This is a genomic window from Nocardiopsis sinuspersici (assembly GCF_001998325.1).
Taxonomy (GTDB): domain Bacteria; phylum Actinomycetota; class Actinomycetes; order Streptosporangiales; family Streptosporangiaceae; genus Nocardiopsis; species Nocardiopsis sinuspersici.
This window is the reverse complement of record NZ_MCOK01000001.1, coordinates 4,007,654-4,065,324: the sequence shown is the minus strand read 5'-3', so window position 1 is coordinate 4,065,324 and position 57,671 is coordinate 4,007,654. Positions and strand designations below refer to the sequence as shown.

The following is a 57,671-nucleotide window of genomic DNA, read 5'->3' as shown; positions in this document are numbered from 1 at the left end:
TCCGGCCACAGCGGACGAGACCACGGTGGCCACCCAGCCCTCGATCAGCGCCAGGGCCGTCTCCAGCCGGTTCAGCGCCGCCTTCTGCTGCGGGGTGTCCTCGGGCTGGAGCAGTCCCTCGCCCCCGGCCCCGCCCAGGACCTCCTGGAGCGCCTCGGGGTTGGTGAGATCGATCTCGCCGAGCCGGTCCTCCAGCCCGCTGACGTCGAACGACATCCCGTCCGCGTACTCGTTGACCAGGCGGGACACGTGCGAACGCAGCCACGGCACGTGCGAGTACAGCCGGTGCACGGCGGCCTCGCGCGCGGCCAGGTACAGGCGCACCTCGTCCTCGGGAACCCCCAGGCCCTCGGTGAACCGCTCCACACCGGAGGGCAGCAGCGCGGCGTTGCCCTCACCGGCCAGCGGCATCCCGATGTCAGCGGTGCCGACCACCTCGCGGGACAGCTCGCCGACTGCCTGGCCCGCCTGGCGGCCGACCATCATGCTGCCCATCTGCTGGATCATGCCCAGCAGCGGGCCCGCCACGGACTGCATCTCCTCGGGCAGGTTCTGCCCCATCGACTGGACGGTCTTGCTGGTCAGCGGGTCGCACAGCTGCGCCCACGAGTCCATCGTCCGCTCGATCCACTCCGACCGGCTCCACGCCTGGGCGGTGTGTACGCCGGAGGGCAGGTCGGTAGCCTGGTCGAGCCACAGGTCGGCGAGGCGCAGGGCCTCCTCGACCTTGGCGTAGTCGGACACCGGCACACTCGGGTCGCCCTCCTGGGCGACCGTCTGGCGCGCGACGTCCTTGGCCATCTCCCAGTTCACCCCGGACGACGACGTGTTCCCGCCGCCGGTTCCGGGACCGGGTTGGGCCGACATCATGTCGGCGAACTGGCGCAGCATGTTGGCCATCTGCTGCGGGTCGCCGAACGGGAAGCCGTCCGGCATTCCGGATCCTCCTCCGCCCGGGCCGCCGCTGCCGGCACCCGAGCCGGAGTCGCCAGAGTGGCGTCCGGACTCGTCATCGGGATCGTTCGGCATGCTGAAACCGAAAGGCAGGTCGCTCACAATCAGACCTCAGGCAGGATTAGGTTTGGTCTCCACTGTCACGTTAGCTGGGAGTCGCCCGGAGTGAATACCGAAAGCAGCCAGGTTCGCCCAGAGCACAGCCCTCCGGACGGCGCGGGCAGGGTGATCGCTGTCACCGGTGCCGCGTCAGGCGTGGGCCGGCTCCTCGTGCAACGCCTGGCCACGCCGGAAGGTTCCGCGACCCCTCGGGAGATCGTCGCGATCGACGACGAGCTCGCCGACCTGCGCGGGGTCACGTGGCGCATCGCCGACGTGTGCGACCCCGGGCTGGTCTCCCGCCTCGGCGGGGTCGACGTGCTCGTGCACACCGCCGACGACCGCTCCCTGGAGACCCGCCCCGACCGTCGCCGCGCGCACAACATCCGCGCGGCACAGACGGTCCTCACCGCCGCGGCGGCCTCGGGGGTCCCACGCGTCATCCTCGTCACCAGCACCATGGTCTACGGCGCGGCCCCGGACAACCCCGTGCCGCTGGCGGAGAACGCCCCGCGTGTGTCCGACAACAGCGAGGGGCTCATGGGCGACTTCGCCGAGATCGAGGCCCTCGCCGAGCGCGCCCGCCGCGCCCACCCCAGCCTCACCGTGACCGTCGTGCGCCCGGCGCCGCTCGTGGGACCCGGACGCGACACCCTGCTCAGCCGACACTTCTCCGCGCCCCGCCTGCTCACCGTCAAGGGCCACGAGCAGCACTGGCAGTTCTGCCACGAGGACGACCTGGCCGGCGCCCTGGCCTTCTGCGCCATGCACGGGGTGGACGGCCCCGACGGCGTGGTCGCCGTGGCCAGCGAGGGCTCCCTCCCCCAGGACGAGGTGGAAAGGGCCGCCGGGATGAAGCACTTCGAGGTCCCCGCCAACCTGGCCTTCGGCGCCATCCGCCGCCTGCACCAGGCCCGGATCACCCCGGCCGCGGAGGGGGAGCTGAAGTTCCTCGTCTACCCGTGCGTGGTGGACTGCTCGGTGCTGCGCGGCGCCGGGTGGAAGCCCGGCTACGACAACGGGGCCGCCCTGGAGGCCCTGCTGGAGTCCAGGAACGGCAGACCCGCCCTGGTGGGCCGCAGCCTGGGCCGCAAGGAGGTCACCATCACCGCGGCCGGCGCGGCCGGCGCCGCCGCCGCGGCCATCGGCACCGCCGCCGCCATCCGCCACCTGCGCAAACGCAAGGGCGTCTGACCCGCGGAGCGTGACCGCCGACCGCGGGGCGGCGTCGATTGGTACGGTCGTGTCGTGGAAGAGATCACTCTCGCGTCCGTACGCGACACCCCCCTCTCGGTGGACGAGGTCCTTGCCGCGGTCTCCGACCCGCGCGCGGGCGGCACCGCCGTGTTCGTCGGCACCGTCCGCGACCACGACCACGGCCGCGACGTCGCCCGGCTCGCCTACACGGCGCATCCGACGGTGGAGGAGCAGTTGCGGGCCGTCATGGAGAAGGTGCTCGACGACACCTCCGTCCCGGGCCGTCCGGTGGTGCGGATGGCCGCGGCGCACCGCGTCGGCCGGTTGGAGATCGGTGACATCGCCGTGGTCGTGGCCGCCGCCGCCGAGCACCGGCAGGAGGCCTTCGAGGCCTGCCGCCGCCTCATCGACGACCTCAAGGCCCAGGTGCCCATCTGGAAGCAGCAGGACTTCGGGGACGGCGGGAGCGAGTGGGTGGGCTCGCCCTGACCGGGCGGCGCGTGAGGGGCCGCCCGGGACGGGGCCGGGGACGGACGTCTCCAGGTCTTCGTCCGCAATAGGCTGTGCGCATGCTTCGTCGTGTCATGACCCTCGTTGTCGCCCTCGTCCTCCTCGTCGGGCTCGGCGTCGGCAGCCTCTTCCTCCCCGTTCCCTACCTGGTGGCCGCGCCCGGCCTCACCGTGGACACGCTCGGAGAGGTCAAGGAGGAGCCGGTCATCAAGATCGAGGACGCTCGGAGTTATGAGCACGACGGCTCCCTGTCCATGGTGACCGTGCAGTACGCGGGCGGGCCCCAGCACCGGCTCGACTTCCTCACCGTCGTCACCGCATGGCTCTCGCCCACCCAGGCGGTCCTGCCCGAGAAGCTCCTCTTCCCCTCCGGGCGCACGCCCGAGGAGGTCACCGAGCGGCAGACCGTGCAGATGAACGACTCACAGACCGACGCCACCGCCGCGGCGCTCAACGAGCTCGGCATGGCCTACGAGGCGGTCCCCCTGGTCAGCGGCACCGTCGAGGGCATGCCCGCGCACGGCGTGGTGGAGGAGGGCGACCTCATCCTGGCCGTGGACGGCGAGCCCGTGCCCACCGAGGGCGGCGGTGACCAGGGGAGCCCCGTGGGCAGCTCCGCGGTCGTGGAGATGGTCGGCGACCGCGAGCCCGGCGACCCGGTCGAGCTCACCCTGGACCGGGACGGCGAGACCGTCGACGTGGAGATCACCACCGAGGAGGGCGACTCGGGCGGTGCGGCGGTCGGCGTGCTCATCACCGACCGGATGGACTTCCCCGTGGACGTGGAGATCACCGTCGGCGACATCGGCGGACCCAGCGCGGGCATGATGTTCGCGCTCGGGATCATGGACCGGCTCAGCGAGGAGGGCCTCACCGGCGGGGCGGACGTCGCCGGAACCGGCACCATCACCGCCGACGGCCGGGTCGGCGGGGTCAGCGGCGTCCAGCAGAAGATGGTCAGCGCCCAGCGCGACGGGGCCGAGTACTTCCTCGTGGCCGCCGAGAGCTGCTCCCAGGTGTCCCAGTCGGCCGCATACGGGGAGCTGGAGGTGGCGCGGGTCGAGACCCTCGCCGACGCGGTGGACGCGCTCCAGACCATCCGCACCGGCGAGGGCGAGCTGCCCCGCTGCGAGTAGGCGGTGCTTGCTCTGGGACTTCCGCTTCGCTTCAGCCCGCCGTCGCCCGCCGGGGCGCTACGCGCCGATGCGGGCTACCACCCTCAACGGACGCTACGCGCAGTGCCTTCCGTGTTCGGGCGCCCTATGGGCGGGAACCCTCGGATCCTCCGGTGTGACGGCTCGGCCCACGCCGTCGCCCGCCACCGCCCTCGAACGACGGCCTCCGGCCGCAGTACCTGTCGTCCCGCCTGCGAATCCTCCAGAACCCCGCCGGCGCCCGAACGACACCCCCAGGGGTCGGCAGGCGTTCAGCGGAACCGGCGGGGACGGGGTCAGTCCTTCTCCTGCTCCGGGTCCTCCTCGATGTCCAGGGTCAGGGCCAGGGCCGAGGTCAGCGCGGGCACCAGGTCCGCGCCGCTGAGCACCTCCGACTCGCTGTCGTGGCTGCGCATGCGCATCGCGCAGTGCCGGGAGCCGTCGCGCAGCACCCCGGCGACCATGCGGATCTCCTCGGTCTCCTTGTCGGAGGAGTCCGGGTCCTCGCCCGGGGCCAGGGTCTCGTCCGAGCCCTTCACCACCAGGCGCTCCATCACCAGCGCGCACCCGGCCACGCCCTCGGGCCACATGATGCGTCCCAGCGCCTCCTCCAGCGGGACTTCGTCCGGCAGCTGCTCCTGCTCGACCGGGGTCAACTCGTCGGGGTCCACAGGGGAGCCGACCCCCAGCAGTTCGGCCAGCGCGGGTTCGGCCTTCAGCAGTTCGGCGGTGGGCACCAGGGCGTACAGCCCCAACGGTCGGTCCCAGCCCTGCCCCGCGGCGTGGCGTTCGAGGTCCATGACGGCTTCGCGAATATTCGACACGTTATCCATAGTGACCGATGTGGAAACCACTCCGCCTCGGTTTCCGGACAGTAGGGTCACCACGGGACCCCGTATGCCACTCCGATACACCAACGATGCAGCCTTGTCATGCGTTCGAGGGTGGTTTCGGGAACCCAGGAGCCACCGTTTAAGTTTTCAGTAATAGGGCGCCACACGCGCACCAACGCACCTACCAAGCCAACCGAGGGGGAGGCGTGAGCTTCCGATCGCCCGGCGCACCACCTGCGCGTATGCCTCGCCGATCAAGGTTGCTCGCGCCAGTCGCAGCGACCGTGGTCGTCATCATCGCGGTGCTGATGCTCGCCGCGAACTTCTGGACCGACTACAAGTGGTTCGGTTCCGTCGGGTACACCTCGGTCTTCGTGACCGAGCTGTGGACCCGTGTCCTTCTGTTCGCCGTGTCCGGCCTGGTCATGGCCGTCATCGTCGGCGCGAGCATCTTCTTCGCCTACCGCTCCCGGCCCGGTATCCGGCCGATGAGCCTGGAGCAGCAGGGCCTGGACCGCTACCGGCAGTCCATCGACCCGCACCGCAAGCTGTTCTTCTGGATCGCCGTGGGCGCCCTCGCCCTACTGGCCGGCGTCGCGGCCAGCGGTGACTGGCGCTCCTACCTCCAGTTCATGAACAGCACCGAGTTCGGTGTCGACGACCCCGAGTTCGGCATGGACGTCGCGTTCTTCGCCTTCGTCTACCCGTTCCTGCGCGTCCTGCTCGGCTACCTGTACGCGGCGGTCATCCTGGCGTTCATCGCCGCGGTGGTCGTCCACTACCTGTACGGCGGCGTCCGCCTCCAGAACGACTCGGGCCAGCGCGCCACCCCCGCCGCCCGCGTGCACCTGTCGGTGCTGCTGGGCGTGTTCGTGCTGCTGCGCGCCTGCTCCTACTGGCTGGACCGCTACGGACTGGTCTTCTCCGAGCGCGGCTACACCTTCGGCGCCTCCTACACCGACGTGAACGCGGTCAAGACCGCGCTGCTGATCCTCACGGTCATCTCGGTCATCTGCGCCGTGCTGTTCTTCGCCAACATCTACTTCAAGAACACCATGGTCCCCATGGCCAGCCTCGGACTGCTGGTGCTGTCCGCCGTGCTGGTCGGCGCCGCCTACCCCGCGATCGTGCAGAACTTCCAGGTCGACCCGAACGAGCAGCGCCTGGAGAGCCCCTACATCGAGCGCAACATCGAGTACACGCGCAACGCTTACGGCATCGCCGACGCCGAGGTCCAAGCCTACGACGCCACCACCGAGCTCAGCGCGCAGGACCTGGTGGAGGAGTCCCAGGGCACCACGGTGCGCCTGGTCGACCCCTCCGTGGTCTCGCAGACCTTCCAGCAGATGCAGCAGGTCCGCGGCTTCTACCAGTTCCCCGACGTGCTGGAGGTCGACCGCTACCCGGACACCAGCGGCAACCTGATCGACACGATCGTGGCCGTCCGCGAGCTGGACGGGCCGCCCGAGGACCAGAACAACTGGCTCAACCGGCACCTGATCTACACCCACGGCTACGGCATGGTCGCCGCCGCCGGCACCCAGATCGACGCCGAGGGCCGCCCGGTCTTCACCGAGTACAACATCCCGCCGCGCGGTGAGCTGAGCGACGCCGTCGGCGAGTACGAGCCGCGCGTCTACTACGGCCGCGAGGGCGCCGACTACGTCATCGTCCAGGCCGAGGAGGAGTACGACTACCCCCTCGACTCGGAGGAGGACACGGGCGACGTGCCCACCCCCGAGGACGCCGTGGAGACCGAGGTCAGCCCGAGCCCGGACGAGGCGCGGGCCCCGGCCGACGCCGACCAGCAGGGCGCGGAGCAGACCGAGGAGGCCCCCGCCGAGGGCGGTGAGGGCGCCGACGAGGCCGGCGGCTCCCAGGCCTACAACCGCTACGAGGGCAGCGGCGGCGTCCAGCTGAGCAGCTTCTTCGACCGTGTCCTGTACGCGATCAAGTACCAGGAACCGAACATCCTGCTCAACAGCGCCATCGCCAGCGACTCGCGCATCATCTACGAGCGCGACCCGGTGGAGCGCGTCGAGAAGGTCGCCCCGTTCCTGACCATGGACAGCCGCCCCTACCCGGCGGTCGTCGACGGCAGGATCGTGTGGATCGTGGACGGCTACACCACGTCCAACGGCTACCCGTACGCGAAGCCGATCGACTTCACCCAGGCGGTGACCGACACCTTCACGGACGGCACGGCCCAGCAGGTCGGCGCGCTGCCGGGCAACGAGGTCAACTACATCCGCAACTCGGTGAAGGCCACCGTCGACGCCTACGACGGCTCGGTCACCCTGTACGCCTGGGACGAGGAGGACCCGGTCCTGCGGACGTGGATGGACTCGTTCCCGGGCATCATCACCGAGAAGGACGAGATGAGCGAGGAGCTCGTCGACCACCTGCGCTACCCGGACGACCTGTTCAAGGTGCAGCGCGAGATCATGCGCGAGTACCACGTGACGAACGCGTCCGCCTTCTACGGAGGTCAGGACTTCTGGTCGGTCCCCAACGACCCGACCGGCGGTACCGAGGCTCCCGAGCCGCCCTACCGCCAGACCATCCACTACCCGGGCGAGGACGAGGCCACCTTCTCGCTGACCAGCACGTTCGTGCCGCGCGGCCGTGAGAACCTGGCGGCCTTCATGGCGGTGGACAGCGATCCCCGCTCGGACGACTACGGCCAGCTCAAGCTGCTGGAGCTGCCGCGGAGCACGGTGATCTTCGGTCCCGGACAGGTGCAGAACGCCTTCGACGCCGACGCGGACGTCCGCGAGGTGCTGCTGCCGCTGGAGCAGTCCAACGCGGAGGTGACGCGGGGCAACCTGCTCACGCTGCCGTTCGCGGGCGGCCTGCTCTACGTCGAGCCGCTGTACGTGCAGGCCGGTGGCGGCGGCGCCGCCTCCTTCCCGCTGCTGCAGCAGGTCATGGTCGGCTTCGGTGAGGAGGTCGCGATCGGCAGCAGCCTGCCGGACGCGCTCAGCAACCTCTTCGACGGGGAGGCCCAGGTGCCGGAGGAAGGCGCCGAGGAGCCGCCGCCGGAGGAAGAGGGCGGAGCCGGCGGAGGCGGTGAAGGCGGCGGTGACCAGGAGCTCACCGACGCCCTCAACGAGGCCGTCGAGGCCTGGGAAGAGGCCCAGGAATCGAGCGAGGAGGCCGACAAGCGCCTGAAGGAGGCACTGGAAGCCCTCGAGGAGCAGATGAACGAGGAGTAGTCCTTCGTTCTCCGCGCTGCGCGGGGCGGGGCCTTCGGGTCCCGCCCCGTTCGTCGTGTCCGGGGCGGGACGCGCCCGTCGGCCGGGTGGCCCACGTCTCGCTCCGCTGATTTGGGTTCTCGCCCGGAGCGCGCTAATGTGGAGACACAACAACGCGGGGTGGAGCAGTTCGGTAGCTCGCTGGGCTCATAACCCAGAGGTCGCAGGTTCAAATCCTGTCCCCGCTACGAGACCCGGACCCGGGAGAAATCCCGGGTCCGTTGGTTTTCCGATTTCCGCCTTTTCGGTGGTGTTCGGTAAGGAGATGCCCGAGAGGGCGTGTCCACACGGTCAGACCGGGGCTCAGGCCCTGGTAGACTGGTCTCAGGCCGGTGGGGAAACCGACTGGCCGAGGGGGAGTCTCCACGGTTTTCCAAGCGGAAAGCCGATTTGCTCCCGGAGGTGAAAGCCTCTAGAATAGGAGACACAACAACGCGGGGTGGAGCAGTTCGGTAGCTCGCTGGGCTCATAACCCAGAGGTCGCAGGTTCAAATCCTGTCCCCGCTACCAAGGAAACACCGGGTGCGATTACGCGCCCGGTGTTTTTGCGTTCCGGGACCCGTCCCTACCGGGCACGTGTGCGCCGTGGCGCGCCGCCCGGTTCCCCGGACGGCGCGTGCTCAGCGGGTACGGCCCTCCACCAGCTCCACCACGCGGTCGGCCCGCGCGGCCACCTTGGGGTCGTGGGTCACCACGACCACCGCCGCGTCGCGGATCCTGGCCTGCTCCAGCAGCTGCTCCATGATCATGGTGCTGCTGGCGGCGTCCAGGGCGCCCGTGGGCTCGTCGGCGAGGATCAGGGCGGGCTCCCGGCTCAGCGCCCGGGCCAGGGCCACACGTTGCTGCTCGCCGCCGGAGAGCTGGTGCGGCTGCGAGTGGAGCCGGTGTTCCAGGCCCACGGCCTCCAGCAGGGCGCGGGCCCGCGCCCTGCGGCGCAGCAGCGGCACGCCGCCGAGCACCATCGGCACGCCGACGTTGGCCAGGGCGGTCCGCCGCTCCAGCAGGTGGAACTGCTGGAACACGAAGCCGACGCCCTCGCCCCGCAGGCGGGACCGCGGCCCCTCGCCCAGACGTGTGGTGTCCACTCCGTCGAACGTGTAGGTGCCGCCGCTGGGCCGGTCGAGCAGGCCCAGCAGGTTCAACAGGGTGGACTTGCCCGACCCGGACTGGCCGACGATCGCCACGACCTCGCCGCGCTCCACCTGGAACGTGCAGTCGTGCAGCACGTCGATCCGGGTCCCCGACACCGTGAAGTGCCGGGTCACCTCCCGCACGTCCAGCAGGGGCGCGGAACCGGGGCGGGACGTGGCGGCCCCGGGGGCCGCTGTGTCGACGGACACCTAGTCCACCTCCTCCACTGCCATTCCCTCCTCGGTGAGGAGCTCCTCCTCGGGGCCTCCTCCGGGGACGTCGAAGCGGGGGTCGAGCGGCACCGGGTCCAGGACCGTGTCGCCGACGCTCAGCCCCTCGGTGACCTCGACGAGCGAGCCGTCGGACATCCCGAGCTTCACCTCGCGGGTCTCCTCGGTCCCGTCGTCGGCGACCACCACGACCTCGCCCGAGTCGACGTTGCCGCGCACGGCGGTCACCGGGACGACCAGGACGTTCTCCGCCTTGCCCGTGCTGACGGACAGCTTGCCCTGGACCCCGTCGAAGACCTTCAGTCCGTCGGGCACCCGGCAGGCCAGCTCCGCGCCGCCGCCACCGCCGCCACCGCCGCCGGTCTCGCCGCCGGCGGTACCGCCCTCCTCCGGGGCCGCGCCACCGCCGCCCCCGACCGAGCCCAGGGACAGGAACGCGCACTCGGAGGCGGGCGGCCCCTGGTCGATCTGGAGCAGGATCTCCTCGGGGTCCTCGTAGAACCGGTAGAGGTCGTTGGGCGGGATGGAGGCGACGGCGCGGAACTCCTCCGGGGCGACCGAGGCCACCACCGCGCCGGGCTCCAGAACGTCGCCGACCAGCACGTCCAGCCCCGACACCGTGCCGTCCGCCGGCGCGTACAGGGTGATCTCCCTGGTCGCGGGTGCGGCGCCCTCTCCCGTGGCGGGCGCCGACCCGTCGGGCACCTTCACGTTCACGATCGGCGCGCCGTTTCCGACCGCGGCGCCCTCGCCCACCCACACGTGGGTGACCGTTCCCCCGTTGCGGGCCTTCACCTCCTCGCCGGGCTCGGCCCGCACGACGGCGTCCAGCACCAGTTCGGAGCTGACCTCGCCCATCTCCACCTCGACCGGTGTGCCGCCCGTGTCCAGGGCGGACTCCCCCGAGGACGGGTCCACCCCGCCGCCCAGGCGCGGCACCAGCAGGTAGCCGGCTCCGGCCAGTCCGAGGACCACGACCAGGACCGCGCCGATGATGATCCACTTCTTCACGTGTGTGTCTCCTATTCCCGGAGTCCGGCGACGACGGACGCCCGCAGTGCCCGCGTCGCGGGGATGATTCCGGCCAGCAGCCCGACCAGCGCGGCGCTGCCCAGGCCGACGAGTACTCCGGAGGCGGGGATGTTCAGGGGAACGCCGTCGGGCAGCGGCACGAAGCGCTCCAGCACCATGCCGCCCGCGACCACCGCGGCCCAGCACCCGGCGAGGGCGATGACCCCGGCCACCAGCGACACCACCACCGCCTCCATGACCACGGCCACGAACAGGGTGGACCGGCTCGCGCCCAGGGCGCGGTAGGTGGCCAGTTCACGGCGGCGCTCGCGCACGGTGACCAGGCCGACGTTGAGCACGCCGAGCAGGCCGGTGGCGAGGGTGATGACGGCGATGCCCATCAGGCCCCAGGACATGTAGTCGATGATCCTGTCGACCTCCTCGGCGTAGTCCGCCCGGTAGGCCGAGATGCTCTCGGGGTCCTCGATACCCCAGCGCCACGACGCCGACGCCAGGCGCCCGGTGAAGACCTCTCCCCACGGGTCCTGTGCCGCCGGGTCCTGGGGGTCGATCCGCACCTGGTAGGTGGTCTGGGAGCCCGGCATCGCGAACGGGTCGCCCTCCTCCCCGCCGGTGTCGGAGGAGGATCCGAAGAGCAGGTCCTCGGAGGCGGGGGAGCGCAGGAGGTAGGCGCTGTACCAGCCGAGGTCCAGCGCCGAGCTCTCCAGGACGCCGACGACGCGCACGTCCAGCCACTGGTCGGTGCCGACCTGGACCTGTGTGAGGTCGCCGAGCGCGTCGGCGAGCGGCTGGTTGACGACCATGACCGGCGCCAGCGACCCGGTGTCGGCCTCGGTGAGCCAGCGGCCCTCGGCCATGTTCATCCGCCGGATGTCGCCCAGGGAGGGATCCACGCCGAGGAACTGCACGTCGGGGACCACCGAGCCGCCGGAGCGGATCTGCGGTGCCCCGGAGGGCGTGTGGTAGACCGAGACGTCCTGGCCGCCCGCGCGGACCAGGTCCTCCTCGAAGGCGGCGCGGTCGGTGATCTGGCCGAACACGCTGACCTGGAGGGTCGCCGGTCGGCCCGCGTTGGCCTCGCTGTAGGCGGTGGCGAACCGCTGGCCGAAGTCGCTGGCGGTGACCACCATGATCAGGGCGCCCACACCGACGACGATGCCCGCGCAGGACAGGATGGTCCGGGCGACGTTGGCCCGGGAACCGGCGAAGGCCAGCACGATCCCGGCTGTGAGGGAACGCAGCATTCGGCCCCTTCCCGTGGTGTCTGTGAGATCCGGTCACCGCGGGGGTGACACAGGGATACCCGCGGGGGTGGCGGGGTTTCAACAGACTTATCACCGGGAAGCGCGGATCCGGTTCACCCCGGCCGGAGGAATTTCGGGTCGCTGGTGTGGGCCCTGGTCCGGGGAGGGAACCGGAAGGACCGGGACGCGGTGCGGATCAGCTCCGGCGCAGGGGGGTGGGGCCGCCGTTGAGCCAGGTCAGCACCTGGTCGTGGACCATGCCGTTGGTGCACACGAGCGGTCCGCCGTCCTCGAAGCCCTCGCCGCGCAGGTCGGTGGCGCGCCCGCCCGCCTCCTCCAGGATGATCGGCAGCGGCGCGGCGTCCCACAGCGACAGCTCCGGCTCGGCGGAGACGTCCACGACGCCCTCGGCGACCATCACGTGCGACCAGAAGTCGCCGTAGGCGCGGGTGCGCCACACCGAGCGGGTCAGCCCGAGGAAGGACTCGAGGCGGCCCTGCTCCTCCCAACCGGTCAGCGAGGAGAAGCTCAGGGAGGCGTTCGACAGCTCCGACACCTTCGAGACGTAGCAGCGCGCGGCCTTCGACAGGCTGCGGCCCTGCCAGGTGCCGCCGCCCTTGGAGGCCCACCAGCGGCGGTGCAGGGCCGGGGCGGAGACCACGCCCACGACGGGGCGGTCGCCCTCCAGCAGGGCGATGAGGGTCGCCCACACCGGTACACCGCGCACGTAGTTCTTGGTGCCGTCGATGGGATCGATGACCCACACCCGGTTGCTGTTGCCGGTCCTGCCGTACTCCTCGCCCACCACGGCGTCACGGGGCCGGGCGCGGGAGAGCACGCCGCGCAGCGTCTCCTCGACCATGCGGTCGGCCTCGGTGACGGGGGTGAGGTCGGGTTTGGTCTCGACCACGAGGTCAAGCGCGCGGAAGCGCTTGAGCGCGAGGTCGTCGGCAGCGTCGGCGAGCACGTGGGCAAGCCGAAGATCATCGTCGAAGGACGCCATGACGGGTAACGCTACCGTCCCGGGCACGAACATGGCCAAAGGGGCACACGCGCGTGACCAGAGCGTTAGTTGCGCGGCGGGGGCGTGGACCCGGCGAGGGGTGCCGTACACGGGACCGGATGCGAGGATGGAGGACATGGACACCGGGAGCGGGCAGAGCCGTGCCGAGGGCGCCTCGGCGCGGGAGCGGTTGATGGACGCCGCCTACGCCGAGGTCGTCTCCGGCGGATGGGCCGGTCGGCGCATGGCGGACATCGCGGCGGTCGCCCAGGTGTCCCGCCAGACCCTGTACAACGTGTTCGGCAGCAAGGAGGGCCTGCTCCAGGCCGTGGTGGTGCGCGAGGTCAACGCGCTGCTCGACAGGGTGGTGCGCCTTCTGGAGGAGGGCGGGGACCCGCCGCACGCGGTGAGCCGGGCCACCCGCCTGGTGCTGCTCTCCGCCCGGGACAACCCGCTGCTGCGCGCGGTGGTCACCGGGGACCACGGACTCCTCCCGGTCCTCACCACCAGGTCGGAGCCCCTCCTGGAGGTCCTGGGCGAGCGCATCACCGCCCTGCTGGTCAAGCACGACCCCGGCCTGGCGGAGTCCGACGCCGAGGCCGCGGCCGACGTCTCCCTGCGCCTGACGGTGTCGTACTCGCTGCAGCCGATCGACCCGGACGAGGCCGCGAGCCGGGTCGAGACGGTCGTGCACGGGATGCTGCTGGTCGGCCGCTAGGAGGTGGCGGGCGTGCCGGAGGGGCCGCTGACGGAGCGCGAGCGCCAGGAGGTGCTGCGCACCCACATGCCGGACGGGCGGATCACCGCGATCCCGGTGCGCCGCTCCGCCCGGCTGGTCCTGCTCGACCAGGTCGCCCGCGCCTTCGAGCCCGGGGTCCGCTACAGCGAGGCCGAGGTCAACACGGTTCTGCGCGGATTCAGCGCGAACGTGTCGGTGCTCCGCCGCGGGCTTCTCGACGAGGGCTTCATGGAGTGCGCCCGCACCCGGTACTGGCGGTGCGGCGGGACCGTCGAGGTGTGAGGCGCGCCGGCCTCAGGGCACGGCGAGCAGGCCGATGATCCCCGTGCCGTCCTCGTCTCCGTGCCCTTGGACCACACGGCGCTCCATCAGCTCCGCGTACGGGGCCGGGAGCGCGGTGCTCACCCCCTGCTCCTCGGCGGTGCGCAGCAGCGTCCGGCCGCCCCGTGCCTGCATGGCGAGGTTGGAGACGACGCCCGTGGTGTGGTCGCCGCTCTCCAGCCGTTCGGCGCTGGTGTGGACGACGCCGACCATGGTGGTGAGCCGGTCGGAGAGCAGGGAGGCGAAGTCCCCCAGGGGCACGTCCTCGTCCCTGACCAGGGCGAAGGCGTTCGCGACCCCGGCGAACACGCCGTTCATCGCGCTGAGCAGGGCCACGTCGTACAGGTCGGCCAGCCCGGCGCCCTCGCCGACGAACACGGCCCCGGCCACGGCGGACAGGGCCTCCCCGTGCTCGGCGAAGGCCTCCCGGGAACCGCCGTAGAACACGTAGCCGCCCGAGGAGGACGGGATCGTGTACCGGGAGGACTTCGGCGAGGTGCCGCCCCGAGTCGAGTACTCGCTGACCGCGCTCGGCAGGTCCCTGAACGAGGCCCTGGAGCCGCTCGGCGCCTGGGGGCGGGCCCACGTCATCGGTACCGCCGACCCGGCCCCCGAGGCGTCTCCGGGCGGCTGAGGCCCGCGGGCCCGTGCCCCGCCGGGTCCCACGCCCGGCCGGTCTCACACCTCGTCGGTCTCGCCCTCGCGGCTGGCGAGCAGGCGGCGCAGCGACGCCACACGGTCCGGGTCCAGCTCTTCGCGGTCCAGGGCGGCCTGGACCGCGCAGTCGGGAGCGTCGGGCTGGTGGGAGCACTCGGGCGGGCAGTCCTCGGCGGCCCGGGCCAGGTCCGGGAAGCCCTCGACGATGTCCTCCGGGGCGATGTGGGCCAGGCCGAAGCTGCGCACGCCCGGGGTGTCGATCAGCCAGCCGTCCTCGAACGGCAGCGCGGCGGCCGACGTGGAGGTGTGGCGGCCGCGTCCGGTGACCGCGTTGACGTGGCCCACGGCCCGGTCGGTGCCCGGGACGAGCCGGTTGACCAGGGTGGACTTGCCCACGCCGGAGGAACCGACGAACACGGTGGTGCGGCCCTCCAGACGGGCGCGCAGGCCGGCGAGACCGCTCTCTGGGCCGAGCACCTCGTAGGGCACGCCCAGGGGCTCGTACACGCGCAGCAGTTCGTCCGGGTCAGCCAGGTCGGCCTTGGTCAGGCACAGGAGCGGGTCGAGCCCCGCGTCGTAGGCGGCGACCAGGCAGCGGTCCACGAAGCGGGGCTGCGGCGCGGGGTCGGCCAGGGCGCACACGATCGCCAACTGGTCGGCGTTGGCGACGATCACCCGCTCGACCGGGTCGGTGTCGTCGGCCGTGCGCCGCAGTACGGACTCGCGCTCCCTGACCCGCACGACCCGGGCCAGGGTGTCGGGCCTGCCGGACAGGTCGCCGACGATGTCGACGCGGTCGCCGACGACGATGGATCCCCGGCCGAGCTCACGGGCCTTCATCGCCACGACGGGGACGCCGCCCACCAGGCAGCGGTACCGGCCCCGGTCGACCGCGGTGACCATGCCCTCCACGGCGTCCTCGTGCTTGGGCCGGTTGCGGGTGCGGGGCCGGGAACCGCCCCGGGCACGCACGCGGATGTCGTCCTCGTCCAGGTGGCGCCCTCCGCCCTGTGTGCGGCTCATGCCAGTGCCTCCGCCCACAGGCCCGGGAAGTCGGGCAGGGTCTTGCGCGTGGTGGCGATGTCCTCCACCTCCACACCGGGCACCGCGAGCCCGATCACCGCGCCGGACGTGGCCATCCGGTGGTCGTCGTAGGAGTGGAACACCCCGCCGTGCAGCGGCCTCGGACGGATGACCAGGCCGTCGGGCAGCTCCTCGGCGTCGCCGCCCAGCCGGTTGATCTCGGCGGCCAGCGCGGCGATGCGGTCGGTCTCGTGGCGCCGCAGGTGGGCGATGCCGGTCAGCCGGGAGGGTGTCGAGGCCAGCGCGGCCACGGCGGCGACGGTGGGGGTCAGCTCGCCCACGTCGCGCAGGTCGGCTTCGATGCCCGCGATCCGGCCGGTGCCGCGCAGGGTGAGCCCGTCGGGGGACAGCGACACCTCGCCGCCCATGCGGGTGAACAGCGAACGCAGCGCGTCGCCGGGCTGGGTGGTGTGCTCCGGCCAGCCCTCGACGGTCACCTCGCCCCCGCTGACCAGGGCCGCGGCGAGGAAGGGCGCGGCGTTGGACAGGTCGGGCTCCACGGTGATGTCGGCCGCCTTGACCGGTCCGGGCCCGACCCTCCAGGAGTTCTCGGCGGTGGACACGGTCACCCCGGCCGAGCGCAGCATCTCCACGGTCATGTCCAGGTGCGGCTGGGAGGGCACGGGCGGTCCGGAGTGGCGCACGTGCACGCCCTCGGTGAAGCGGGCGCCGCTCAGGAGCAGGGCGGACACGAACTGGGAGGAGCCGGACGCGTCCAGGGTCACCTCGCCGCCGCGTACGGCGCCGGTGCCGTGGATGGTGACGGGCAGGGCTCCGCGGCCGCCGTCGTCGATGTCGGCGCCCAGCGCGCGCAGGGCGCCCAGGAGCTCGCCCACCGGCCGCTCGCGGGCACGCGGATCGCCGTCGAAGTCGACGGTCCCCGAGGCCAGGGCGGCCAGGGGCGGCACGAACCGCATCACCGTGCCCGCGTTGCCGACGTCGACCGAGGCCGGGCCGCGCAGCGGAGCCGGGGTGACCATCAGGTCCCCGCCGGAGTCCCCCGCCGGGGAGACCTCCACGCCCAGGGCGCGCAGGGCGCCGACCATCAGTTCGCTGTCCCGGCTGGCCAGGGGGCGGCGCACCAGGCAGGGGGTCTCCGACAGCGAGGCCAGGATCAGCGCGCGGTTGGTCATCGACTTGGACCCCGGCAGGGAGAGCCGGGCGCGCACCGGGTGCTCGGCCGTGGGCGCTGGCCAGTGGCCGCCGGAGGATCCGGCGGGGTCGGCGGGCTGGGCGGGCTGCGGGGACGCGGAGTCAGGCATGACACAAGGTTATCGGGACCGGGGCGGGTGGAGGAGGACGGCCGCGTGCCTGTGGACGGCCCGCCGCGGGCCGGGTCCCCGCGAACGGGGCGGGCGGGAGGCCGTCCGGGCTGCGTGCCGACAGCGGCAGCCGGGTTCCCGCGGGCGGGGACGGACGGGCGCCGTGGAGCCGGCCCCCGCGGCGCCGACGGCGCCTGTGGCGGAGCGGGGACGCGGGGCCGCGGGCGGACCGGGACGGACGTATCCTTGTGGGGCCATGGTGTATCTGGATCACGCTGCCACGACCGATGTTCGCCCCGAGGTGGTCGCCGACGTCGCGGCCGAGCTCGGGAGCCTCGGCAACCCCTCGTCCCTGCACGGCCACGGGCGCGCCGCCCGGCGTACGGTCGAGGAGGCGCGTGAACGCGTCGCCGGAGCGCTCGGCTGCACCCCGCACGAGGTGGTCTTCACCGGCGGCGGCACCGAGTCGAACAACATCGCCGTCAAGGGCCTGTACTGGGCGCGCAACGCCGGGGACGCCGGGCCCCGCAGGACGAGGATCCTCACCAGCGCCGTCGAGCACCACGCCGCCCTCGACCCCGCGCACTGGATGGCCGAGCACCAGGGCGCCACGCACGAGAGGCTGCCCGTGGACGCGCTGGGACGCGTGAGCCCGTCCTCGCTGCGGGAGGCGATCGAGGGCGGCCCCGGCCCCGACGCGGTCGCGCTCGTGTCGGTCATGTGGGCCAACAACGAGGTGGGCACGGTGCAGCCGGTGGCCGAGCTGGCCGCCGTCGCCGCCGAGTACGGCATCCCCTTCCACACCGACGCCGTGCAGGCCGTGGGCGTGGAACCGGTCGACTTCGCCGAGAGCGGGGTGAGCGCCCTGACGGTCACCGGACACAAGCTCGGCGGGCCGGTGGGCGCGGGGGCGCTGCTGGTCGAGCGCGGCCTCGCCCCGGTAGCGGTCCTGCACGGGGGCGGGCAGGAGCGCGACATCCGTTCGGGCACCCTGTCCGCGCCGCTGCTGCGCGGGCTGGCCACGGCCCTCCACCTGGCGGTCGCCGAGCGCGAGGAGCACGCCAAGCACCTGAGGGACCTTCGCGACGAACTGGAGGAGCGGGTCCGCGCCGCGGTCCCCGACACGGTCGTCAACGGCGACCCCGGGCACAGGCTGCCGGGGATCTCGCACCTGTCCTTCCCCGGCTGCGAGGGCGACGCGCTGCTGATGCTGCTCGACGCCAAGGGCATCTCGTGCTCGACCGGCTCGGCCTGCTCGGCCGGGGTGGCCCAGCCCAGCCACGTGCTGCTGGAGATGGGGGCCGACCCCGACACGGCGCTGAGCAGCCTGCGCCTGTCGCTGGGCCGCACCTCCACGAGGGAGGACGTCGCGGCGCTGGCCGAGGCGATCGGCCCGGTCGTGGAGCGGGCCCGGAACGCGCGCGCCAAGCGCCGCCGCTGACGGGCGCCGCGCGCGGCCGGCGGTGAGGGCCGCCCCCTACTCCGCGCGGTGGACGGTGACCGACTCCAGGACCACGTCCTGTACCGGACGGTCGCCCGCGTCGGTCTCCACGTCGGTGATGCCGTTCACCACCTCCATGGACTCCTCGTCCGCGACGTGCCCGAAGATCGTGTGCATGCCGTTCAGGTGCGGGGTCGGCTCGACGGTGACGAAGAACTGCGAGCCGTTGGTGTCCGGACCGCTGTTGGCCATGGCCAGCACACCCGGCTCGTCGAACTCCCGGCCGGACCCGAGCTCGTCCTCGAAGGTGTAGCCCGGGCCTCCGCGGCCGGTGCCTTGGGGGTCGCCGCCCTGGATCATGAAATCGTCGATCACCCGGTGGAACACGGTGCCGTCGTAGAACCCGGCCTCGCCCGTCACCGGGTTGGGCACGCCCTCGCCCTCGGCCAGGCCCACGAAGTTGGCCACCGTGACGGGGGCGTCCTCCGGGAACAGCTCCACCTCGATGTCGCCCTCACTGGTGTGCAGGGTGGCGCCCTCGACACCGCTGACGTCCACGTCGGCCGGGCCGCCGGCCTGTTCGGAGCCCTCGGCCCGGTCCGGGCCGGTCGCACCGTCCTCGGAGCCGCCTCGGGCGTCGGTGCCACCGCCGCAGGCGGAGGTGGCGAGCAGGGCGGTACCGGCCAGGAGGGCCGTCATGGAAAGGGGCAGATGCTTCATCGGTTCACTTCCGGGAGGGGACTCGCTGCGGGGCGGCACACAGCGTACTCGGCCGGTCCGGGTACCACCGCCCGCAGGGTCGCGTTCGGTCATGGCGTGAACACGGCACGTCCCGCTCGTCGGGTCCCCCGTGTCCGGACCCCTCCCGGGCTCCTCCGGACCTGCCGGATCCCTCGGGCGCGGAGTTCAGGCGGAGCCCTCGGCCGCCCCGTCGCCGTCCTGTTCCCCCCGCTCCCGCCGCTTCTGCTCCTGCGCCTCCCGGGCGCGCCGGCGCTGCTCCTCCGCGCGCTCGCGGCAGCGGCGGAGGAACTCCTCGTCCTCCTCGTGGGTGGTGGCGCGGGCCCGGCGCGGGTGGTCGTACTCGGGAAAGGCCGGGGGAGGGCCGGCGGGGGCGGACGGTGCCGGGTCGCGGTGCGGACGGCCCAGGGCGAACCACAGCAGGGCCCCGAGCTTGGGCAGGAGAAGGACGACCACGGTCCAGGCGGGTTTGGGCAGCAGCCGCACGGACCCGGGGGCCGAGCCGATCACGTCGAACAGGGCGTACACCCAGACGCAGAGCGACAGCACGGTGAGCAGGAGGAGGAAGTGGGCCATGGGGGACTGTCCAATCGGGATCGGGGCACCGTTCTCGGGCATCATGGAAGCCGGGCGCCGGGGGACCGGCCGGGACCGCGCCGGGCTCCGGACGGCGCCGTCGGCTCCTTCGGGGTGCGTCAATGAATTACCACGGATCGCCGTGCCCGTCCCGTCGCTTGACCGGCGGCCCGGCACGGTAGAGGGTCGTAGAACGGCGGCGGGGTCGGTGGCACTGGCCCGAAGGTGTGCCGGGGTCGGCCCCGTCGGGCGACGGAGGAGGTTATGGGAGTGAACACTGCACTGCCGTCCGCGATGTGGCTCCCCTTCGCCGCGCGAGTACTGCGTGCGCGCTCCGACAGGGGGCTCTCGCGCGCCGAACTCGCCAAGACGGTGGGGGTGACCGACGACAAGCTCCGCGAGGTGGAGAGTGCCCACTGCAGGCCGGCGCGGTCGCTGGTCGAGCGGGTGGACACGGCCCTGGGCACAGAACACCAGCTGGTCGACGCGTGGGCGATCACCCTCCAGGCCGAGGCCTTCCCCAACGAGTTCGGCGACCAGCGCGAACTGGGCGTCCACGCCACCCACCTGTGGGAGCACCAGCCCATGGCGCTCCCGGTGTTCCTGCGCACCCGCGAGTACTCGCGGGCGGTCCTGCGTCCGCGCCACCCCGACCTGTCCCCGGACATGGTCGAGGTGATGGTGGAGGAGGAGATGGCCCACCGCGCGGAGATGACCGGGCCGGACGGGCCCGTGCTCCGGGTGGTCCTCAACGAGTCGGCGTTGCAGCGCCCCCAGGGCGGAGCGGCCGTGCTCAACGCCCAGCGCGGCTTCCTCTCCGACCTGATCGAGGCGGGCATCGTCACCATGGGCGTGATCCCCGAGCAGACCCCGCACCACCCGGGACTGGGCGGCGCCTTCCGGATGATGGACTTCGCCGACCGGCCCAGCATGGTCTACGCGTTCGCGGCCGAGGGAGGCGACCTGACCGCCGAAGCCGAACAGGTGGGCCGCTGCACCATGGTGCGCGACGCCATCGAGAACGCCGCGGTGGAGCTCACGCCGCGGTCGGAGCTGCTGACCGCCCGCTGGCCCGCGGGCTAGGCCGCGGGCGGGCCCGCCCTTGGGAGGACACCCGATGATGGGCTAGGTTGCCCGCCATGGATATCGCGATCACATCCGGATACGTCGTACCCGTCGACGGCGACCCCATCGACGGCGGTACCGTCCTCGTCACCGACGGCAGGATCACCGCCGTCGGCGCGGACGCCGACGTCACGGTCCCCGAGGGCGCCACCGTCGTCGACGCCGCGGGCAAGTGGGTGCTCCCCGGTTTCGTGGAGGCCCACGGCCACATCGGCATCGACGAGGAGGGCATCGGCTGGGCCGGTGACGACACCAACGAGATGACCGACCCCAACGGCGCACGCATGCGCGCGCTGGACGCCATCAACCCCGCCGACCGCGGCTTCGCCGACGCCCTGTCCGGGGGAGTCACCAGCTCCGTCGTCAAGCCCGGCTCGGGCAACCCCGTCGGCGGCCAGACGGTGGCCATCAAGTGCTGGGGCCGCAGCATGGAGGACCGGCTGGTCAAGCACCCGGCCAGCGTCAAGAGCGCCCTGGGCGAGAACCCCAAGCGCGTGTACGGCAACAAGGACAAACTCCCCTCCACCCGCCAGGGCGTGGCCGCGGTCATCCGCGACGCCTTCACCAAGGCCCAGGACTACAAGGCCAAGCGCGAGCACGCGTCGGCCGAGGGCACCCCGTTCGACCGGGACAACACCCTGGAGGTGCTGGTCAGGGTCCTGGACGGCGAACTCCCCTGGTGCCAGCACACGCACCGCGCCGACGACATCCACACCGCGATGCGCCTGGCCGACGAGTTCGGCTACCGGCTGATCATCAACCACTGCACCGAGGGCCACCTGCTGGCCGACGAGATCGCCGAGCGCGGTATCCCCGTCATCACCGGCCCGCTCATGACCAGCCGGTCCAAGGTGGAGGTCAACAACAAGACCCTCGCCAACCCGGGCATCCTCGACCGGGCGGGCGTCAAGGTCGCCCTGACCACCGACCACCCGGTCGTCCCGATCGAGTTCCTGGTCCACCAGGCCACCCTGTGCGTCAAGGAGGGCATGGACCCCGCGGCCGCGATCCGCGCGCTCACGGTCAACCCCGCCGAGATCATGGGCATCTCCGACCGGGTCGGCTCCCTCAAGCCGGGCCTGGACGGCGACGTGGTCGTGTGGTCGGGCGACCCGCTGGACGTGATGAGCCGTGCCCTGCGCGTGTTCGTCGAGGGCCGCGAGGTCTACACCTACGACGAGGAGAGCCGCGGGGGCACCGTGCTCGACGCCTACTACCGGGAGGGATAGGAGGGGCGCCTCCGGAGCGCTCCGACCGTGCGGTCGGCGGGCCGCCGAGACCGGCGGACCGCCGACCGCGTCCCCAGGCGGTGTTCCCTTGAGGCTGCGCTGCGCTTCGCCTCGTGCTCGTGCGCCGCAGGCACGGGAACCTTCGGCCCCTGCGGTGCGCCCGCTCGTGCCTCGCGGGCGCACCTGCGCGGCCTCCAGAACCCCGTCGGCGCCCCCGCTGTGTCGTCTTTGAGGCTCCGCTGCGCTTCGCCTCGTGCTCGGGCGCCGAAGGTACGGGAACCTTCGGATCCTCCGGTATGGCGGCTCGTTCCTCGCAGCCCCACCTACGAATCCTCCAGAACCCCGTCGGCGCCCTCGCTGTGTCGTCTTTGAGGCTGCGCTGCGCTTCGCCTCGTGCTCGGGCGCCGAAGGTACGGGAACCTTCGGCCCCTACGGTGCGCCCGCTCGTACCTCACGGGCACACCTGCGGGGCCTCCAGAACCCCGTCGGCGCCCTCGCTGTGCGGTGGCACAGGGCCGAGTCCACCGAGCGGCCTAGGACGGTCCCACCGTCCGGAAGGGGACCTCGTCCGGGAGCGGCGGTCCGCCCGCCCCGCGGAGCGCCACGGTGACCTTCTCCATGCCGGCCCTCCTCAGCGCCTCCTCCGGGCCCGCGGACTCCAGGGGCGTCAGGACGACCGGGGACCCCGCCGCGACCGGGGCCAGCAGCAGTTCCGCGTCCTCGCCGAGCAGGGTCATCGGGGCGCCGGGCTCGGCGAACAGGCCCACGCGGTCCTCGGAGGTCAGCCGCCACCGGTCCGCCCGCTGCCGCGCTCCGGCGGCCAGGGCCGCCCCGGTCCGGACCCCGGGAGCGCGCAGCGCGGGCGCCTCCGGGTCGATCGGGTACGGCGAGAAGTGGTCCCCGTACCCGCGCACCTCCACCGAGTAGTCGAGCACCATGGGCGGCACCTCGGCCAACGGCAGGCCGAGCGGGTGCAGGGAGGTGCCCACGACCTCGTCCGCGCCGCTGTCCAGGGCGGCCTCCAGGCGGTCGGCGTCGGCCACCGCGACCTGAGCCCCCTCGGGCAGGTCCGCGCCCGGCCGGACGAACTCCGCCACGGCGCCCACCGACCAGCACGAGACCAGCCACACCAGCGACTGCCAGTGCACCGGCAGGGCGACCACGACCCGGTCGCCGGGTTGCGAGCCGAGTCCGTCCACCAACATGTTCGAGGTCTTGGACACCCAGTTGTCGAAGGTGGCGCGGGACAGCTCCACCCGGCCGCCCGAGGCGTCGTAGGAGGTCACGAACGGTCGGGACGGGTCGGCGGACACCAGGGCGCGCCACAGCTGCGCGGGAGTTTCGGACATGACCGCCACTCTAGGGCGTACCCGCCGGACATGCCCGGGGCGTGCGCGGAAGGCCACCGCGCCGACGCACCGGTGTCCCGGCGGTGACCCGACCGGGGCCGTAAGGCAACGCAACGGTGACGTCGCCCGGCCCCGCGAAAACCATCGGGCGCTGACCAGCGCACACACCCCGGAGCCGGCCCGGGCCGGCGGCGCGCGGACGCCTTCCGGGGGTGCCGCGTTGTGTGCGCCGTGTTCCGGAAACTGCCACAGTTGTCCCATGCGCTTGCCTCCCGGACGGTTCCTCGCCCGTGTCACCGCGCTCCCCGCGATCGCCCTCTCGGCCTGGCTCCTGGTGGCCTTCCCCCTCCTGGCCCTGGGGTCCCTCACCCCGCTGGTGGCCGCCGTCCTCGGCGTGCCCGCCGTGGTCGCGGCCTGCGCGCTGGTGCCCCGACTGGTCCCGGACCCGCCGGAGGAGGAGAACGTGCCCTGGTGGCCGGTCGTCCTCGTCCTGGTGGTCGTGGTCGCCTTCGCCGCCGTGCAGATCGCCTACCACGCCGAGGCCCTGGTCATCCGCCGTGACCCGGCCTCCTACGCCATGTACACCGCGTGGATCGCCGAGAACGGGTACCTGCCCATCCCGCAGCAGCGGGAGCTCATCGCGGGCGACGACCCCTCGCTCAGCTACCAGAGCCTGGCCCACTACGCGCGCGGCGACGTCATCTGGCCCCAGTTCATGGCCGGGGCCCCGCTGGTGACCGCCGTCGGCTACTGGTGGGGCGGGCTCGACGGAATGCTCGTGACCACCCCGGTCCTGGGCGCGCTGGGCGTGCTCACCTTCGCGGGGCTCACCGCCCGCCTGGTCGGGGCCCGCTGGGCGCCGCTGGGCGCCCTGGTCCTGGCCGCGTGCCTGCCCCAGCAGTGGGTCAGCCGCTTCACCTACAGCGAGCCCGTCACCCAGATCCTCCTGCTCGGCGGACTGGTCCTGGCCTACGACGCACTCGTGCGGCGCACGTGGATCACCGACCGCTGGTCGTCCGCCCACACACTGGCCGCCGCGGCCGGGCTGGCGTTCGGCCTGGGGCTGGTGGTGCGCATCGACGCGATCCGAGACCTGCTGCCCGTGGTCGGGTTCGTCGGACTGCTGCTGCTCGCCCGGCGCGGGCAGGCGCTGCCGCTGCTGGGCGGCGTGGCCGTCGGCACGGGCCTCGGCCTGTACGCCGGGTACGGGCTGTCCCTGCCCTACCTGGAGTACCTGTCCGACTCCCTCAACCCCCTGCTGCTGATCAGCGCCGTCGTCATCGTGGTCACGGTCGTGGCCACCGCCGCCCTGTGGCGCCACGGGATCCCGCACGTGGAACGCGTCCGCTGGCTCCCGGGCGTGGTGGCCGCGCTCGTGCTGCTCACCATGGTGCTGCTCGCCGTCCGCCCCCTGCTGTGGCCCGACTACGGGCACGGCAGCGACTTCACCGACGGCTGGGTCGCCTACGTCCAGCAGCGTGAGGGCCTGTCCGTCGAGGGCAGCCGCACCTACTACGACATGAGCCTGTACTGGGTGGGCTGGTACGTGGGCCTGGCCACCGTCCTGTTCGCCTCCCTCGGCGTCGCACTCGTACTGCGCCGCCTCTTCCAGCGGCGCGACCCCCAGTGGCTGCTGCCCGCCATGCTGCTGGTGTGGACGGTGACCACCACCCTGCTGCGCCCCGCCATCACCCCCGACCACCCCTGGGCCAGCAGACGGCTGGTCGCGCTGGTCATCCCGGCCTTCGTCCTGTTCGCCGTGTGGTTCCTGGCCTGGCTCACCCGCTACTGCGCCGTCGCCGCCCACTCCGACCGGCACACCCTCCCCGCCCGCGCGCTCCCGGCCGTGGTCGCCGCCGTCACCGCGGCCGCGCTGGTCGTGCCGACCGTCATCACCGCGACCGACACGGTCAGGGTGAGGTCGACCGGCCCTGTCCTGTGGAACCCGTTCACCACGGAGGTCTCCGTCGCCCCGGAGAACGGCACGCTCAGAGTGGAGGCAGCCGGCCTCGTTCGGGGGGACCCGTTCACCATGGTGGTCGAGGCCGACGGAGTGATGGGCTACAGACAGGACGTCGGCACGGTCGACGCCACGCACCGTCTCTGCGCGGCGCTGCCCGAGGACGCCTCGGTGGTCGTGGTCGACTCCGGTATGGCCGGGAACTACATGCCGCTGCTGCGCAACGTCTGCGGCGTGCCCACCGCGGCCATGAACGAACCGACCCCGCGGGACGTGGACCGCGTCGTCTCCGAGATCCACGAACGCGACCGCGACGCCGTGCTCGCCTCGTCGGACTGGGAGCAGCTCGAACGGCTGGCCGGCGGCGGGACGGAGGCCGAGCGGCCCTTCCACGTCGTCGCCCGGATGGATCCGAGTACCCTCATGGAACCGCCCACCGGTTCCTGGGCCTTCATCGGAAGCGTGTGGGTGTCCGTCCTCCCCGACGAGGGATGAGCCGGTCCCCCCGCCTTCCGCACCCGACCGCACCCCGTTGAGAAGAACCATGAGCGACACACGCGACGACGTCCCCCAGAAGCACGGCCAGGACCAGCCGGTCCGCGTCACCATCGTGCTGCCCTGCTACAACGAGGAGGCCCACGTCGTCGACGAGGTCAAACGGATCTGCTCCGCCATGGACGGGTCCGGGTACGGCTACGAGCTGCTCGCCGTGGACGACGCCTCCACCGACGAGACCCTCGCCCGGCTGAGGGACGTGGAGGGCCTCTACCCGCACATGCGCGTCATCGCCTTCGGGCACAACGGCGGGTCGGGCACCGTCCGCCGGATCGGCAGCCAGCGGGCGCGCGGCGAGTTCGTCGTGTGGACCGACGCGGACATGAGCTACCCCAACGAGCGCATCCCCGAACTGGTCGCCATGCTCGACGCCGACCCCGGGACCGACCAGGTCGTGGGTGCGCGGAGCCAGGAGATGGGCAGCCACAAGGCGCTGCGGGTGCCCGCCAAGTGGGTCATCCGCAAGATCGCCGAGAACCTCACCAACACGCGGATCCCCGACCTCAACTCCGGGCTGCGCGTGTTCCGGCGCGACGTCGCCCGCCCCTACCTGAAGCTGCTGCCGCCCGGGTTCTCCTGCGTCACCACCATCACCCTGGCCTTCCTGTCCAACCAGCACCCCGTCATGTACGTGCCCATCGAGTACGCCAAGCGGGCGGGCAGGTCCAAGTTCCACTTCGTCAGCGACGCCTACCGGTACATCCTCCAGGTGCTGCGCATGGTGATGTACTTCAACCCGCTCAAGGTGATGATGCCGCCCGCCCTGGCGCTGCTCGGCCTCGGCGCGGCCAAGTTCGTCTTCGACCAGGTGCGCCACCCGCTGTACGTCCCCAACAACACCGTCATGATCCTCATGACCGGCCTGATCATCGCGGCGATCGGGCTGCTGGCCGACCTGATCGTGCGCTCCCGGGAGGGCGCGTGAGCGCTGTGGCCCGGGTCGCGCTCGTGGGGCCCGCGCACCCGTACAAGGGCGGCGGCGCCAGGCACACCACCGAGCTGGCGCACCGGCTGCGGGCGCTCGGCCACCCGACGACCGTGGAGTCCTGGCGGGCGCAGTACCCGGCCGCCCTCTACCCGGGGCGGCAGACCATCGACGCTCCCGAGGGAGAGCCCTACCCCGGCACCCGCCACGAGCTGGCCTGGTACCGGCCGGACGGGTGGTGGCGCACCGGGCGGCGCCTGGCCCGCGACGCCGACCTGGTGGTGCTCACCCTCTTCTCGCCCGTCCAGGTGCCCGCCTACCTCGGCATCCTCGCGGGGGTGCGCTCGCGGCGGGGTGCGCGGACGCGCGTGGTGGTGCTGTGCCACAACGTGCTGCCCCACGAGCGGCGGGCCGTGGACGTGTCCCTCGTCCGGGCCCTGCTGCGCCGGGTGGACGCGGTGGTCACGCACTCGCCTGAGCAGGCACGCCTCGCCGAGGGGCTGCGGGGACCGGGCCGCCGGGGCGTGGCGGTCGCCGAGATGCCGCCGCACCTGCCCGAGACCGGCGGCGCCTCCGAGCCGCCGCCGGGGGAGCGGCGGCACCTGCTGTTCCTGGGCATCGTCCGCCCCTACAAGGGGGTCGACCTTCTGCTGGAGGCCCTGGCCCACGGCGCGCCCGACGACGTGGCGCTCACCGTGGCCGGGGAGTTCTGGGGCGGCACCGAGGAGCTGGAGGCGCTGGCCACACGGCTGGGGATCGCCGACCGGGTGCGGCTGCGGGACGGGTACGTGCCCGCCGGCGAGCTGCCGGAACTGTTCGCGTCGGCCGACGCCGTGGTGCTGCCGTACCGGACCGCCACCGCCACCCAGAACGTGTGGCTGGCGCACGAGCACGGCCTGCCGGTGGTGGCCACCCGGGCCGGGACCCTCGCCGACCACGTGCGCGGGGGCGTCGACGGGGTGCTGTGCGAGCCGGGCGACGCGGCCGACCTGGCCCGGGCGCTGGGGGAGTTCTACGCCCCCGGGGAACCCGAGCGGCTGCGCGCCGGGGTCCGCCCGGTGGACGCCGAGCCGTACTGGCGGGCCTACACCGGCATCCTGCTGGAGGCGTGAGGCCGCCGCTCCGCCCCGGTGGGCGGGTGCGGAGCGGCGGCCTCACACCGTGTCACTCCTCCGTCAGCGGGTGCTCGGCCACGTCGGGCCACTCGTCGGTCCACTCGGCGGCCTCGTAGAGGCGGTACTCGACCACGTCACCGGGTTCGCTCCAGTCGGCCTCCGACGCCGAGGGCTCGACCACCACCCGTTCGACGGACCGCACCGTCCCCGTCCCGGGGTCGAACAGGATCCGTTCCTCGTACCGGCCCCGCTCCGCGTCACCGAGGTCGAAGGCGACGCCCACGGCGGGCCGTCCGGACAGGTCCTCCGTCACCCCCTCGGCCGCACGGACACCGGGCATACCCGCCAGGACCTCGTACACACCCGCCCTGACCTCGGGAGGAAGGGGGAGGGTCAGCGTGCCCTTGAGAAGAGCGAACCGCTGCTCGGGTTCGCTGTGGTAACCCTCCTCGGCGAGCGCCTCCTCCCGGAACTCCCGCTCAAGTGCGTCCTGGGGCCGCCCGTCCCACAGGATCTCCTCCAACCGCTCGGGGTCGGGGGGAAGCTCCTGGAGCTCCTGGGGGGCCAACGAGCCATAGCCGAAGCCGTACCCCGTGGGGCCGGCGTCCGCGGGGCCGTCGCCCTCCTCGGCGGTGGGGATCTCCGGGCGCTCGGCTCCGGGGTCGCGGGGCCAGAACGTGGGGGAGCCGTCGCGCTCCCACGCCGGCCGGTCGTCCTCGTCGACCAGGGACCAGTCCGTCGAGGGGATGTCGTTGGTGGAGAGGCCCTTCTCCAGGTGCATCCACCGCTCCTCCTCGTAGACCCGGTACACCCCGTACCTGTCGTCCTCGGGACCCACACCCCAGGCACGGCCCCAGGTGTAGTGCTGGTACCAGACGGCCCCGTCGGGCCGTGGGGCCCCGGCGGCGGCCTCGGCGACGGGGGCCATGACCTCCATCGCACTGTCGGCGTCCCCGGGTCCGTTCGAGGAGCCGGGAGGAGGACCCGCCGCCACCGTGTCCGGTTCCATGAGGTCGGCCGGGCCCAGGACCAGGAAGGCGAACACGGCGGCGGCCGTCAGCACGGCCGCGCCGGACAGGGCCAGGGGCAGCAGTGACACCGGGCGGGTCCGGGACGCGGGGCGTTCGCCGCCCGGGCGCCAGCCCGTGCGCACGGCCAGTTCCTCGGGGCCGGACTCGGGAACGTCCGCCCTCATGCGGCGCAGGTGGTCGAGTTCGTTCACCGGTGGTCCTCCTCCTTCGTGGGCGTGGTGGCTGCGGTGGCGTCGGTCGTGGCGGCGAGCGCGGCGCGCACGCGCTTGCGGGCGCGGTGCAGCCGGGAGCGCACGGTGCCCACCGGGACACCGAGCACCAGGGCGGTCTCCTCGTAGGTCAGCTCTCCCCAGGCGACCAGCAGGAGGGTGTCCCGGTCACCCTTGGAGAGCCGGGCCAGGGCGGCGGCCAGGCTGCCGGACAGCGACGTGGCGTCCACGCGCTCGGCCGCGCGGTCGGCGAAGCCCTCCAGGACGGGGTCCACGCCGGTCCGGGCCAGGGCCCGGTAGTGGCGCGTCTCCGTGCGGTGGTGGCGGCGCACCAGGTTGGCGGCGATCCGCCACAGCCAGGGGCGGGCGTCGGGGCGACCCGGGTCGTAGCGGTGGCGCTTGCGGAAGGCGATGTGGAAGGTCTCGGCCACCACGTCGTCGGCGTCAGGACCGCCCAGCCGCCGGGCGGCGTAGCGGTGCAGCGCGGGCGCGTGGCGGCGGAAGATCTCGCCGAACCGCGTCGGCTCGTCCAGCGACCGCCGGATGACGGCCGCGTCGGGTTCCGGGCCGCCGGACGCGGCGGCCCGGAAGGCGGTGGAGGGCATGGGGGGTCCGATCACGTCGGGCTCGGGTCGGGGTGGTCTCACACCCCTACTAGCCCGATCCCCGCGAAGGGGTTCACGGGCTGTCCGACCTCGTGCGTGTGATGGCCGGCACACGCCGCGCGGGGCGGGTGCATGGGGGCGGCGGCCGTCGGGGGCCGAGGGCTGGAGTCCGCTCCCGTGCCGGGCGCGTTCCGCCGCCCCGGACGGCGGCGGATCAGGCGGGCGGAGCGTCCACGCTCTCCGGCGGGCGGGCGGTACGCCCCGACAGCAGTACCGACAGCCCGGCCCAGCCCACGTCCGCGGCCGTCATCACCAGCCGCGACAGCACCGCCACCACCAGCGCCGCACCCGCGTCCAGCACCGGGGACAGCGCCACCACCAGCACCGCCTCGCGCACCCCCAGGCCCGCCGGGGCGAACACCACCAGCAGCCCCAGCGTCCACGCCAGCGCGTAGCCGCCCGCCGCCGGGCCGAGCGACCGCAGCGCCTCGCCGCCCACCGCCCAGGTCAGCAGCCACACGTGCAGCCCCAGGGGCACCCACGCCACCAGGGTCCATCCCACGGAGGCGGCCACGGCCCGGCCCCGCACGTCCAGGGGCCCGGCCCCGGCGACCTCGCGGAACCGGGCGAACGGGCGGGCAGCCAGCCGGATCCCCCAGCCCAGCACACGCGGGTGCAGCGCGGCGAGCAGCAGCGGGGCCAGCGCCAGCGCCCACCACCAGCGCCGGGCCGCCCCCGCCGAGGACAGGGGCAGCGCCACCGCCGCGACCGCCAGGCTCACCGCGACCGTCACCGCCACCGCGAGCAGCGTCGCCGCCGCACCGCGCGACCTCGGCACCCTCCAGTCGCGGGCCAGTTCCACCTGCGCGACGAACGCCCACACCGAACCCGGCAGGTACTTGCCGAGCTGGCCCACGAACATGACGCGGGCCGCCACCCGGTACGGCAGCGGCGAACCCATGCCGGCCAGCAGCGCACGCCAGGCGAGCATCTGCGCCGTCAGCCCCGCCATGCCCGCCAGCACCGCGGCGGGCAGCACCCACAGCGGCAGCGACGCCACCGCGTCGCGGGCCTGCTCCCAGTTCGCGCGCAGGGCCAGCCCCGCGCACGCGCACACCACCAGGAACAGCGCCAACCGCACCCACGGGTTGCCGCGCAGCCGACTCAGCACGTTGTCTCCCTCCGTACGCGCCGACCCTACGCCGCGCGTACCACCTCCCCGTTCCCGCGTGGGGCCCGCATCCCCGGCGCCTCCGCCGTTTGCGCGCCGAGCGGTGATGCGTCCACAGGTACGAAAGTACCGGGGCGTAGGGTGCGCTCTATGAGTGGTGAGAACGACCCGGCCCCCGTCCCCTCCCCGACCCCGTCCGCCATGCGCAGGGCGTTGGCCCGCGCCCGGGACGGCAAGACCCTCGACGTCACCGAGGCCGAGGTGCTCCTGCACGCCAGGGGCGAAGATCTGGAGACCCTCCTCGAACACGCCGGAAGAGTGCGCGACGCCGGACTGGAGGCCGCAGGCCGCCCCGGTGTCATCACCTACAGCCGCAAGGTGTTCGTCCCCCTGACCCGCCTGTGCCGCGACCGCTGCCACTACTGCACGTTCGCCACGGTGCCCGGCCGCCTCGACGCGCCGTTCCTGTCGCCCGACGAGGTTTTGGAGATCGCCCGGCAGGGTGCCGCCATGGGCTGCAAGGAGGCCCTGTTCACCCTCGGCGACCGGCCGGAGGACCGCTGGAAGCAGGCCGCCGAGTGGCTCAACGCCCACGGCTACGACGACACCCTGTCCTACGTCCGGGCCATGGCCATCATGGTGCTGGAGGAGACCGGCCTCCTCCCGCACCTCAACCCCGGTGTGCTCACCTGGACCGACTTCCAGCGGCTCAAGCCCGTCTCCCCGTCCATGGGGATGATGCTGGAGACCACCTCCACCCGGCTGTTCACCGAGAAGGGCCAGGCCCACTACGGCAGCCCCGACAAGGACCCGGCGGTGCGGCTGCGCGTGCTGGAGGACGCCGGGCGGTCCAGCGTCCCCTTCACGACCGGGATCCTCCTCGGCATCGGCGAGAACACCGCCGAGCGGGCCGAGTCGATCTTCGCGATGCGCGGGGCCTCCCGCCGCTACGGCGGCATCCAGGAGGTCATCGTGCAGAACTTCCGGGCCAAGCCCGAGACGGCGATGATGCACCGCCCCGACACCGAACGCGAGGAGATGGCCGCCGCGATCGCCGTCACCCGCCTGGTCATGGGGCCCAGGGCGCACGTGCAGGCGCCGCCCAACCTGATCGGCGCCGAGCACGGCGGCGTGGACGAGTACGGGCTGATGATCCGCGCGGGCATCGACGACTGGGGCGGCGTCTCCCCGCTGACGCCCGACCACGTCAACCCCGAGCGCCCCTGGCCGCAGATCGACGACCTGGCCGAGCGCACCGCCTCCCACGGCTTCACGCTGCGCGAGCGGCTCACCGTCTACCCCGAGTACGTCAGGACCGGGGAGCCGTGGCTGGACCCGCGCGTGGCCGGGCACGTGGCCGCGCTCGCCGACCCCGAGACCGGACTGGCCCGCGAGGACGCGCCCGTGGTGGGCCGGCCCTGGCAGGAGCCCGAGGCGGTGCTGGTCTCCTCCGGCCGCACGGAGCTGCACACGGAGATCGACACCGAGGGCCGCACCGGCGACCGGCGCGGGGACTTCGACGCCGTCTACGGCGACTGGGACGAGCTGCGCCCGGGCGTGGACCGCCAGGGGGCCGTGCCGCACAGGTTCGACCCCGACATCGCCGCCGCGCTGCGCAGCGCCGAGGCCGACCCCGCGGGCCTGTCCGACGACGAGGCGCTCGCGCTGCTGCACGCCGACGGGGACGAACTGGAGGCGCTGACCTCCCTGGCCGACCGGGTGCGCCAGGACGTGGTGGGCGACGACGTCACCTACGTGGTGACCAGGAACATCAACTTCACCAACGTCTGCTACACCGGGTGCCGGTTCTGCGCGTTCGCCCAGCGCCGCACCGACGCCGACGCCTACACGCTCTCCCTGGACCAGGTGGCCGACCGCGCCGAGGAGGCGTGGAAGTCCGGGGCGACCGAAGTGTGCATGCAGGGCGGCATCCACCCGGACCTGCCCGGCACCGCCTACTTCGACATCGCCTCCGCCGTACGCGACCGCGTCCCGGACATGCACGTCCACGCGTTCAGCCCGATGGAGGTGGTCAACGGGGCCTCGCGCACCAACCTGCCGGTCCGCGAGTGGCTGACCCGCGCCCGCGACGCCGGGCTCGGCTCCATCCCGGGCACCGCTGCGGAGATCCTCGACGACGAGGTCCGCTGGATCCTCACCAAGGGCAAGCTGCCCTCCAGCGAGTGGATCGACGTGATCACCTCCGCCCACGACCTGGGCATCCCCACCACGTCCACGATGATGTACGGGCACGTGGACTCGCCGAGGCACTGGGTGGCGCACATCAAGCTGCTGCGCTCCCTGCAGGAGCGGTCGGTGGAGCGCAACGGCCGCCGCGGGTTCACCGAGTTCGTGCTGCTGCCGTTCGTGCACACCAACGCGCCCATCTACCTGGCCGGGCTGGCCCGCACCGGGCCGACCGTGCGGGAGAACCGGGCGGTGCACGCCCTGGCCCGCCTGCTGCTGCACGGGCACATCGACAACATCCAGTGCTCGTGGGTCAAGCTCGCCGAGGACACCTGCCGCCAGCTGCTCGCGGGCGGGGTGAACGACGTGGGCGGCACCCTGATGGAGGAGACCATCAGCCGGATGGCCGGGTCGGGGCAGGGGTCGTTCAAGACCATCAGCGACATCCGCGCCCTGGTCGAGCCGACGGGCCGCCCCGTCCGCCAGCGCACCACCACCTACGGTCCCGTGTCCGAGGAGCGCCGGCGCACCGCCGAGGCCAGCGACGGCGTGGCCTCCAGCGTCCTGCGGCCCACCCTGCCCGTGGTCTGACGCCCCGGGCCCGGGACGGGGAGCACGGGCGGAGCACGGCCGACGGGCGCGTCACCACCGGTGTTCCGGAGGGGCCGTGCCCGCGGTGGCGCGAAGCCGGGACGGAGCCGGGAACGCAAGGACGAAGGGGCGAAGCGCCGGAGGACGGCGCCTCGCCCCTTCTCGGGGGTGGCGGCCCGTCACCGAGGGGAGTGTGCGACGGGCCGCCGGGGAGCCGCGTGTAGCGGGAGAGGGACGGGGGATCCCTCCACGCGGCCTTGTGCTAGCAGGCGCCGACGAGCCTCCAGACACCCCACTCGCCGGTCGTCCCGGGCTCCTCGCCACGGGTCCACCACTCGGCGCGGTACTCCGAGCCCTCGTGGGAGACCACGTCGCCGCCGGTGTAGGTGCTGTCGGCGGACCACGCCGGGGAGGCGCAGTCACCGGGCTCGCCGGTCGGCTCGTCCGTGGGCTCGTCGGTCGGCTCGTCCGTGGAGCCGCCGTCGCCGGGGCCGCCGGCCAGGCGGGCCGAGAGGGTCTCGGCGAAGGCGTAGCCGCTGGTGGCGTCCCAGTTGATCGACCAGGTCATCACGCCGCCGATGGTGCCGTACGGGGTGTCCGGCGAGAAGGACCCGCAGTTGGTCCCCGCCTCGAGGCAGTCCAGGGCCCGGACGACCTGGCTGGGCGCCATGTAGCCGCCTCCGGCGGCCGACTGGACGGCGGGCAGGCCGAGGCCCACCTGGTCCGGGCTCAGGCCCATCTCCAGCTGGATGCAGGCCAGCGAGGCGACGAAGTCGACGGTGCCCTGGGAGTACACCTGGTTGTCGCACCCCAGCATCGAGCCGGAGTTGTAGTACTGCATGTTCACGATGGTGAGGATGTCGGAGATGTTCGACGCCAGCTTGTAGTACTCCCGGTCCGGGCTCTGGAAGTCGATGGTCTGCGGTGCCATCGTGATGATCAGGTCCGAACCGGCCTGACCGCTCAGGTCGTGCAGGGCGTCGGACATGTACTGGGCGTTGACGCCGTGCTCCAGGTCGATGTCGACCCCGTCGAAGCCGTACTCCTGCATCAGCTGGTACGTGGTGTCGGCGAAGTTGCGGGCCTGGGTCGCGTTGGCGACGTCCACGTGCCCGAGCTGGCCGCCCACGGAGATGATCACCTTGCGGCCCTCGGCCTGGATGGCGGCGATGTCGTCGCGGAACTGCTGGTCGGTGTAGCCGCCCAGCTCCTCGCTGGCGAGGTCGAAGGTGATCCCGCCGTCGAGGGTGGGGTGGTTCTCGGCGAAGGCGACGGCCACCAGGTTGTACTCGGAGGGGACCTCGGACAACGGCATCACGGTGGAGCCGTTGGAGAAGTTGTGCCAGTATCCGGTGAGCCACTGGCCGGTCTGCTGTGCCTGGACGGACTCGCCGTCGGCCACGGTCTCCACCTCGGTGGGGGCCGGGGAGAGCTGGCTGAAGCCGGCGAGGAGTCCGGCGGTCAGGAGGGCGAACGCACCGGTCAGCGCGGCCTTCGCGCCTCTGGAAGCGGTCCTGCGGCGGTGTTCGAGCATCAGGGGGTGCTCCTTTCGTCGAGCGGGGGGACGAAGGGGCTCTGGGAGCCAGTTAATTGTTAAGAAACCTAAAAGTTGTCCGGCGGTCGCGTCAACGGTAATCGTAAATAAAGTTTGTAGTTTTTTATTCGGTACCCGGTACCGTTCACGGATCCCATGGTCCCCACCGGCACCGGCACCGGCACCGGCACCGGCACCGGCACCGGCGCTGGCTCCGGGCCGCCCTCCGTGTCCGGCGCGGCCTCCGTGCCCCCGTGTCGGCCGCGCGTGAGGGCTCCGGCGGTCTCCGCTCCTACGAGCCGTACGGCCCCGTCCCGCTGTCGCGGATGTCCAGGTCCCGGCTCACCTCCTGGAACACCTCGTGGTCGATGCCGCCCTCCCGGTACATCGTCACCAGCGCGTCCCTGCGCGCCTGTGTGATCTGGGCGTGCACCGCCTTCCCACCGTTCACCCGCTCGCGCGCCCGTCCGTCCCCGGCGTCCAGCAGCCCGCGCACATGTGCGATCCGCCGCGTGTACACGGACCGCAGCGAGTCGGCGGTCCTCTCGTCCACCCGGCCCTCGCGCAGCAGTTCGTCGATCCTTCCCAGCGCCGCGTAGCTCATCTGCTCGTCGGCCCGCAGGAACTCCCGCCGCCGCGCGCCCTCCTGGGCCATGCCGAGCTTGCGCAGCAGCAGCGGAAGCGTCGTCCCCTGACCCACCAGTGTCCCGAGCACCACGGCGCCCGCGACGAAGATCAACGCGCCCCGGTCGGTGAACGGCTCACCGCCCACCATGGTGGGCAGGGACAGGGCGATCGCCAAAGACACCGCACCGCGCATCCCGCTCCACCCGATGACGATCCGCTCCCTGGGGTCGGCCGCCTTCAGCCCCGTGAACGGCGGGATCCGGTGCAGCGGGGCCACCAGCAGCATCAGCCCCATGCGCAGGACGACCGCCGCGGCCGTCGTCGCCAGCGCCACCCACACCAGGTCCACGAGGGCGAAGTGGCCCCGCGCCGCCGTGGCCACCGAGTCCAGCCGCAACCCCAGCACCACGAACAGCATCGACTCCAGCAACCCCACGAGGGTGCTCCAGATCGTCTGCCCGTTCACCCGCACGCGCGGTGGCAGCAGGCCCTCGCCGCGGGTGCCCAGGTAGATCCCGGAGACCACGGCCGCCAGCACGCCGGAGAACCCCAGCATCTCCGCCGGGATGTAGGCCACGAACGGCGTGATCAGCACGATCATCAACTGAAGGGACGGATCCCGCATCCGTGTCCGCGACCACGACACCGCCAGGGCCACCACGGCGCCGTAGAGCAGGCCGCCCGCCACGACCCTCACCAGCTCCACCAGGCCTTCCTGGGGCGTGAGCGGGTGCGCCATGGCGGTGACGGCCAGACCGAACAGGGTCAGTGCCACCCCGTCGTTGATCAGGGACTCGCCCTCCAGGAGGGTCAGTACCCGGCGCGGTGTGCCCACCCGCTTCAGGATCGCCGAGGCCGCCACGGCGTCGGTCGGCGCGATCGCCGCGCCCAGGGCGATCGCGGCGGGCCACCCCACCGACGGCATCAGCAGGTACACGACCCCCGCCAGCCCGAGGGCGGTCAGCAGTGTCACACCCACCGCCATCACCACGATGGGGCGTATCAGCTCGCGCATGTCCTTGGGGGAGGAGAAGAACGCGGCGTTGTAGATCAGCGGCGGCAGGAAGACCAGCAGGATGACCTGCGGGGAGACCACCAGTGACTGCATCCAGGGCGTGGCCCCCACGGCCAGGCCCAGCAGCACCAGCACGACCGCGCCGGGTACCCGCAGCCATCCGGCGAGCAGTTGGCCGAGGATCACCGCGACCACGATCACCAGCGTGGCGACCACGTACCCCTCGACGGACATCCCGTGCCTCCCCGTCGTCCCCCGGCCGAACCAGCATGGTGCAGCCCGGGCCCGCCGGTCGCCCTGACGCGCCGGTCCCGCCGACAGGACTCGCCGCACGGGTCCGCCGTACCCGCGTCCGGCCGGGGTGCGGGAGCCCGGTCCGGGGCCTCCCCGGGCCGAGCCCCACCCGGAACGGGCGCTCCCGCGGAACGCCTCTCCGAGAGCGGGCGCTCCCGCGAGAAAAGCGGCGGCCCTCCGGGGCAGACGCTCCCGGAGGGCCGCCGCACAGGGGCGGAGGACTCCCTACCGCACGGTGACGAAGTCCTCCGGATCGCGCGGCGGCCGCTCACCGGGCGCCTCGGCCGCGTGTCCCACGGCCACCGCGCCCATCGGCTGCCACTCCGCGGGCACCTCCAGCACCTCGCGCACCACGTCGGCGCAGAACATGGTCGAGGAGATCCAGGCCGACCCCAGCCCCTCCATGGCCAGCCCCACCAGCAGGCTCTGCACCCCCGCGCCCATCGCCACGAGGAACATCGACCGCTCGGCGTCGGCCCGGCGCTCGTCCGGGTACGGGTGCGCGCCGTCGGCCACGAGGAACGGCACCACCAGGTACGGCGCCCCGCGCAGCACGTCACCGCGCCTGGTGCGCCGGGCGATCTGCTCCTCGGTGAACCCGTCGCCGCGCAGGTCCGCCACCCACGCCTGGAGCATCGCGTCCAGCAGCCGCTTCCTCGTCCGGGCCGACTCCACCAGCACGAACCGCCACGGGGTGGTGTGGTGCGGTGCGGGAGCCGTCACCGCCGAGGCCACCGCGCGGCGCACGAGCGCCCCGTCCACCGGGTCGTCGGTGAACGACCGCACCGTCCGCCGGGCCGGGACCACGTCCCGCGACCCGTACCGGAACAGGTCGGCGTCGGCCGGGCGGACCAGTGCCGCGGCACCCGGCCCGTCCTCCTCGGTGACCAGCCCGCCCAGGCCGCTGACCACCGCGACCGGGACCCCGCTCGTCTTGCCCTTGACCAGTTCGCCCGCACCGGCGATCTCGTCGGCCACCGCGTTGACGGTGGCCTCCATCAGGTTTCCGTGGGCGTCGGTCGTGCCCCGCAGGTCCTGCACGGCGGGCAGCCCGGCCGCGCCGACGGCCACGTCCGTCTGCCCCACCCGCCACGGGCGCCCGAAGGTGTCGGAGACGACCACGCCCACGTTCACGCCCAGGCGAGCGCGCAGTCCGGAGCGCAGCGCGCGGGCGGAGGCGTCGGAGTCCTCCGGCAGCAGCAGGACCGTGCCGGGCTCGACGTTGGAGGCGTCCACTCCGGCGGCGGCCATGACCAGCCCCTGCCGGGTCTGGACGATCCTCGTCCTTCCCGCGCGGGCGACCACCCGCACGGTCTCGGCGTCGACCGCCTCCTCCCGGTCCATGCGGCGGGAGCGGCCCTCGGCCTTGCTGACGATCTTCGAGGTGACGACGAGCACGTCCCCGTCGGCCAGCGGGGTCCCGGAGGCCTCCGCGGCGTCGGAGACCAGGGCGGCCAGGTCGTCGCCCGGGCGCACCTCCGGGATGCCGACGAGTCCGCGTACACGCAGTTCGGGGCTCACCCGCGCTCCTCACCCTTCTCGGCCAGTTCCACGGCCAGGTCCAGGGCGGCCCGGGCGATCGCCTCGGTGGCGGCGGGGTCGCTCATGTACAGCGGGCGCGAGCGCACCTCGATGCCCTCCACGTCGGTGTCCGCGTCGGCCTCGTCCACCAGCCAGCCGTCCAGCAGGTCCGATCCCAGGTGCGCGGCGACCGCGCCCGCGCTGGTCTCCACACCGATCGCGCGCAGGCAGGCGTCGGCCATACCGCGCACGGGTGCCCCGCCGATGATGGGGGAGACGCCCACGACGGTCTTGGCGGCCATGGCCTCACGGATGCCGGGGACGCCCAGGACGGATCCCACGCTGACCACCGGGTTGGACGGGGGCAGGATCACCGCGTCGGCCTCGGCGATCGCGGCCAGCACGCCGGGGGCGGGCTTCGCGTCCTCGGCGCCGACGCCGACGATCTGCTCGGCGGGCAGCGCGGCACGGTGCTTGATCCACCACTCCTGGAAGTGGATGGCCCGACGTCCTCCGCCGTCGTCGACGACCACGTGCGTCTCGACCTGGTCGTCGGTCATCGGCAGCAGCCGGACCCCCGGACGCCAGCGGTCGCACAGTGCCTCGGTGACCGTGGACAGGGGGTATCCGGCCGCGAGCATCTGCGCCCGCACGATGTGGGTGGCGGTGTCGCGGTCGCCCAGGCCGAACCAGGTGGGCTTCATCCCGTAGGCGGCGAGCTCCTCCTTGACGGTGAAGGTCTCGTCGGCCCTGCCCCAGCCCTGCTCCTCGTTGATCCCTCCGCCCAGGGTGTACATCACAGTGTCCAGGTCCGGACAGATCCGCAGCCCGAACAGGGTGATGTCGTCACCGGTGTTGCCGATGACCGTGATGCTGCTGTCTGTGGTCTGTTCTTCGGCCGCCGCGTCGGTTCCGAGTACGGCCCTGAGACCTTGGAGGAACCGTGCGCCGCCGATACCGCCGGCCGGTACGACTATCCGCATGCGTCCAAGTCTGGCAGGCTGGGGGCGTGTATGGACCGTCGGCCCCGCCGGGGCACGGTCCATACGTGACCGTTCCGGTACCGGGGGTCCGTGAACCCCGCGGCGGCGGTCGCCATCCCACCCTTCGGCCCGACCGGTGTCCCCATTCTCCTGTCCCGGACGTGGCCGATCCACCTGACAGCCCGACGCCGCTTCCACCGACGTGACGGCGAAGTAGCAGCAGCAGAGGGGAACCTCTTTTGAAGAACGAAACACTGGAACGCCTGCGCTTGCCCGGGGCATGGACCCTGCTCGCGGCCGCGGGCGTGCTCATGCTCTCCGGGCTCATCCAGGTCATCGTCATGTCCAGCGCCGGCGACTGGGGTACGCGTACGCCCTTCGCCAGCGCCATGTACGGAGCGGGCGCCGGCCACTTCTTCGGCGTGGGCCTGGCGGCTCTCGTCGCCGCCGCGGCAGCCCTGGTCCTGACCAGTGACAGGGCCCGCCCCAGCGCGTCGCCGGTCGTGCTGACCGCGATGATCATCACAGGTGTGGGTCTGCTCTTCTGCCTGATCACGGTGATCTGCGGATTCATCGGCGCGGTCAACATCGGCCACGGTTTCGCCCGGATGCTGGAGACGGTCGCCCAGGGCGCCGTGTTCGGCCTCGTGGGCTTCGCGGTGCTGAAGGCCTACAACGACCCCGCCCTGGTCCCCAGGGCGATGCCGCAGCAGAGCGCCTACCCGCAGCAGTTCCCGCCCCCGACCGGTGCGCAGCAGTCCTTCGCCCAGCCCGGCTACCCGGTGCAGGACGCCGCCCAGCAGCAGGCCGCGGCCGCCCAGCAGCAGGCCTATGGCCAGCAGTACGGTGCGGACGCCGCGCAGCAGCAGTACGGGACCGGTGCCCAGCAGGCCTACGGCCAGTACGGCGCGGACGCCTCCGGCCAGCAGGCCGCCTACGGTCAGCAGTACGGCGCGGACGCCTCCGGGCAGCAGCAGGCCTACGGCCAGTACGGTGCGGACGCGGCCGCCCAGCAGCAGGCCGCCTACGGCCAGCAGTACGGCACCGACGCCTCCGCCCAGCAGGCCGCGGCCGCCCAGCAGCAGGCCTATGGCCAGCAGTACGGTGCGGACGCCGCGCAGCAGCAGTACGGGACCGGTGCCCAGCAGGCCTACGGCCAGTACGGCGCGGACGCCTCCGGCCAGCAGGCCGCCTACGGCCAGCAGTACGGCACCGACGCCTCCGGCCAGCAGGCCGCCTACGGTCAGCAGTACGGGACGGACGCCGCCGCCCAGCAGCAGGCCTACGGCCAGTACGGTGCCGCCGCCCCGCAGTACGGGACCGGTGCCCAGCAGGCCTACGGCCAGTACGGCGCGGACGCCTCCGGCCAGCAGGCCGCCTACGGCCAGCAGGGCGAGTACGCCTACGACCCCTCCCAGTACGCCCCGCAGGGCACCGACCAGCAGGCCCCCTCGGTCGAGCAGGCTGCCCAGGACGCGATCCAGTACGGCTGGTACCAGGGCGCCGACCAGGGACAGCAGGCGCAGGAGTCACCCCCCGAGGGCGGACTTGATCCTTTCTTTAACTCCGGTGAGAACAACGGTTCCGAGACGCCCGGACAGGGTGGGGGATCGTATGGAGGCCAGTACGGATCCGGGGCCGGATACGGCTCCGACCAGCAGGGACAGGGTGGGACCGGTGACCAGCAGGGCTGGTACGGCGGTGACGACAAGCGCTGATCCCGAGCCCCGTGCCCCATCGCCTTGGAAGGGCGTGAATTGCGTGGTAACCCTCATAACGGACATCCCGGGGCTGTTGTCGTCGGTTTGTTGCATGATATTCAGGGGACTACCACGTAAGGCGCTTGACTCACAGCAAGCGACCCGCGTGTAATTTCAAGGTGGGATTCCACCCGGCCCGGGGGATGAAAAGGGCCGGGGACATCTATGGGGGGCAACAGGAGGTGCGCATGAGCGAGGTCATCCCGCTGGCGCACGGCTCAGACGAAGAGCTGGGCTGGCAGGAACGTGCCCTGTGCGCGCAGACCGACCCGGAGGCGTTCTTCCCCGAGAAGGGCGGCTCCACACGGGAAGCCAAGAAGGTCTGCCAGTCGTGCGAGGTACGTGCGGAGTGCCTGGAATACGCACTGGAGCACGATGAGCGCTTCGGTATCTGGGGGGGACTCTCCGAACGCGAGCGCCGGAGGCTGAAGAAAGCCGCCGGGGGAGATTTCGATTTCCTGGCGGACATGCTCTAGGACCGCGTGCAAGGCGCGTGTCCGGGCCCGAGCCCGGACACGCGCCTTTCGTGTGGGCGGCCCTTCGCGGACTCCCCGCCGCCGAGCGGCGACCGCGCCGGAAACAGCGTGCCACCGCACCGGCCGCGAGCACGTCCGGTAATGCGCGGATATGGGCGACCGGGTCGGAGCGTGACGAATAGGCCTGTAATGGTGACGCGTGGCGTATCGTGATGTCCTGCGTCCGCGCCTGCGCCTGTGTCCGCGAGCCGCGTCCGACGCGCGCACGCGCCCGCCGACCCCCTCCCGGTCGGACCCACGGACCCGAACGGGGTCCCGCCCCTTCTCCCGGAGAGAACCCACCACAGCCGTGCTTGACCAGGATTTCGCCCGCCACGTCGTCACCGCGGTCATCGTGTCCCACGAGGGCGCCCGCTGGCTGCCCGAGACGCTGGAGGCGGTCCGCGCCCAGTCCCGGCCCGTGCAGCGCGTCGTCGCCGCCGACACCGGCAGCACCGACGGCAGTGCCGACATCCTGGCCGGGTTCCTGCCCTCCGGCGCCGTCATCGACCTGCCCGCGCGCACCGGGTACGGCGACGCCGTCCGGGCCGCCCTGGAACTGCCCCGTTCCACCAGGGCCGTGCACGGCTCCGCCGAGGACGCCACCGAGTGGATCTGGCTCGTCCACGACGACCTCACACCGGAGAGGGACACCCTCGGCCACCTGCTCGCCGCCGCCGACCAGGACCCGCGCGCCGCCGTCCTGGGCCCCAAGCTGCGCGACTGGTTCGACCGCCGCCTCCTGGTCGAGGCCGGCGTGACCATCGACGGCGCGGGCCGCCGCGAGACCGGCCTCGAACAGCGTGAGTTCGACCACGGCCAGCACGACGGCACACGCCAGGTCCTCGCGGTGTCCAGCGCGGGCATGCTCGTCCGCCGCGACGTGTGGGACCGGCTCGGCGGATTCGACCCCGCCCTGCCCCTGTTCCGCGACGACATCGACTTCTGCTGGAGGGTGGGCGGCGCCGGGCTGCGCGCCCTGCTCGTCACCGAGGCGGTCGCCTACCACGCGGAGGCCTCCGCCCGGCGCCGCCGCCCCATCACCGCCACCCGCAACCACCCGCGCCGGGTGGACCGCCGCCACGCCGTCTTCGTGCTGCTGGCCAACCTGCCCGTGGGCGGGATGCTGACCGCCCTGGTCCGCAACTCCGTGGCCTCGCTGCTGCGCGTGGTGACGTACCTGCTCATCAAGCAGCCCGCCAACGCCCTGGACGAGGCCGCGGCGATCACTCTGGTGTACCTGCGCCCCTTCCGGCTGGCGCGCGCCCGCTTCCGGCGCCGCCGCGACCGCCGCCGCACCTACAGCGCCATCCGGCCCTTCCTCGCCCGCGGAGTGGCCCTGCGCCAGTTCCACGACGTGGTCACCGGTGTCCTGTCCGGCGAACCCGTCCTCAACACCCCGGGCCGCCACCAGGCCGTCACCGTCCAGCCCGCCGACGAGGACGACGAGGTGCTCACCGACAGGGCGGGCTTCGTGCGCCGCGTGGTGTTCAGACCCGGGGTGCTGCTGGTCATCGGCCTGACCGTGGCCACGGTCGTCGCCGAGCGCTCCCTGCTCCTCGGAGACCTCCTCGCCGGCGGCGCCCTGCCCCCGGTCGCCGGCACCGCCCGCGACATGTGGGACCTGTACCTGTCCAGCAGTCCCGACAGCGGCCTCGGCTCCGCGGCACCGGTCCCGCCCTACGTCGGCCTGCTCGCCCTGCTGTCCACGCTCACCCTGGGCAAGCCCTGGCTGGCCGTCACCCTCCTCCTGCTGGGCTGCGTGCCCCTGGCCGGGCTGACCTCCTACCTGCTCGCCCGCGAGGTGCTGGGTTTTCGCCCCGCGCGCCTGTGGATGGCCGCGACCTACGCGCTGCTGCCGGTGGCCACCGGCGCGGTCGCCCAGGGCCGCCTGGGCACCGCGGCGGTCCACGTCCTGCTGCCGGTGCTGGGACTGCTCCTGGTACGGCTGGTGTCGATGCCGCCCAGGCCCTCCCGCCGGGCCGCCTGGGGACTGGGCCTGGTCCTGGCGGCGGCCACCGCGTTCGTGCCGATGGTGTGGCTGCTGTCCCTGGTCACCGGCCTGCTGGTGGCGGTGGCCTTCGGCCATCTGGGCCGCCGGATCTACGTCAGCGTCGCGCTGAGCCTGGCCGTGCCCCTCGTGGTGCTGCTGCCGTGGTCGCTCGAACTGTTCGCGCACCCCAGCCTGTGGCTGCTGGAGGCCGGACTGCACCGCTCCGGGCTCTCGGAGCCGGGCGTCACCCCGCAGGAGCTGCTCATGCTCTCCCCGGGCGGCCCCGGAACCCCTCCGTTCTGGGCCACCGCCGGGTTCGCCGCCGCGGCCCTGTGCTCCCTGCTGCTGCTCCGCAACCGCATGATGGCCGCCGCGGGATGGTCGCTGGCCCTGTTCGGGATCCTGGTGGCCGTCCTGACCAGCCGGCTCGTCATCGAGCCCTACTTCGGCGGCCCCCCGGCGCCGGTCTGGCCGAGTGCGGCCCTGTCCTTCGCCGCCACGGCGGTGCTGCTGTCGGCGGCGACCGCCGCGCGCTCCTTCGACACCATGTTCCGCGCCGGAGGGCTGCGGCGGGTCTTCGCGTCGGCCGTGGCCGTCCTCGCCCTGGCCACCCCGGTCTGCGCCTCCGCCCTGTGGATGTGGGAGGGCGTCGGGGGACCGCTCACCAGCCACGCCGCGCCCGTCATCCCCGGCGCGCTGATCAGCGTCAGCGAGGACGGGACCGAACCGCGCGCCCTCGTCCTCACCCCCGACGGGCGGGGCGGCGTGGGCTACGCGGTGGCGCGCGGACGCGAGCCGCGCCTGGGGGAGGAGCGCCTCGTCCCCCAGCGGGAGGTCCGCGAGGCCCTGGACCAGGTCGTGGCCGAACTCGCCGCGGGCCAGGGCGGCGACCAGGCGCACGCCCTGGCCGACTTCGGCATCCGGTACGTGCTCCACCCGAATCCGCGGATCAGCGGGTCCGGCGGCGTCACCATGGTCGACACCCTGGACGGCACACCCGGGTTCGAGCGGCAGTCGCTGTCACGGCACTACGCGCTCTGGCGGCTGGACGTGCCCACCGGCGCGCTGCGCGTGGTCACCGAGGACGGTTCCGGGTCAGAGGCCCTCACGGTGGAGGACTCGGTGGAGGACCCGGGAGAGGACATGGCCGCGCGGGTCGCCGACGGCGGCACCGGTCGGCGGCTCGCCCTGGCCGAGGCCGCCGACGACGGCTGGCGGGCCACCCTCGACGGCGCCGAACTGACCCCGGCGGCCACCGAGAACGGCACCCAGGCGTGGACGCTGCCGGCGCGGGGCGGCGAACTGCGCGTCTGGCACACCGACCACGTACACACGGTCTGGCTTCTCACACAGGGGCTCCTGTTCCTGGCGGTGGCCGTCCTCGCCGCACCGGGCGTGCGCACCGAGGAGGAGACGCGGCTGATCGACTCCACGCCCACACCCCGGCCGCGGCGCCCGGAGAGGCTGCGCGCGGCCTCGCGCCGGGGTACGCGGGCCGCCCGCGGCACCAGGCGTGCCGCGGGGCGGCGGCGCGCGGGCGGCAGGCCCAGGAGGAGCGGCCGAGGCGACGGGGACGCCGCGGCGTCCGGGACCGAGCGGGAGGAGTAGGGCGTGCGGCTGATCCTGGAGAAACGGTTCGCGCTGTTCGGACTGGTCGCGACGGCCCTGGCCGCGCTGTTCGGCATCGCGTTCGCCGTCGGTCCGGTGACCGCCGAGCTGGGCGTCACCGAGCCGGGCACCGTGCGCCCCGACCAGACGGTGCGGGTGTGTCCCGCGCCGCACGAGTCGGGGGAGAGCTCCATGGCCGCGTTCGCCCCGAGGGTGAGCCGCGACGACGAGGGCCGGCTGCGGGCCGGACCGGTTCCCGCCGCCCCGGAGGAGGGCGCGGGCCTCGGGGAGGAACTGACCGAGCCCGGCCGCATGTGGAGCGCCGACACGGGCGAGGCCGTCGCCCCCACGGCCGTCCGCGCCGAGGGCGCCCTGGCCTCCGGGCTCGACGCCGCCCAGACCACCCTGTCCGACGGCTCGGCCACCGAGGTGCGCTGCGTCGCGCCCTCCGTCGGGACCTGGTTCGCCCTGCCCGGCGGCGACGACGCCGAGGGGATGCGGATCGAGTCGCTCACCGCCCACCTGGCCAACCCCGAGGGCTCCCGGGCCACGGTCAGCGTGGACGTCTACACCGAGGGCGGTCCCTCCTACTCGTCCGAGAGCCGGGGCATCTCCCTGCTCGCCGGCGAGTCGACCGAACTGGACCTGACCGAGCTGGTCCAGAGCACCAGCGCCGTCGGCGTCCACGTGCGCACCAGCACCGGCAGGGTCGCCGCCTCCCTGCTCGCCGAGCACGCCTCCGGCCCCGCCGACTGGGTGCCGCCCACGGCCGGGCCCGCCCGTGAGCACGTGATCCCGGGTGTTCCCGGCGGCGGCGGACGGCGCCGCCTGCTCGTGGCCGCGCCCGGCGACGCATCCGCCGAGGTGCGCGTCCGCACCGTCACCTCCGCTCCGGAGGACGGGGAGGGCGCGGAGGGAGGCGGGGGCTCGGGGAAGGCCGAGGCCCCGACGGTGCTCAACGTGCCCCCGGCCGCCTCCGCCTGGCTCACCCTGGAGAGTGTTCTGGGCGGCGAGCCGGGCACGGTCGTGCTGGAGTCGGACGCCCCCGTGGTCGCCGGTGTGGCCGCCGAGGCGGTCGCGGGCGAGGACGCCGAGGTGGTCGAGACCGCCTACACGTCCGCAGTGCCGCCGCTCGGCTTCCCGCTGGACACCACCGCGGTCCTGCCCCACATCCCGGCGGAGGCCGAGACGGAGCTCCTCCTGGGCGCGGTCGGGGGCGACGCCATGCTGATGGCCACCCCGATCGGCGCGGACGGCACGCAGGGGGACGCCGTGCGCCTGGAGGCCGCGGCGGGGAGCACCGCGGTGGTCGGCGCCGGGGACGGCGGCTGGCGGGCGCCCCCGGGCACCGACCCGGAGGACGGGTACACGCTCCGCCTGGAGCTCCTGGAGGGCTCCGCCCCCGTCCACGCCGCCCGCGTGCTGCGCGACGGTGACGGACTGGGCGTGCTGCCGGTACGGCCCGCCCCCGTGCGGATCGAACTCCCGGTGGTGCGCGACGGCCTGGCGGGGATCCTTCCGTAGGAGGTGCCCCGCCGCGTACACGGGACCCCGGGCACGGGAACCCCGGGCGCGGGGACACCGCGTTCCGCCCGGCCTCGGGCGGAACCCGAGGGGAGCCGGTCAGCCCTCGGGATCGACCGACTCGGGCTCCACACCGAGCAGGTTGGCGACCTCCTCGACGACCGTCTCGTGGACGAGGAGGGCCATCTCCTCGGGATCCTTCGTCCGGATCTCCACCGGGCGCCGGTACACCACGATGCGGGCCCGGCCCGAGGGATCGCTCTCCAGGCGGGAGAAGGGGATCGCCTCGGTCAGCGGTCCGTGGGGCGGGACCGGCGGGACGTCCTCCACGAGGAAGTCGACGTTGGCCAGTTCACGCGCCCACAAGCGTTCCAGGCGTTCGACCGCGTCCAGGACAAGATCGTCGAACGCCTGCGCTCGGCTGCGGAAAACCGGCAGGTCGGACGGCACGAGAGGACCGCGGATGCCTCGGCCGCGGCGGTCCCGGCGCCGCACTCGGTCTGGTTGGCCACTGGAAAGGCGCACTCGTCGCACACTTCGAGACTAAGCCATCACACGCTCCGCGCGTAGCCCTATCGACCCCGAAAGCGGTTTCGGGGCCCACAGGGCGCTTTCCGGGGCCGGGCGGGCCGACGCGGCACAAGGTGTCGCGTCGGCGCCGAAGCGGTGCGCGAGGACCCGGAAGAGGGACACCGAGGCGTTGGGGAGGCGGAAACGGGCCAGCTCATGGAACGATGCTGGCGTGTCCCTCGGTAAAGGCATACAGTCGAACGCTGTGAGCCCTGTTCGACGCTGCTCCCGTACTGCCTGCAGGCAGCCTGCCGTCTTCACGCTCACGTACGTCTACGCAGACTCGACGGCCGTCCTCGGTCCTCTCGCCGCCTACGTGGAACCGCACTGCTACGACCTCTGCGCCGTGCACGCCGACCGGTTGACGGCTCCGCGCGGCTGGGAGGTCGTCCGGCTTCCGGTCGAGACGACGGGCGGTGGCCCCGGCAGCGACGACCTGGAGGCCCTCGCTGACGCCGTACGTGAGGCGGCCCGTCCGCCTGCCCGCAAGAACCCCTCCGGCGACGAGGTCGGCGAGGGCACCGAGACGCTGCGCCGCGGACACCTGCGCGTGGTCAAGTCCGACCCCGGACGCGGTGAGCAGCAGCCGCCCCGCCGCCCCGGCTGAGACGGCGCGGGGAGCCTCCCGGTGTCGGCGGGACCGGCGCGGTGCCGATGGGGGATCGCGGGATCGGCTTGCTAGTTTTGTACCGTGCGCGGTCCGCCCGCGCGGGACCGAACGTGGAGCAGAACCGAACTGGCCGGAGAAGACGTGGCTGATCTCTCGAGCATCTTCAAGGCATACGACGTGCGCGGTGTGATCCCAGACACCCTCAACGCGGACATCGCACGGGCGGTCGGGGCCGCCTTCGCCCGGGTGGTCGGCGGCAGCGCCGTCGTGGTCGCCCACGACATGCGTCCCTCATCGCCCGAACTGGCCACCGCCTTCAGCGAGGGCGTCACCAGCCAGGGCCTCGACGTGGTGTTCACCGGACTCGGCTCCACCGACCTGCTCTACTACGGGTCGGGCCACCTGGACATGCCCGGAGCCATGTTCACCGCCAGCCACAACCCGGCCGAGTACAACGGCATCAAGATGTGCCGGGCCGGGGCGGCGCCCATCAGCGGCGACACCGGCCTGGACGACGTCCGCCGCCTGGCCGAGGAGAGCCTCAACGGTGCGGGAGTGCCCGAGTACGACGGACCCGCCGGGACCGTCACCGAGCAGGACCTCCTTCCCGGCTACGCCGCCTACCTGCGCGACCTGGTCGACCTGTCCGGCATCCGGCGGCTCAAGGTGGTCGTGGACGCGGGCAACGGCATGGGCGGCCACACCGTCCCCGCCGTCCTGGAGAAGGGCCTGCCGCTGGAGATCGTCCCCCTCTACTTCGAACTGGACGGGACCTTCCCCAACCACCCGGCCAACCCGCTGGACCCCGACAACCTGGTCGACCTCCAGGCGAGGGTCCGCGAGACCGGCGCCGACATCGGCCTGGCCTTCGACGGCGACGCCGACCGCTGCTTCGTCGTGGACGAGAACGGCGACGCGGTGCCGCCCTCGGCCATCACGGCCATGGTCGCCGCCCAGGAGCTGGAGCGCGAGCCGGGCGCCACGGTCATCCACAACCTCATCACCTCCCGGGCCGTACCCGAGATCGTGCGGGAGAGGGGCGGCGTGCCCGTGCGCACCCGCGTCGGCCACTCCTTCATCAAGGCCACCATGGCCGAGACCGGCGCGATCTTCGGCGGGGAGCACTCCGCCCACTACTACTTCCGCGAGTTCTGGCGGGCCGACACCGGGATGCTCGCGGCGATGCACGTCCTGCGTGTACTGGGCAACGACGACCGCCCGCTCTCACAGGTCGCCGAGGAGTACTCGCGCTACAGCGGGTCCGGCGAGGTCAACTCCAGGGTCGAGGACGCCCCCGGGCGGATGGCCGCGGTACGCGAGGCCTTCGCCGGCCGGAACGGCGTCACCGTCGACGAGCTCGACGGGCTGACCGTCTCCCTGCCGGACGAGTCGTGGTTCAACCTGCGCGCCTCCAACACCGAGCCGCTGCTGCGGCTCAACGTCGAGGCCCCCGACGAGGCGGCCATGGCCGCCCTGCGCGACGAGGTGCTGGCCATCGTCCGCGCCTGACCGGGCATCATGGTGGGGAGGGAGCCGCACGGCGGATCCCTCCCCATCCACCATCACGAGGAACGAGAACATGAGCACGAAGATCGACGGCTGGCTGCTGGAGATCCTGGCCTGCCCGCAGAGCCAGGCCCCGCTGCGCCACGACCCCGAGACCGACGAGCTGGTCTGCGACGAGAGCGGCCTGGCCTACCCCATCCGGGACGGCATCCCGGTCCTGCTGATCGACGAGGCGCGGAAAATCGGCTGAGACGGAAGGGAACGCCGTGGGCGTTCCAACAGTCATAAAGGGTGCTGCAGGGTAGGAGGTCCCCCTTCGGGCACGGTGGGACGCATCCCCGCGTTCCCCGCAACCCGTACCCTGTTTCTGCGCTCCCCGCCCACGACGACCTCCCTGGAGGACACCGATGCCCGGTTCCGAATCGCTACAGCCGAGCGATCCCTCCACGTTCGGCGAGTACAGCGTGACAGGACGCCTGGGCAAGGGCGGTCAGGGCATCGTCTACCTCGCCGAGGACGCGGACGGGGAGCAGTACGCGGTCAAGGTCCTCAACGACCAGTGGTCGCAGGACAGCGACCTGCGCAGGCGGTTCGAGAAGGAGGTCCGGGCCGCGCAGAAGGTCGCCTCCTTCTGCACCGCCGCGGTCATCGACGCCCAGCTCGACAGCGACCCGCCCTACGTGGTCAGCGAGTTCGTACCGGGCAAGGACCTGCAGGAGACCATCGCCAAGGGCAGCACGCAGAAGGGGTCCACCCTGCAGCGGCTCGCGGTCTCCACCGCCACCGCCCTGGTCGCCATCCACAAGGCGGGCATCGTCCACCGCGACTTCAAGCCCGGCAACGTGCTGCTCGGCCCGGACGGGCCCCGCGTCATCGACTTCGGCATCGCCCGGGTCGACGACGGCACCGCCACCATGACCAACTCGATCGTCGGCACGCCCTCCTACATGGCGCCCGAGCAGATCGAGGGCCGCGGCATCACCGACAAGTGCGACATCTTCGCATGGGGCTGCGTCATGGCCTTCGCCTCCACCGGCCGCGCCCCGTTCGGCTCCGACACCGTCCCCGCGGTCGTGCACCGGGTGGTCAGCGCGCCGCCGGACCTGACCGACATGGACGAGGCGCTGCGGCCGATCGTGGAGTCCTGCCTGGACAAGAACCCCGACAACCGGCCCAACGCCCAGACGCTGCTCATGCGCCTGCTGGGCCACGAGGGGCCGATCGAGTCCGCGCCCTCCACCGACGACGTCGTCAAGCAGGGCGAGCAGATCGCCCAGACCGGCCTGGTCACCGGCGGCCAGATGCCCTACCGGCCCCAGCAGCCGCCCACCGGACCGCAGGCGGGCGCCGCCGCCTATCCGCCGGGGGTCTCCGCCCCGCGCCCCGGTATGCCGGGCCACCCGGTCGGCTCCGACCCCCGACCCGGTATGCCGGGCCACCCGGTCAGTTCCGACCCCCGCTCCGGGTTCGCGCACCCGGGCACCTCCAACCCCAGGCCGGGCGTGCCCGGCCACCCCGGCACGTCCAACCCGCGTCCGGGCGCACCCGCCTATCCGCCCCCGCCGCACGGCATGCCCCCCGTCGCCAACCCGATGGCCACGGGCATGAACCCGAACCAGACCTACGCCCGCCCCGGGGCGCAGCAGCCCATGCAGCGTCCTGCCCAGCAGGACTCGGTGCTCCAGCAGAGCTGGGTGATCCCCGCGGTGCTCATCACCATCGTGATCCTGCTGCTGGTGCTGCTCCTGATCGTCGTCAGCCGCTGACCGGACCCGGTCTCACACCCGGGTGAGCTCGTTCATGGCGCGCGAGACGGCCTCGTCCACGAGGTCGCGCACCTGCGGCCAGCGGTCGTCCACGCAGTCCGTGGGCATCACGGTCACACTGTCGGTGCCGGACATGCCCAGTGCGTCGCGTACCCCGTCCGGGGTGGTCAGACGCGCGTCGGCGGTGACCGCCAGGACCCCCGTCCGGGGCCGGCCCACCTCCTGCACCACCACGAACAGGCACAGCGACACCTCGTCCACCACCAGTTCCAGGGCCGTCCACCAGTGCGCGGCGCCCGGGGTGAGCAGTGTCCGGGCCACGGTGTCCGCCGCGCTCCCGGGCTCGGTGTCGTCCGAACCGCCCGAGTACACCGAGGTGCGCGCCCCGGGGTCCAGCGCCCGCAGGATCAGGGCGACCGAGTCCCGGCGCGAGCGCACGTAGTCCAGCACGCGGCGGCGGGTCACCGCCGCGAGCGGGGACACCGGCGAGCGCGGTTCGGGCACGGGTTCGGGGGTCCAGCTCAGCTCGTCGAGCAGTGTCCCGGTCACCAGCCGCGCGAAGTGGCGCACCACCCCGGCGAGGCGCTCGTCGGGCTCCCGGGCGGTCTGCGGCGGCGGGGAGACCGGGTCGGGCAGCAGCGGGGGGAAGTCCGCCCGCCGCAGCACCAGTGAGGCCAGTACCCACGGCAGCACCCACAGGTGCGCGTTCGCTCCCTCGTCCGGGTCCAGCTCGGTCAGCACCGCCACGCACTCGGTGTAGGTGTACGCGGCGCGCACCACCGGATGGGCGGGCACCGAGGCGGCCTCGGCCACCCGCAGCGCCCGTGCGGAGTCCAGGGGGCCTCCCGGCGAGCGCGAGGGGTCGTCCTCGGGCAGGTCGCGGGCCCGCCCGGCCAGTTCCGCGACGAACTCGGCGTTGACCGGCTGACCGGAGGTCCCGTCCACCGAGACGGACACCACCAGCTCCTCCATGGCCGGGCCGCCGCCCAGTTCCCGGACGCGGCGGCGCACCAGCTCACGCCGCGCGGCCGCGCGCGCGTCACGGGGCTGGCTCTGGCGGTGCTGGGCCCAGATCGCCCGCAGCCGGTCGACGTCCATGAGGTCTTCGCGTACCAGGCTCGGGATCCGGTCCAGGTCCGCACCGCAGCGTAGGGTATCCACGCTGTCTCCGTAGCCAGTGGGCAGTCGGCCAAAACCTGCCGGACGGCCCCGGCATGTGGCCGCTACCGGCCGCATGCGGAGGTAAACCCCGTGTGCCCCGGGCCGGGGCGGCCGGTGCCCGGAAGGGGCCCGGTGGAGGGAGCACCGGAAACGGGCGGCGCCCGGAGCCGGGGGTCAGGTCCGGCGGCCGTGCAGCAGCCGCATCGCCTTCTCCTGTTCGAAGTCCAGCGCGCGCGTGGGCGCCGCCGCGAGCCTGCCCAGCCGCTCCCCGTGCGCGCGCACCCGGGCCAGCACCTCGGGCTCGGCCAGGACGCGCAGCGCGAAGGCCAGCGCCGCGGGCGGGATGTCGAACTCGCGCTCCAGCTCCAGGCCCACCGCGATCGTGCGCAGGTCCTCCTCGGTGAACCGGCGGTGCCGGTGGCCGCGTCCCGTGGGCTGTTCCTGGGTACGGGGCAAAAGGCCCAGGCCCTCCCGGTAGCGCAGCATCCGCGCGGTGGTGCCCACCCGGTCGGCGGCCGCGGAGATCGGCACGGGCCCGGTCGGCCTGGAGGACCGGTCGGGCGGGGGCGGGGCGTCGTCGAGGGCGGCCATGGACGCGACCCTAACCGAACTCCACCACCGGTGAAAGCAATTCTGACATCGCAGCGTCAGTTTCTCTCCGTTGGCGGGGCGGCGGCCCTAGAATCGGAGAGGCTACGACCATCACGAGTGAGGAACGCATGGCTTTCGACTTCAAGGTCGCCGATCTTTCCCTGGCCCCCTTCGGCCGCGACGAGATCCGGCTCGCCGAGCACGAGATGCCCGGTCTCATGGCCACCCGCGCCGAGTTCGGGGACAGCAAGCCGCTCCGGGGCGCCCGCATCATGGGCTCGCTGCACATGACCATCCAGACCGCGGTCCTCATCGAGACCCTGGTCGCCCTGGGCGCCGAGGTGCGCTGGGTCAGCTGCAACATCTTCTCCACCCAGGACCACGCCGCCGCCGCGGTCGTCGTCGGCCCCGACGGCACCCCCGAGGACCCCAGGGGCGTGCCGGTCTTCGCCTGGAAGGGCGAGACCCTCGAAGAGTACTGGTGGTGCACGGAGCAGGCGCTGACCTGGCCGGGCGCCGAGGGCCCCAACATGATCCTGGACGACGGCGGCGACGCCACCATGCTCGTCCACAAGGGCGCCGAGTACGAGAAGGCGGGCGCGGTCCCCGACCCCGACGGCGTCGACAACGAGGAGATGGCGGTCGTCCTGCGCCTGCTGGGCGCCAGCCTGGAGCGCGACGCCACCAAGTGGACCGAGATCGCCAAGGGCATCCGGGGCGTCACCGAGGAGACCACCACCGGTGTGCTCCGCCTGTACGAGATGCGCCGCGAGGGCACCCTGGCCTTCCCGGCGATCAACGTCAACGACTCGGTCACCAAGAGCAAGTTCGACAACAAGTACGGCATCCGCCACTCGCTGCCCGACGGCATCATGCGCGCCACCGACGTGCTCATCGGCGGCAAGGTCGCCGTGGTCTGCGGCTACGGCGACGTGGGCAAGGGCGCGGCCGAGGCGCTGCGCGGCCAGGGCGCCCGCGTCATCATCACCGAGATCGACCCGATCAACGCCCTCCAGGCGGCCATGGACGGCTTCCAGGTCAGCACCCTGGACGACGTGCTGGAGACCGGTGACATCTTCATCACCACCACCGGCAACTTCAACGTGATCATGGCCGACCAGATCACCCGCATGAAGCACCAGGCGATCATCGGCAACGTCGGCCACTTCGACAACGAGATCGACATGGCGGGCCTGGCGAGGATCCCCGGCGTCACCAAGAAGGAGATCAAGCCGCAGGTCCACGAGTGGACCCTCCCCGGCGGGAAGTCCGTCCTGGTGCTCTCCGAGGGCCGCCTGCTCAACCTGGGCAACGCCACCGGCCACCCCAGCTTCGTGATGTCCAACAGCTTCACCAACCAGGTCATCGCGCAGATCGAGCTGTTCACCAAGCCCGACGAGTACCCGACCGACGTGTACACGCTGCCCAAGCTCCTGGACGAGAAGGTCGCCCGGCTGCACCTGGACGCGCTCGGCGTCAGGCTGACCACGCTCACCAAGGAGCAGGCCGCCTACATCGGTGTGGACGTGGCGGGCCCGTACAAGCCCGACCACTACCGCTACTAGGCAGCGTTTCTCCGGGGCTCCGCTCCGCTTCGCCCGCCCGTCGCCCGCCGTCGCCCGCCAGGGCGCTTCGCGCGGCGGCGGGCCACCACCCTCAACGGATGCTAAGCGCAGTACTTTCCGTGTTCGGGCGCCCAAGGTGGGGAACCCTCGGATTCTCCGGTGTGACGGCTCGTGCCCACGCCGTCGCCCGCCACCACCCCCAAACGACGGCCTACGGCCGCAGTACCTGTCGTCCCGCCTCCGAATCCTCCAGAGCCCCGTGGGCGCCCGAACGTACCCCCCGAGGGTTGAGCCGATCAGGAAACAGGAGCCAGGCAGCACATGACACTCCCCTCACACGAGGTGGCCGACCTCGGCCTCGCCCGGGCCGGGGTCCGCCGCGTGGACTGGGCCGAACGCTCCATGCCGGTGCTGCGCAGCGTGCGCGAGCGCTTCGCCGCCGAACGCCCCCTGGAGGGGCTGCGCGTGGCCGCCTGCCAGCACGTGACCGCCGAGACGGCCAACCTGCTGCGCGCGCTGCGGGCGGGCGGCGCCGAGGTGTGGCTGGCGGCGTCCAACCCGCTGTCCACCCAGGACGACACCGCCGCGGCGCTGGTCGCCGAGTACGGGGTCTCGGTCCACGCCTGGGCCGGAATGGACCCGGCTTCCTACGACCGGAACCTGGTCACCGTCCTGGAGTCGCGCCCGCACCTGCTGATCGACGACGGGTGCGACCTGGTCAACACGGCCCACCTGGTCCGCCCCGACCTGCTCGACGGGGTGCTGGGCGGCTGCGAGCAGACCACCACCGGGGTGATCCGGCTGCGCCGGATGAGCGCCGAGGGCGAGCTGCGGCTGCCGATGGTCGCGGTCAACGACACCGCCACCAAGCGCATGTTCGACAACCGGTACGGCACCGGCCAGTCCACCATCGACGGCATCCTGCGGGCCACCAACGCCATGCTCGCCGGACGCACCGTCGTGGTCGCCGGGTTCGGCTACTGCGGCCGCGGCCTGGCCGAGCGCGCCCGCGGCATGGGCGCCCGCGTGGTCGTCACCGAGGTCGATCCGGTCAAGGCCCTGGACGCGGTCATGCAGGGCTACACCGTCACCACGATGGAGGAGGCGGCCGCCGCCGGGGACGTGTTCGTCACCGTCACCGGCAACCGCGACGTCATCCGGGCCGAGCACCTGGGACGGATGAAGGACGGCGCGATCCTGGCCAACTCCGGGCACTTCGACCTGGAGATCGACCTGGCCGCGCTGGAGGACCGGGCCGTGGAGGTCAACCGGGGAGTGCGCGAGCACGCCGACGAGTACGTGTTCGCGGACGGGCGCCGCGTGCTGCTGCTGTCCGAGGGGCGCCTGGTCAACCTCGGCGCCGCCGAGGGGCACCCGGCCGCCGTCATGGACATGTCGTTCGCGGTGCAGGCCCTGACCACCGTGTGGCTGGCCCGCAACTCCGCCGACCTGGCACCGGGCGTGGTGGAGGTGCCCGCCGAGACCGACACCGAGGTGGCCCGGCTAGAACTGGCCGCCCTGGACGTGCGCATCGACGCGCTCACCCCCGGCCAGGAGGTCTACCTGAGCTCCTGGCGCCTCTGAGCCGCGAGCGCGCTCAGGAGTACGGGTTCCCCGGACCCCACTGGTGGGGCTGGGCGCCGTACCCGTTCCGGGGGTGCCCGGCCTGCTGCGCGGCGGCGGCCTCGTGGCGGCGGCGCCGCTCGGCGAGCACCGCGGCGAGGAAGTAGGGCGGGGTGACGCCGGGAGGCGGGGGCGGGCTGATCTGCGAGGCCACCGCGTTGGCCAGCCGGACGCCCATCTCGTGGCGGGTGTGCTCGGCCAGCTCCCCGTACCGGAGGACGTACTGCCGGGCCGCCGCGACGGTCTCCGGCGACAGCCGCGACAGTTCGACGCCCGTCGCCCACCCCGCCAGCTGCGGCGGCATCGGGACGTTCTCCTCGTGGCGCCTGCCCGCGCGCTCCTCCACGACCATCGTCCCGGCCACGAAGTCGCCCACGCGGCGCCCGTCCCGGTTGATCATCGAGGTGATCAGGGCGATCACGCCGGTCGTCATCCAGATCTCCACGAACGACGCCAGCGCGCGGCCCAGCGCCTGCCGGAACCGCTCGGGGGAACCGTCGGTGCCCACCACGCGCAGGCCCAGCGCCATCTTGCCCAGGGAGCGGCCGCGGGAGACGGTCTCGAAGACCGTCGGGTAGCCGACCAGGACCAGGACGGTGCCCGCCAGGGAGACGGCGGCGGTGATCGCGGGGTCCAGGTTGCGGCCGATCCACGAGACGAGGACACCCAGCGCGATCAGGGCGATGATCTGGAGGATGGCGTCGATGGCCAGGGCCGCGGCCCTGGTGGCGAAGCCGGCCGGCCGCAGGTCGAGGACCACCGCGTCCCCCGTGACCAGCGGAGTGACGCCGTACACGTCGTCGCGGGCGTCGCCGTTGCCGGGATAGGACACCAGCATTCGCTCCCTCAGGGCCGTCTGAAACCGTCCACCAGACATTACCCGCAGCGCGGAACGTGTGTTCGCGAAGGGTGCCGTGACCCGAACCGGTGTCCGCTCGAAACGGTAGGGTCCGTTGCGTGGATATCGACGTGTTCGCCGCGGCGCACGCCCGGGAGTGGGAACGGCTGAACGACCTGGTGCGCAGGCGCCGCTCGCTGAGGGGTGAGGAGATCGACGAACTCGTCGATCTCTACCAGCGCGTGTCCACCCACCTGTCGGTGGTGAGGTCCTCCGGGCAGGACCCCGCGCTGGTGGGCAGGCTGTCCGCGCTGGTGGCACGGGCCCGGTCGGCGGTGACCGGGGCGCACGCGTCCGCGTGGCGCGACGTCGGCGGGTTCTTCACCCGGGTCTTCCCTGCGGTGCTGTACCGGCTGCGGTGGTGGTGGATCGGCACCACGGCGGGCACGCTGGTGGTCGCGGGGGCCACCGCCGCCTGGATCGCGACCAACCCCGACGTGATGCACGCCGTGGGCACGCCGGAGTTCATCGCGCGGTACGTCGACTACGAGTTCGCG

At 72.8% G+C, this 57,671-nt stretch carries 47 protein-coding genes, 2 tRNA genes and 1 pseudogene (2 of these 50 running past the window's edge); 27 read left to right on the top strand and 23 right to left on the bottom strand.

All coding sequences use genetic code 11. The features are described from left to right. Positions 1-1,056, bottom strand: partial view of a zinc-dependent metalloprotease gene (locus tag NOSIN_RS17535; RefSeq protein ID WP_077691789.1) — the 5' portion only. The gene continues 402 nt to the left of window position 1, outside the view; only the first 1,056 of its 1,458 coding nucleotides appear in the window; it begins with the start codon at positions 1,054-1,056; its stop codon lies beyond the left edge, outside the window. A 123-nt stretch (positions 1,057-1,179) separates the two neighbouring features. On the opposite strand from NOSIN_RS17535, the gene NOSIN_RS17530 reads away from it, so the two are divergent. The 3 genes from NOSIN_RS17530 (at position 1,180) to NOSIN_RS17520 (ending at position 3,896) form a co-directional block, all read left to right on the top strand. Further along, a complete protein-coding gene (locus tag NOSIN_RS17530; RefSeq protein ID WP_077691788.1) occupies positions 1,180-2,247 on the top strand; it encodes an NAD-dependent epimerase/dehydratase family protein in 1,068 nt (355 codons plus the stop codon). Between the two features lie 54 nt (positions 2,248-2,301). Then, a complete protein-coding gene (locus tag NOSIN_RS17525; RefSeq protein ID WP_077691787.1) occupies positions 2,302-2,739 on the top strand; it encodes a molybdenum cofactor biosynthesis protein MoaE in 438 nt (145 codons plus the stop codon). Positions 2,740-2,834: 95 nt separating this feature from the next. After that, positions 2,835-3,896 (top strand): YlbL family protein, encoded by a 1,062-nt coding sequence (locus NOSIN_RS17520; protein ID WP_077691786.1) that lies wholly within the window; start codon positions 2,835-2,837, stop codon positions 3,894-3,896. 314 nt (positions 3,897-4,210) lie between these two features. On the opposite strand, the gene NOSIN_RS17515 is transcribed toward NOSIN_RS17520, so the two are convergent. Continuing rightward, positions 4,211-4,747: a PPA1309 family protein gene (locus tag NOSIN_RS17515; protein ID WP_236743387.1), complete on the bottom strand. Its 537-nt coding sequence runs from the start codon at positions 4,745-4,747 to the stop codon at positions 4,211-4,213. Between the two features lie 284 nt (positions 4,748-5,031). Here NOSIN_RS17515 and NOSIN_RS17510 point away from each other — a divergent pair, with 284 nt between their 5' ends. From NOSIN_RS17510 to NOSIN_RS17500, 3 genes are all read left to right on the top strand, one after another. Continuing rightward, positions 5,032-7,962, top strand: coding sequence for a UPF0182 family membrane protein (locus NOSIN_RS17510; protein WP_077691784.1), 2,931 nt, complete (start codon positions 5,032-5,034; stop codon positions 7,960-7,962). A 153-nt stretch (positions 7,963-8,115) separates the two neighbouring features. Next, positions 8,116-8,189 (top strand) — tRNA-Met (locus NOSIN_RS17505). 245 nt (positions 8,190-8,434) lie between these two features. Next, positions 8,435-8,511, top strand: a tRNA-Met gene (locus NOSIN_RS17500). A 110-nt stretch (positions 8,512-8,621) separates the two neighbouring features. Here the strand turns inward: NOSIN_RS17500 and NOSIN_RS17495 are convergent. From NOSIN_RS17495 to hisN, 4 genes are all read right to left on the bottom strand, one after another. Further along, complete coding sequence (locus NOSIN_RS17495) at positions 8,622-9,341, bottom strand: ABC transporter ATP-binding protein (protein ID WP_077691783.1); 720 nt, start codon at positions 9,339-9,341, stop codon at positions 8,622-8,624. Beyond that, positions 9,342-10,373: an HlyD family efflux transporter periplasmic adaptor subunit gene (locus NOSIN_RS17490; RefSeq protein ID WP_077691782.1), complete on the bottom strand. Its 1,032-nt coding sequence runs from the start codon at positions 10,371-10,373 to the stop codon at positions 9,342-9,344. Between the two features lie 11 nt (positions 10,374-10,384). Continuing rightward, complete coding sequence (locus tag NOSIN_RS17485) at positions 10,385-11,638, bottom strand: ABC transporter permease (RefSeq protein WP_077691781.1); 1,254 nt, start codon at positions 11,636-11,638, stop codon at positions 10,385-10,387. Between the two features lie 196 nt (positions 11,639-11,834). Further along, a complete protein-coding gene (gene hisN / locus NOSIN_RS17480) occupies positions 11,835-12,641 on the bottom strand; it encodes a histidinol-phosphatase (RefSeq protein ID WP_077691780.1) in 807 nt (268 codons plus the stop codon). 136 nt (positions 12,642-12,777) lie between these two features. Between hisN and NOSIN_RS17475 the strand changes: the two genes are divergently transcribed. Both NOSIN_RS17475 and NOSIN_RS17470 read left to right on the top strand, forming a co-directional pair. After that, positions 12,778-13,359, top strand: coding sequence for a TetR/AcrR family transcriptional regulator (locus NOSIN_RS17475; RefSeq protein WP_077693631.1), 582 nt, complete (start codon positions 12,778-12,780; stop codon positions 13,357-13,359). Between the two features lie 12 nt (positions 13,360-13,371). Further along, positions 13,372-13,662, top strand: a complete 291-nt coding sequence (locus NOSIN_RS17470) for a DUF2087 domain-containing protein (protein WP_077691779.1) — start codon at positions 13,372-13,374, stop codon at positions 13,660-13,662. 12 nt (positions 13,663-13,674) lie between these two features. Here NOSIN_RS17470 and NOSIN_RS17465 read toward each other — a convergent pair whose 3' ends face one another. Continuing rightward, positions 13,675-14,148 (bottom strand): imine reductase family protein, encoded by a 474-nt coding sequence (locus NOSIN_RS17465; protein ID WP_227015151.1) that lies wholly within the window; start codon positions 14,146-14,148, stop codon positions 13,675-13,677. A 10-nt stretch (positions 14,149-14,158) separates the two neighbouring features. On the opposite strand from NOSIN_RS17465, the pseudogene NOSIN_RS17460 reads away from it, so the two are divergent. Further along, positions 14,159-14,335 (top strand): annotated as a pseudogene (locus NOSIN_RS17460) (winged helix-turn-helix transcriptional regulator); the annotation flags it as partial. Between the two features lie 44 nt (positions 14,336-14,379). On the opposite strand, the gene rsgA reads toward NOSIN_RS17460, so the two are convergent. After that, a complete protein-coding gene (gene rsgA / locus NOSIN_RS17455; protein ID WP_077691778.1) occupies positions 14,380-15,381 on the bottom strand; it encodes a ribosome small subunit-dependent GTPase A in 1,002 nt (333 codons plus the stop codon). Next, entirely contained in the window at positions 15,378-16,703 is a 1,326-nt protein-coding gene (gene aroA, locus NOSIN_RS17450; RefSeq protein ID WP_077691777.1) for a 3-phosphoshikimate 1-carboxyvinyltransferase, read from the bottom strand. The genes rsgA and aroA overlap by 4 nt, the downstream gene beginning before the upstream one ends. 256 nt (positions 16,704-16,959) lie before the next feature. On the opposite strand from aroA, the gene NOSIN_RS17445 reads away from it, so the two are divergent. Continuing rightward, positions 16,960-18,144 (top strand): cysteine desulfurase family protein, encoded by a 1,185-nt coding sequence (locus NOSIN_RS17445; protein WP_077691776.1) that lies wholly within the window; start codon positions 16,960-16,962, stop codon positions 18,142-18,144. Positions 18,145-18,180: 36 nt separating this feature from the next. On the opposite strand, the gene NOSIN_RS17440 is transcribed toward NOSIN_RS17445, so the two are convergent. Next, positions 18,181-18,864, bottom strand: a complete 684-nt coding sequence (locus NOSIN_RS17440; protein WP_077691775.1) for a peptidylprolyl isomerase — start codon at positions 18,862-18,864, stop codon at positions 18,181-18,183. Between the two features lie 186 nt (positions 18,865-19,050). Further along, positions 19,051-19,458 carry a PLDc N-terminal domain-containing protein gene (locus tag NOSIN_RS17435; RefSeq protein WP_077691774.1) on the bottom strand — a complete coding sequence of 136 codons (408 nt, stop codon included), beginning with the start codon at positions 19,456-19,458 and terminating at the stop codon, positions 19,051-19,053. Between the two features lie 264 nt (positions 19,459-19,722). On the opposite strand from NOSIN_RS17435, the gene NOSIN_RS17430 reads away from it, so the two are divergent. Together NOSIN_RS17430 and NOSIN_RS17425 are read left to right on the top strand one after the other, a co-directional pair. Beyond that, positions 19,723-20,541 carry a helix-turn-helix domain-containing protein gene (locus NOSIN_RS17430; RefSeq protein WP_170293629.1) on the top strand — a complete coding sequence of 273 codons (819 nt, stop codon included), beginning with the start codon at positions 19,723-19,725 and terminating at the stop codon, positions 20,539-20,541. Positions 20,542-20,597: 56 nt separating this feature from the next. Beyond that, complete coding sequence (locus NOSIN_RS17425; protein WP_077691773.1) at positions 20,598-21,812, top strand: amidohydrolase; 1,215 nt, start codon at positions 20,598-20,600, stop codon at positions 21,810-21,812. Positions 21,813-22,345: 533 nt separating this feature from the next. Here the strand turns inward: NOSIN_RS17425 and NOSIN_RS17420 are convergent. Beyond that, the gene (locus tag NOSIN_RS17420; protein ID WP_077693629.1) at positions 22,346-23,161 is read right to left on the bottom strand and encodes a TIGR03089 family protein; all 816 of its coding nucleotides are present in this window, start codon (positions 23,159-23,161) and stop codon (positions 22,346-22,348) included. 259 nt (positions 23,162-23,420) lie between these two features. On the opposite strand from NOSIN_RS17420, the gene NOSIN_RS17415 reads away from it, so the two are divergent. Genes NOSIN_RS17415 through NOSIN_RS17405 form a run of 3 tightly spaced genes read left to right on the top strand, consistent with a single transcriptional unit; the run spans position 23,421 to position 27,713 of the window. Continuing rightward, positions 23,421-25,616: a hypothetical protein gene (locus NOSIN_RS17415; RefSeq protein ID WP_143832951.1), complete on the top strand. Its 2,196-nt coding sequence runs from the start codon at positions 23,421-23,423 to the stop codon at positions 25,614-25,616. Between the two features lie 49 nt (positions 25,617-25,665). After that, complete coding sequence (locus NOSIN_RS17410) at positions 25,666-26,601, top strand: glycosyltransferase family 2 protein (protein ID WP_077691772.1); 936 nt, start codon at positions 25,666-25,668, stop codon at positions 26,599-26,601. After that, positions 26,598-27,713: a glycosyltransferase family 4 protein gene (locus NOSIN_RS17405; RefSeq protein ID WP_077691771.1), complete on the top strand. Its 1,116-nt coding sequence runs from the start codon at positions 26,598-26,600 to the stop codon at positions 27,711-27,713. The genes NOSIN_RS17410 and NOSIN_RS17405 overlap by 4 nt, the downstream gene beginning before the upstream one ends. Positions 27,714-27,765: 52 nt before the next feature. Here the strand turns inward: NOSIN_RS17405 and NOSIN_RS17400 are convergent, their stop codons facing one another. The 3 genes from NOSIN_RS17400 to NOSIN_RS17390 all read right to left on the bottom strand — a co-directional run bounded on the left by NOSIN_RS17400 (position 27,766) and on the right by NOSIN_RS17390 (position 30,732). Further along, positions 27,766-28,938 (bottom strand): CU044_5270 family protein, encoded by a 1,173-nt coding sequence (locus NOSIN_RS17400; protein WP_077691770.1) that lies wholly within the window; start codon positions 28,936-28,938, stop codon positions 27,766-27,768. Then, positions 28,935-29,561: an RNA polymerase sigma factor gene (locus NOSIN_RS17395; RefSeq protein WP_077691769.1), complete on the bottom strand. Its 627-nt coding sequence runs from the start codon at positions 29,559-29,561 to the stop codon at positions 28,935-28,937. The genes NOSIN_RS17400 and NOSIN_RS17395 overlap by 4 nt, the downstream gene beginning before the upstream one ends. Positions 29,562-29,775: 214 nt before the next feature. After that, positions 29,776-30,732, bottom strand: coding sequence for a lysylphosphatidylglycerol synthase domain-containing protein (locus NOSIN_RS17390; protein WP_077691768.1), 957 nt, complete (start codon positions 30,730-30,732; stop codon positions 29,776-29,778). Between the two features lie 150 nt (positions 30,733-30,882). Here NOSIN_RS17390 and NOSIN_RS17385 point away from each other — a divergent pair, with 150 nt between their 5' ends. Then, on the top strand, positions 30,883-33,510 hold the full coding sequence (locus NOSIN_RS17385; RefSeq protein ID WP_077691767.1) for a bifunctional FO biosynthesis protein CofGH: 2,628 nt from the start codon (positions 30,883-30,885) through the stop codon (positions 33,508-33,510). 262 nt (positions 33,511-33,772) lie between these two features. On the opposite strand, the gene NOSIN_RS17380 is transcribed toward NOSIN_RS17385, so the two are convergent. The 4 genes from NOSIN_RS17380 to cofD form a co-directional block, all read right to left on the bottom strand. Next, positions 33,773-35,044, bottom strand: coding sequence for a glycosyl hydrolase family 18 protein (locus NOSIN_RS17380; RefSeq protein WP_077691766.1), 1,272 nt, complete (start codon positions 35,042-35,044; stop codon positions 33,773-33,775). Between the two features lie 292 nt (positions 35,045-35,336). Beyond that, positions 35,337-36,920, bottom strand: a complete 1,584-nt coding sequence (locus tag NOSIN_RS17375; RefSeq protein ID WP_077691765.1) for a Na+/H+ antiporter — start codon at positions 36,918-36,920, stop codon at positions 35,337-35,339. Positions 36,921-37,205: 285 nt separating this feature from the next. Then, positions 37,206-38,501, bottom strand: coding sequence for a coenzyme F420-0:L-glutamate ligase (locus tag NOSIN_RS17370; protein WP_077691764.1), 1,296 nt, complete (start codon positions 38,499-38,501; stop codon positions 37,206-37,208). Further along, positions 38,498-39,484 carry a 2-phospho-L-lactate transferase gene (gene cofD, locus NOSIN_RS17365; protein WP_077691763.1) on the bottom strand — a complete coding sequence of 329 codons (987 nt, stop codon included), beginning with the start codon at positions 39,482-39,484 and terminating at the stop codon, positions 38,498-38,500. Before cofD ends, NOSIN_RS17370 begins: the two co-directional genes overlap by 4 nt. A gap of 239 nt (positions 39,485-39,723) precedes the next feature. Here cofD and NOSIN_RS17360 point away from each other — a divergent pair, with 239 nt between their 5' ends. The 4 genes from NOSIN_RS17360 (at position 39,724) to NOSIN_RS17345 (ending at position 46,884) form a co-directional block, all read left to right on the top strand. Continuing rightward, positions 39,724-41,202: a hypothetical protein gene (locus NOSIN_RS17360; RefSeq protein WP_077691762.1), complete on the top strand. Its 1,479-nt coding sequence runs from the start codon at positions 39,724-39,726 to the stop codon at positions 41,200-41,202. 230 nt (positions 41,203-41,432) lie between these two features. Next, entirely contained in the window at positions 41,433-41,720 is a 288-nt protein-coding gene (locus NOSIN_RS17355; protein WP_077693628.1) for a WhiB family transcriptional regulator, read from the top strand. 349 nt (positions 41,721-42,069) lie between these two features. Then, on the top strand, positions 42,070-45,360 hold the full coding sequence (locus NOSIN_RS17350) for a glycosyltransferase family 2 protein (RefSeq protein WP_077691761.1): 3,291 nt from the start codon (positions 42,070-42,072) through the stop codon (positions 45,358-45,360). Positions 45,361-45,363: 3 nt separating this feature from the next. Continuing rightward, positions 45,364-46,884 (top strand): DUF5719 family protein, encoded by a 1,521-nt coding sequence (locus tag NOSIN_RS17345; protein ID WP_077691760.1) that lies wholly within the window; start codon positions 45,364-45,366, stop codon positions 46,882-46,884. Between the two features lie 99 nt (positions 46,885-46,983). Here NOSIN_RS17345 and NOSIN_RS17340 read toward each other — a convergent pair whose 3' ends face one another. Then, positions 46,984-47,379 (bottom strand): metallopeptidase family protein, encoded by a 396-nt coding sequence (locus tag NOSIN_RS17340; protein ID WP_077691759.1) that lies wholly within the window; start codon positions 47,377-47,379, stop codon positions 46,984-46,986. A 280-nt stretch (positions 47,380-47,659) separates the two neighbouring features. Between NOSIN_RS17340 and NOSIN_RS17335 the strand changes: the two genes are divergently transcribed. The 4 genes from NOSIN_RS17335 to NOSIN_RS17320 all read left to right on the top strand — a co-directional run bounded on the left by NOSIN_RS17335 (position 47,660) and on the right by NOSIN_RS17320 (position 51,336). Next, on the top strand, positions 47,660-48,061 hold the full coding sequence (locus NOSIN_RS17335; protein WP_077691758.1) for a DUF3499 domain-containing protein: 402 nt from the start codon (positions 47,660-47,662) through the stop codon (positions 48,059-48,061). A gap of 144 nt (positions 48,062-48,205) precedes the next feature. Beyond that, positions 48,206-49,573, top strand: coding sequence for a phosphomannomutase/phosphoglucomutase (locus tag NOSIN_RS17330; RefSeq protein WP_077691757.1), 1,368 nt, complete (start codon positions 48,206-48,208; stop codon positions 49,571-49,573). Positions 49,574-49,643: 70 nt separating this feature from the next. After that, positions 49,644-49,820 carry a Trm112 family protein gene (locus tag NOSIN_RS17325; RefSeq protein WP_077691756.1) on the top strand — a complete coding sequence of 59 codons (177 nt, stop codon included), beginning with the start codon at positions 49,644-49,646 and terminating at the stop codon, positions 49,818-49,820. Positions 49,821-49,977: 157 nt separating this feature from the next. Then, the gene (locus NOSIN_RS17320) at positions 49,978-51,336 is read left to right on the top strand and encodes a protein kinase domain-containing protein (RefSeq protein WP_077691755.1); all 1,359 of its coding nucleotides are present in this window, start codon (positions 49,978-49,980) and stop codon (positions 51,334-51,336) included. Positions 51,337-51,348: 12 nt separating this feature from the next. On the opposite strand, the gene NOSIN_RS17315 is transcribed toward NOSIN_RS17320, so the two are convergent. Both NOSIN_RS17315 and NOSIN_RS17310 read right to left on the bottom strand, forming a co-directional pair. Further along, complete coding sequence (locus NOSIN_RS17315; RefSeq protein WP_077691754.1) at positions 51,349-52,497, bottom strand: hypothetical protein; 1,149 nt, start codon at positions 52,495-52,497, stop codon at positions 51,349-51,351. A gap of 174 nt (positions 52,498-52,671) precedes the next feature. Beyond that, positions 52,672-53,088 carry a MerR family transcriptional regulator gene (locus tag NOSIN_RS17310; protein ID WP_077691753.1) on the bottom strand — a complete coding sequence of 139 codons (417 nt, stop codon included), beginning with the start codon at positions 53,086-53,088 and terminating at the stop codon, positions 52,672-52,674. A gap of 128 nt (positions 53,089-53,216) precedes the next feature. Here NOSIN_RS17310 and ahcY (NOSIN_RS17305) point away from each other — a divergent pair, with 128 nt between their 5' ends. Both ahcY (NOSIN_RS17305) and ahcY (NOSIN_RS17300) read left to right on the top strand, forming a co-directional pair. Continuing rightward, positions 53,217-54,653: an adenosylhomocysteinase gene (gene ahcY, locus NOSIN_RS17305; RefSeq protein WP_143832949.1), complete on the top strand. Its 1,437-nt coding sequence runs from the start codon at positions 53,217-53,219 to the stop codon at positions 54,651-54,653. 321 nt (positions 54,654-54,974) lie between these two features. Then, positions 54,975-56,237: an adenosylhomocysteinase gene (gene ahcY / locus NOSIN_RS17300; RefSeq protein WP_077691751.1), complete on the top strand. Its 1,263-nt coding sequence runs from the start codon at positions 54,975-54,977 to the stop codon at positions 56,235-56,237. A gap of 13 nt (positions 56,238-56,250) precedes the next feature. Here the strand turns inward: ahcY (NOSIN_RS17300) and NOSIN_RS17295 are convergent, their stop codons facing one another. Further along, the gene (locus tag NOSIN_RS17295; RefSeq protein ID WP_077691750.1) at positions 56,251-57,114 is read right to left on the bottom strand and encodes an RDD family protein; all 864 of its coding nucleotides are present in this window, start codon (positions 57,112-57,114) and stop codon (positions 56,251-56,253) included. Between the two features lie 119 nt (positions 57,115-57,233). Here NOSIN_RS17295 and NOSIN_RS17290 point away from each other — a divergent pair, with 119 nt between their 5' ends. Further along, positions 57,234-57,671, top strand: partial view of a stage II sporulation protein M gene (locus NOSIN_RS17290; protein ID WP_077691749.1) — the 5' end (the start) only. It continues 567 nt past the right edge of the window; the window shows 438 of its 1,005 coding nt (coding positions 1-438); its start codon is at positions 57,234-57,236; its stop codon lies off the right edge, out of view.

Coding starts and splice junctions, on each gene's coding strand:
- NOSIN_RS17520 (WP_077691786.1), top strand. CDS start 2,835: ATGACCCTCGTTGTCGCCCTCGTCCTCCTCGTCGGGCTCGGCGTCGGC.
- NOSIN_RS17515 (WP_236743387.1), bottom strand. CDS start 4,747: ATGGATAACGTGTCGAATATTCGCGAAGCCGTCATGGACCTCGAACGC.
- NOSIN_RS17485 (WP_077691781.1), bottom strand. CDS start 11,638: ATGCTGCGTTCCCTCACAGCCGGGATCGTGCTGGCCTTCGCCGGTTCC.
- hisN (WP_077691780.1), bottom strand. CDS start 12,641: ATGGCGTCCTTCGACGATGATCTTCGGCTTGCCCACGTGCTCGCCGAC.
- NOSIN_RS17475 (WP_077693631.1), top strand. CDS start 12,778: ATGGACACCGGGAGCGGGCAGAGCCGTGCCGAGGGCGCCTCGGCGCGG.
- rsgA (WP_077691778.1), bottom strand. CDS start 15,381: ATGAGCCGCACACAGGGCGGAGGGCGCCACCTGGACGAGGACGACATC.
- aroA (WP_077691777.1), bottom strand. CDS start 16,703: ATGCCTGACTCCGCGTCCCCGCAGCCCGCCCAGCCCGCCGACCCCGCC.
- NOSIN_RS17445 (WP_077691776.1), top strand. CDS start 16,960: ATGGTGTATCTGGATCACGCTGCCACGACCGATGTTCGCCCCGAGGTG.
- NOSIN_RS17440 (WP_077691775.1), bottom strand. CDS start 18,864: ATGAAGCATCTGCCCCTTTCCATGACGGCCCTCCTGGCCGGTACCGCC.
- NOSIN_RS17435 (WP_077691774.1), bottom strand. CDS start 19,458: ATGGCCCACTTCCTCCTCCTGCTCACCGTGCTGTCGCTCTGCGTCTGG.
- NOSIN_RS17430 (WP_170293629.1), top strand. CDS start 19,723: ATGGGAGTGAACACTGCACTGCCGTCCGCGATGTGGCTCCCCTTCGCC.
- NOSIN_RS17425 (WP_077691773.1), top strand. CDS start 20,598: ATGGATATCGCGATCACATCCGGATACGTCGTACCCGTCGACGGCGAC.
- NOSIN_RS17420 (WP_077693629.1), bottom strand. CDS start 23,161: ATGTCCGAAACTCCCGCGCAGCTGTGGCGCGCCCTGGTGTCCGCCGAC.
- NOSIN_RS17415 (WP_143832951.1), top strand. CDS start 23,421: ATGCGCTTGCCTCCCGGACGGTTCCTCGCCCGTGTCACCGCGCTCCCC.
- NOSIN_RS17410 (WP_077691772.1), top strand. CDS start 25,666: ATGAGCGACACACGCGACGACGTCCCCCAGAAGCACGGCCAGGACCAG.
- NOSIN_RS17395 (WP_077691769.1), bottom strand. CDS start 29,561: ATGCCCTCCACCGCCTTCCGGGCCGCCGCGTCCGGCGGCCCGGAACCC.
- NOSIN_RS17385 (WP_077691767.1), top strand. CDS start 30,883: ATGAGTGGTGAGAACGACCCGGCCCCCGTCCCCTCCCCGACCCCGTCC.
- NOSIN_RS17380 (WP_077691766.1), bottom strand. CDS start 35,044: ATGCTCGAACACCGCCGCAGGACCGCTTCCAGAGGCGCGAAGGCCGCG.
- NOSIN_RS17375 (WP_077691765.1), bottom strand. CDS start 36,920: ATGTCCGTCGAGGGGTACGTGGTCGCCACGCTGGTGATCGTGGTCGCG.
- cofD (WP_077691763.1), bottom strand. CDS start 39,484: ATGCGGATAGTCGTACCGGCCGGCGGTATCGGCGGCGCACGGTTCCTC.
- NOSIN_RS17355 (WP_077693628.1), top strand. CDS start 41,433: ATGAGCGAGGTCATCCCGCTGGCGCACGGCTCAGACGAAGAGCTGGGC.
- NOSIN_RS17325 (WP_077691756.1), top strand. CDS start 49,644: ATGAGCACGAAGATCGACGGCTGGCTGCTGGAGATCCTGGCCTGCCCG.
- NOSIN_RS17320 (WP_077691755.1), top strand. CDS start 49,978: ATGCCCGGTTCCGAATCGCTACAGCCGAGCGATCCCTCCACGTTCGGC.
- NOSIN_RS17310 (WP_077691753.1), bottom strand. CDS start 53,088: ATGGCCGCCCTCGACGACGCCCCGCCCCCGCCCGACCGGTCCTCCAGG.
- ahcY (WP_143832949.1), top strand. CDS start 53,217: ATGGCTTTCGACTTCAAGGTCGCCGATCTTTCCCTGGCCCCCTTCGGC.
- ahcY (WP_077691751.1), top strand. CDS start 54,975: ATGACACTCCCCTCACACGAGGTGGCCGACCTCGGCCTCGCCCGGGCC.
- NOSIN_RS17295 (WP_077691750.1), bottom strand. CDS start 57,114: ATGCTGGTGTCCTATCCCGGCAACGGCGACGCCCGCGACGACGTGTAC.